The following is a 57,671-nucleotide window of genomic DNA, read 5'->3' on the forward strand; positions in this document are numbered from 1 at the left end:
CTGTGACCTCGCCTATGGGGCGCAACGCGAGGTGCTGGCACACGAGTGCGGGGACTTTCTCGTGCGGAGAAGCGACGGCGTGGTCGCCTATCAGCTTGCCGTGGTTGTCGATGACGCGGAGATGGGCGTCACGCAGGTGGTCCGCGGGCGTGACCTGTTGGGTTCCGCGCCTCGTCAGATGTATCTCCAGAGCCTGTTGGGCTACGGCAATCCGGAGTATGGCCACGTGCCGCTGCTTGTGGCGCCGGACGGTCGCCGTCTCTCCAAGCGCGAGCGAGACCTCGATCTGGGCGCTCTCCGCGAGCGTTTTGAGACCCCCGGTCCTCTGATTGGCGCCATCGCGAGCCGTCTGGGCCTTGCCGAGGCGGGGGAGAGCCTGACTGCGGATGCCCTCGTGCCCCGTTTTTCGTGGGGGACGGTCGCCAGTCATCGCGAGGATATCGTGGTGGACGAAGACTTCTTGTCTTTCGTGTGAGGAAACCCTTGCAGTTTTGCCGGTGTGAGGTATGATTCTCTAGCACCTTTTACGGAGAGCTGACCGAGAGGCCGAAGGTGCTCGCCTGCTAAGCGAGTATACCCCCCAAGGGTATCTGGGGTTCGAATCCCCAGCTCTCCGCCAGAACGCGCAGCCCCGCAGGGATTCGTCTCCGCGGGGCTTTTCTTTTGCGCCGCCGTGTTCCCGCCCGCAGGCTGACGTCGCCCTCCATCGGGTACCATGTGGCCAACACTGGCCCGTTCAAGGGAGCCACATGGCTATGTCTTGCAAGAGGTGGCGCGGGGTAGCCGGGACGCTTGTCCCCGTCATCGCGCTTCTCGCGCTTGCCCTCGTCCTCGCGCCCACGCCGGCGCAGGCGCGCGAGTATTCGATTGACGAGGTTGTTGGGGACCTAACCGTCAACACGGACGGGTCGATTACGGTCGCCGAGGAGCGAACCTTCGACTTCGACGGGTCTTTCCATGGCGTCTACTGGAACCTCTCGAAGCGCGGGCCCGTTGCCACCACCAACAACTCTGGTGACGTGAGCATCACCAACATCGCAGTGGAGGACCTGTCCTCTCCCGAGCTGGGTAGCTTCACCGAGTCTGATTCGGGGGCTGATGGTACCTATCAGCTCACGGATAGCGGCAGCGCGCTCAAGGTGAAGATCTTCTCCTCGCACGAGGACGAATCTGCCACGGTGCGCATCACCTACACCGTCACCAACGTGGTCAACGCCTGGGCCGATACGGGCGAGCTCTACTGGAAGCTCGTCTCGAACGGCTGGGACGTGCCCTCTGACAGCGTCACCTATCGCGTCCACCTCCCCGTCCCCGCTGGTGAGACGGTGCGCTCCGAGGATAACGTTCGCGCCTGGGGCCATGGCCCGCTTGACGCGTCCCTCGCCTTCGACGGCACCGAGATCGTCTACACCATCCCCGGCGTGGGAACGAGCGAGTACGCCGAGGCCCGCGTGACCTTCCCGGTCGAGTGGCTCACGGGCATGGTGCCCAGCTCTATCGAGCACATGTCTTCGATCCTGCGCGACGAGCAGCGCTGGGCGGACGAGGCGAATGAGCGTCGCGAGCGCGCCCGCCTCGAGATTGCGATCTTCGGGACCGTGGGTGGCATCTCGATCGCGGCGACGGGAGGTCTGACGCTCTTCCTGACGAGGCGTTATAAGCGCATGCGCAGGAAAGCCTTCCCAGACGAGTATTTCCGCGACGTCCCCTCTGCAGACCATCCCGCCGTGCTCGGCGCGCTGCTGAAGGGCGGCAAGGTTCCGAACGAGTGCTTCACCGCCACGCTCATGAAGCTCACGGACGATGGCATCATCGGCCTTGACCTCATCTGCGATAGCAAGGGTAGGGCGAAGGACTACCAGATCACCCGCAGCACGCGCGTCGCGACCGACCCTATCGATGACGCCGCGATGCATCTCATGTTTGACGTCGTGGCGCCCCGCGGCAAGGACCGCAAGATGAGCACGGCTCCCGCTGCCGGCTATTCCACGCTGCGCTTCTCGGATTTCAAGCGCGCCGCCAAGAAGGCGCCCGCCACCTATGGCGAGGCCCTGAGCGACTGGGAGCACGAGGTCAAGGCGGCTGCGGAGAAGCGAGGCTTCTTCAATGGCGAAGAGGTGACCGGCCGTGTTCCCCTCGCCATCTTCTCCGTGCTATTTGGCCTGGTGGGCATGGTCTGCGGCGTTGCGCTCTTGGCTGATGACGCCATCTTGGCGGGCATTGCCGTGCTTGTGCTCTCTATCGTGGCGATGACGGTCGGCATCATCATGTGCGCCAGGCTCGCGCCGATGTCTCGCGAGGGTATGGAGCTTGCGGGCAAGCTTGAGGCCCTCCAACGCTGGCTCAAGGACTTCACGCTGCTCAACGAGGCGGTGCCTCGCGACGTCGCCCTGTGGGATCGCCTGCTCGTCATGGCCGTCGTCCTCGGCGTTGCGGATCGCGTGATCGAGCAGCTCAAGGTCGCGGCACCCGAGGTCCTCGCGAGCCCGTACTTCTACAGCTACTGTTGGCTCCACGACTATGGCTATGCCGGCCTCGACAGGCCCTCCAGCTGCCTCACCACGGACTTCGGCAGCGCCCACAACGTAAGCACCGCCGCCCTCGCCGCGTCTTCCTCGAGCTCCGGCGGCGGTGGCGGCGGTGGATTCTCCGGCGGTGGTGGCGGAGGTGGCGGCGGAGGCGGCGGTGGCGGCGCGTTCTAACGCGCCCGCGCGTCCTCGCGACCTTTGCTGAGCGACCGGCGTGCCTGGTGCATCAGGCACGCCGGTCGTGTTCGTACTCTCTGGCGCTCGCGACGTTACGCAGCCTGCAAGATTCCACATCCGGCACGCTGATCGCGCTTGCGTTTTCTGGCGCCTAGGCCCTGCCTCCGTAGACAAAGTAATGCTCCGGGGCGCCAGGCACCATGCCAGGGCGATCCGCGAGCCTCTCGAGGCCAAGGTGCTCGTAGAAGGACCAATCGCAGTCCGTGTCCGTGACGAGCCAGTAGCGCTCGGCGCCGTGGCGACGGAAGTGGTCGAGCGCCCGGTTGATGAGGCGCTTGCCAAGGCCGTGGCCGCGCGCCTCCGCGCTGACTACGAGCAGGAGGATGCGCGGAATAGAGCCGAGGTCCGCCTCGGCGCGCATCTCCTTCGTGGCGCGGATCTCATCGAGGTAGATGGGTTCGGTGGGCTCGACGTTGTCCGGGTGCTCCGCGCGCTCGCGTGCTGCCGTGAGGAGCTCCTCGGCGCGCTTGCGGGCCTCCGCGCCAACGTGTCCGAAATGCTCGGCGGTCTCTGCGCTCGTGTGGGTGCCATGCGTCACGATGACGCCAACCATCCTGCCCTTGAGCAGGGCCTTCACGCCCCATGTCATCTCCTGGAGATAGGCGGCGATCTCATCGGTCGCCATGAGGCGCGCCACGCGGTCACGCTCGGAGTCGTCGAGCCACGTGCCCTCCATGGCGGTGCTCGTCATGTCCCCCAACCCGTCGGGCGAATACCAGGCGTCCGCGGCAAGGCCTGCGATGTCGTCTAGGTCATCTCCGGTGAGTGGTTCGAACGTGATGCCGTCGCCAAACAAAGCCATAATTCCTCCGTTTCTGGTGCTATTCCAAAAGCCTACCCGTTTTTCGCGTTCTGGACGGGCGAGAAGGCGCCGTATGCGTCACAATGAAGCGTTGGGAGTTGAAACCACGGGCATCCCCCAGCGACCGCCTTCGGGCGCCGCACGTGTTCGGCGGAGGCCGCTCCCGGACTGCTAGCAATCAACGAGGAGGTTTCATGGCACAGGGTTCCATCAAGAGGGCGCTCGTCTCGGTCACTGACAAGACCGGTGTCGTCGAGTTCGTCAAGACGCTCGAGGATGAGTTCGGCGTCGAGGTGATTTCTACCGGCGGCACGGCTCGCGTGCTCGCGGACGCCGGCGTCAACGTCGTCCCCATCGAGCAGTACACGGGATTCCCCGAGATGATGGATGGTCGCGTCAAGACCCTGCACCCCAAGGTGCACGGCGGCCTGCTTGCCCGCCGCGATGACGAGAAGCACATGGCCGAGGCCGCAGAGCATGGCATCGGCATGATTGACCTCGTCGTCGTCAACCTCTATGAGTTCGAGAAGACCGTCGCCAAGCCCGACGTCACCTTCGCGGACGCCATCGAGCACATCGACATCGGCGGTCCCTCCATGCTCCGCTCCGCCGCCAAGAACGCCGCCGCCGTGACCGTCGTCAGCGACCCGGCGGACTACGACGCCGTCCTCGCCGAGATGCGCGCCAATGACGGGGCCACCACGCTCGAGACCCGTCGCCGCCTGCAGCTGAAGGTCTACCAGACCACCGCCGCCTATGACACGGCCATCGCCGCCTGGCTGGGCGAGCAGGCCGCCAAGGCCTCCGCCGAGGGCGAGGCCACGAGCGCCTTCCCCGAGAAGTTCGTCCTCACCGCCACGAAGGAGCAGGACCTCCGCTACGGTGAGAACCCGCAGCAGGCTGCCGCCTTCTACGTGAGCCCGGATGCGCCGGAGCACTCGCTTGCCCGCGCCGAGCAGATCCAGGGCAAGCCGCTCTCCTACAACAACATCCTCGACGCCGACGCCGCCTGGGCGGCCGTCCGCGAGTTCGACGAGCCCGCGGTGGTCATCCTCAAGCACCAGAATCCGTGTGGTTCCGCCACTGCCGCGGACGTCACCGAGGCGTATGATCGTGCCTTCGCCTGCGACCCCATCTCCGCCTATGGCGGCATCATTGCTGTCAACCGCGAGGTGCCCCTGTCGCTGTGTGAGCACTTCGCCGACGTGAACAAGCAGTTCGTCGAGGTCATGATCGCCCCGAGCTACACGCCCGAGGCCCTCGAGCGCCTCTCGAAGCGCAAGAACATGCGCGTGCTTGCCACTGGTGGCGTCGACCGCACGATCGGCCACGAGGTCCGCACCGTCGACGGCGGCGTCCTCGTCCAGGACATCGACCACGTGAGCGAGGACCCCGCGACCTTCACGGTGCCCACCAAGCGCAAGCCCACGGACGCCGAGATGGATGACCTGCTGTTCGCCTGGCGCGTCTGCAAGGCCGTGAAGTCCAACGCCATCCTCGTCGCCAAGGGTCGCGCCGGTATCGGTATGGGTCCCGGCCAGCCCAATCGCACGGACTCCGCTCGCATCGCCTGCGAGCGCGCCGAGGCCGCCTGCGAGCGCATGGGCGTCTCGACCGAGGGCATGGTCGCCGCGTCCGACGCCTTCCTGCCGTTCCGCGATGACGTCGACGTCCTCGCCGAACACGGCATCACCGCGATCATTCAGCCCGGCGGCTCCATCCGCGACGAGGAGTCCATCCAGGCCTGTGACGAGCACGGTATCGCCATGGTGTTCACCGGAACCAGGCACTTCCGTCACTAGTAGCTGGTACAGTCCGGCGGGCTTCGGCCCGCCGGCGTTTGGTTTGGGGGAGCGTTGTCCAAAATCTATGTCATAGAGGACGACGAAGGCATCCGCGTCGAGCTCGTTCGCATGCTCGAGCGCGAGGGCTTTGAGGCGGAGGCGTGCGAGGACTTCTCCCGCGCCGCCGAGCTCGCCCTCGCTGCCGCCCCGGACCTCGTCCTTCTCGACCTCACGCTTCCGGGCACGGATGGCCAGCTCGTCTGCCGCGAGATCCGCGCCACCTCCTCCGTTCCCGTCATCGTGCTCACGAGCCGCGTGACCGAGGCGGACGAGGTGGTCTCCATGACGCTGGGCGCGGACGACTTCGTGCCCAAGCCCTATAGCCCTCGCGTGCTCGTGGCTCACATCCAGGCCCTGCTGCGTCGCGCAGGCCAGGCTGCGACGCCCGCCTCGACCATCGAGCGCGGGGCCGTGACGCTCGACCTCTCCCGCTCCTGCGCCGCTGCGAACGGCAAGACCGTCGAGCTCACCAAGAACGAGATGCGTATTCTGGGCCTGCTCATGCGCCGTTCCCCCGCGATCGTCTCGCGCGAGGACCTCATGCGTGAGCTCTGGGACTCGGATGCCTTCGTCGACGACAACACGCTCACGGTCAACGTGAACCGCCTTCGCGCCCAGCTTGCCAAGGTGGGCGTCGAGGGCTTCGTGGTCACCCATCGTGGCCAGGGCTATTCGGTCCGGGCGTAAGCGATGAGGTTGGAAAGCTACATCCGTTCGCGCGTTCCGGAGCTTCTGGTCCTCGTGGCGCTCGAGCTCCTCCTCGTGCTCGTGCTGCGCATCTCCGGCATGGGCGCGGACTTTGTCGCGTTCGTTTGCTCGATCGTGCTCGTCTCGGCGGTTGTCGCCGTTGCGCTGGGGTTTGCCCGCGGGCGCGGCTTCTGGGACTCCCTCTCCGAGACCTGCTCCTCGCTTGACAACGCGCGCTTTTTGCCCGAGCTCATCGACAGGCCGGAGTTTCCCGAGGGCCAGGCGGCCTATGACGCGCTTGTCTCCGTGGCGAAGTCCGCCAACGACGAGGTCGCCGAGCAGCGTCGCTTCGTCGAGGAGTATCGCGCCTACGTCGAGACCTGGGTGCACGAGGCAAAGAGCCCGATTACCGCCGCGCGCCTGGCGCTCTCAAACCTCGAGGAGGACGCGGATGCGTGCGCGGTCTGCCCGCGCGAGGTCGAGCCAGTCGTTCCGCGCCTGCGCTCGGTCGAAGACGAGCTCGCCCGCGTCGAGCGCTACGTCGAGCAGGCGCTGTTCTACGCGCGCTCCGAGACGCTCGAGCGCGACTTCCTCGTCCGATCCCACTCGCTTCGCGAGATGGTGGCCTCGGCCATCAAGGCCAACGCGAATCTGCTCATCGCCGCCGGCGTGACGCCGCGCCTGGGCGAGGGCCTCGACCTCAAGGTCTTCACGGACGACAAGTGGCTCGTCTTCATGCTGGGGCAGCTCCTCCAGAACACGGCCCGCTATGTGCGCCCCGGTTGCGAGGGCTGGCCTCAGGTCTGGTTTGACGCGCGCCTCTTGGACGAGGGCCTCGCGAACGAGCGCGTCGAACTGACCGTGCGGGATAACGGATGCGGCGTGAGTGCGGCGGACCTGCCGCGCGTGCTCGAGCGCGGCTTCACGGGCGACAACGGCCGCGCCCGCAAGCAGTCGACGGGCCTTGGCCTTTGGCTCGTCGCGCGCCTCGCCCGGAAGATGGGCGTCTCGGTCGCGGCCGACTCGGCCGAGGGCGAGTTCTTCTCCGTGACGCTGGGATTCCCCGCGAACAAGATGCACTACTTCGAGGGCTAGCGACTGCGTGCTGTTGGCTCGGCCTGGCCGTCCGCATATTCGAGCGCCGTCGCCTGTTGCCCAATCGCAAAAAAGAGGGTCAGCCAAGCGGCTGACCCTCGAATGCCGAGCGTTCTATGTGACTGCCTGCCAGGGGCTACGCCGTGTAGCGGATGCGGACGGCGTCGTTCAGGACGCCTCGGCTCATGGCGTAGGTGACCAGGAAGTAGCCACCGTATGCGGCGAGGAAGATCGCGCAGGTGAAGCCCACCATGCCGCTGATGGTGAGGCCGCCGAACACCCTGACGATGTCGATGACGACCCTCAGCGCCACGAACGAGTGGGCGACGCCTACCGCGAGCGGGAACATGAAGAACACGGTTTGCTGCGCGAGCATGGAGTGGGCAATCTGTCGTCTGTCGCAGCCGAGCTCGGAGAGCACGCGATAGCTGCGGCTGGCGTCGGACACGCCCGAGAGCTGCTGAATGGCAAGGATTGCCGCACAGGCGATCACGAGCACGAAGCCGATGTAGATGGCGAGGTAGCTGACGGAACCCGCCAACGTGTTGATCGAGGCGAACATCTCGCCGCGGGTCACGCTGGGCCCGAAGAAGCCGAAGACGTCGCTGCCCGACCTGATCTCGCTGTAGGTGATGTGGCTAAGCGCCGACTGGTTTATGAACTCGTCGCCCTGGTCGGTGCTGACGCCCCGCTTGTTGTAGTTGACGAGCAGGTTCGAGCTCTTGACCTGGAGGTGTGCGTCGTCGACGACGGCGTCGGGGACGATGATAGTGCCGGAGTTGGAGCCCACGGCGGAGTTCGCCAGGGCGCTGCTGCCGACGTCGACCTTCTGGGCCGCGGGCTTGAGCTCGTGGCCTCCCAGCTTGATGGTGAGGTCGGAGGCGAGGACCTTGTCGTAGAAGCCGGCGATGACGTCGCCCATGTCACAGGTGATGAGGTAGCCGCACTCGCCGAGGTCCACCTGCGGCTTGCCGAGATAGGCGAGGAGCTGGTTGTACTGACTCTCCCTCATGACGTCGATTCCTAGGAGGTCAGCGTCCGAGTTGGTCATGCCGTCGGGGACCTCGGCTCCCGTCCTCTCGGCGAGGGCGCGAATGGTGAGCGGGTTCTCGCTGGCCGTGCTCTCGCGGCGCTCGACGCGGGTGACCTGCTCGCTTTCGAGCGGGAAGTAGCTGTCGAGCTGGACCGTGGAGTCGCAGACCGAGGTAAGGTCGACGCCACGTGCCTCGAGCTCGCTCGCGACGTCGAGCGGCTGGTCCGGCGCGACATAGCGCAGGGGGTTGAGGTTCTCGTCGGTGCCTTCGGAGGGGCTGTAGTTGTACCAGACGCTCTGGCTGAAGTCGACGGGGTTCATGCGCTCGATGCTGTTGGTCATGGCATTGACGATCGACATGCCGGTGGTGACGGACGTGATGGCGAGGAACAGGATCATCGAGATGATGGCCATCGAGAGCGAGACGGTGTTGACCTTGGCGGAGAGCTGGCGAAGCGTGAAGGCGTTGAGGCCGCGCCAATAGATGCCGCGCACGGTTTGGAGGAGCTTGAGCAAAAGCCCCGAGAGCCCAAAGAAGAACAGGACGGTTCCGAGGGTCACCATTCCCGTGGTGATCCCGAACTGGGTCATCGCGGCTTCGAGCTCTTCACTCCTGGCGGTGACGGGGAGGCCGTCATGCAGCAGGCGGGAGTAGGCCACTCCGATGAGCACGGCGCCAAGCAGGCACACCAGACCTGCGAGCAGCGGGTTGCGCGTTTTGACCGACTCGTTGCGGCGCCCCGACCCCATGAGGTCGACGAGGCATGACTTGCGCACCACGCGAAGGTTGAACACGAGCGTCACGAGGAAGATTACGGCGAGGCACTCGACGGTGATCGCGAGGGCGCTCGTGGAGAAGATGAACTTGAAGTTGGCGATCTGCGTTTTGAAGAGCGACGCGGTGAAGAAGACCATCAGCTGGGAGAGGCCAACGCCCAAGATGATGCCGAGGACAAGTGCCGCGGCTGACACGATGACCGTCTCGAGCGTCATGACGCGGGCGACCTGGCCGCGCGTCATGCCCAGCACCTGGTAGAGGCCAAACTCCTTGTTGCGGCGCTTCATGATGAAGTTGTTGGCGTAGACCATGAGGAAGCCCATGATCGCGCCGAGGAACTTGGTGACGCCGTCGAGCAGGCTCCCGAGGACCTCGGCCACGCTGTCGACATCGACGCCGGCGAGGTCGACCTGCAGGCTGATGGTGTTGAACGCGTAGAAGACGGTCACGCCGAGCGTGAGCGTGAGCAGGTAGATGAGGTAGTCGCGCCGCGCGCGGGCGACGTTGCCCCAGGCGAGCTTACAGAGCATCGGAACTCTCACCGCCCATCATCGCGACGACCTCCATGATGCGGTCGAAGAACTCGTGGCGAGGAGAGCTCCCGCGGCGGAGCTCGGTGAAGATCTTGCCGTCGCGGATGAACAGGACGCGTCCCGTGTAGCTCGCCGCGAAGCTGTCGTGGGTGACCATGAGGATCGTGGCATCCCTCTCCTCGTTGAGCTGCTGGAGGCTCTCGAGAAGGAGGCGGGCACTCTTGGAGTCGAGGGCGCCGGTGGGTTCGTCTGCCATGATGACGGCGGGCTTGGTGACGAGCGCGCGGGCCGCGGCGACGCGCTGCTGCTGGCCGCCGGAGAGCTGGTAGGGGTACTTGTCGAGGACGTCCGCGATGTTCAGGCGGCGGGCCATCTCCTCCACGCGGGCAAGGGTCTCGCCGGCAGAGACGCGGGAGATGGTGAGCGGCAGGGCGATGTTCTCGCGAGCGGTGAGGGTGTCGAGCAGGTTCGAGTCCTGGAAGATGAAGCCCAGCTGCTCGCGGCGGAAGCGCGCGAGCTCGCCTGCGCGCATGGACGTGACGTCGGCGCCGCGCACGAAGACGTGGCCGCTCGTGGCGGAGTCGATGGTCGAGACGCAGTTGAGCAGCGTCGACTTGCCGGAGCCCGAGGCGCCCATGATGGCGACGAACTCGCCCTCGTTCACGTCGAAGGAGACGTCCGCCAGGGCGCGGGTGGTCGCTCCGCGGCCTTTCTTGCCGCGGTTCCCGTAGGTCTTCTCGAGGTGCTGGACGGAGAGAACCGAGTTCGCGGGTGCCTGGCGTACCGGAGATCCATCGAGAGGAATGTTGGAGTTGGGCTGATAGTGGTTGCCCATGGGTATCCTTTCTTTTACGTCCCGTTGTCGGGGCGCAGCTACATGACACCAGTATCGTTGCGCGACCGCCCCTGCGGAGCCATCGAATTGGCTTACAGTGTGGTTGCAAAAATGTAATGTTGGGCGCCCGCGTGCGCGGGCGCGCGGGCGTCGTGTTGGGCACCCGCGTGTGCGGGCGTGTGGGCGTCGCGCGCGGCGTCTACAGGTCCTGGCGCGAAGCGCCCGCAGAAAGGCGGTTCTTCATGGCAGATGGCAAGATTCCCGAGGAGTTCGAGGTTGGCGCTCCCGTCCTCGTGTGCCGCTGGCGAATTCAGGGTGGCGAGCTGCCTGCCATGAATCGCCACATGCGCGCGCTCGGTAAGCGCATGGTACTGGGCAAGCATCTCACTCCGCAGCTTCTGGGCTGGGTCAAGCAGCACGTGGAGTGGACCCTCAAGGATGGCTCGTATGAGCATCCCAACGGCGTCCTCATGTTGATGACCGACGAGCTCGGCCGCGCCGCCATGGCGGTGGGGGAGTATGAGCCGCTCGCAGACACCTCGCTTTCGGCACTTGTCGAGCGCGCCAAGGCCTCTGAGCTCGAGGCGGGCGAGACCGATGTCGCCCCCGAGACGATCTGGGTGGCGCGCGGCGGCTCTCTCGTCTATGGCTCGGGCGTTGGCTCCTCTTCCTCTGGCGCGGCGTCGCTCATCCTTGACCTCGCGGCGACCCTCGGCATTCCGGTCGAGCGCGCGGATTCCCTCGCCGAGGACCTCGAGATGGACGCCACCTGCGACGAGGCCTTCCTCGTCTCGGACGAGCACGGTGTCGTGCCCGCCTCGGACGCCAGCGGCCCCATGGGCGAGCGCTTTGCCCAGAGCTGGGAGGCCCTGCTCGCCAAGACCGCCCAGGCTGCGAAGTAGGGAACATCATCGCTTCCTGCGGCCTCTTTGCAACAAAGCCGCAGGAAGCCTGCCTAAAATGCGGAGAATGACGCCTTCGGGCGGACGTCGTGCCCGAGCGCGTCGATGACCATTTGGCAAATCGTTGGCATGCTTTCTCAAAAACCCGTTTCAACTGGCCCGGAATGCGGGATAATCAAATGGCTACGAAATAGCCGCCTTTTGGTCGCCGGGGAAGTGGCCAAGGGGCGATTTCGCGTGGAAAGGCAACCGCCAGGGGGTGGTGGTGACCCATGTCACCTGCCGCCGCGCGACCTCGTCAGAAGGAGAGGATATGGCACGTAAGTTCAAGTCTATGGACGGCAACGAGGCTGCTGCTTGGGTCTCGTACGCCTACACCGAGGTGGCGGGCATCTACCCGATCACGCCGTCCAGCCCGATGGCCGACCACGTCGACCAGTGGGCCGCCCAGGGCATCAAGAACGTCTTTGGTACCCCGGTCAACGTTGTCGAGATGGAGTCTGAGGCTGGTGCCGCCGGCACCGTCCACGGCTCCCTTGGCGCTGGCGCCCTCACGACGACCTACACGGCGTCCCAGGGCCTGCTGCTCATGATCCCGAACATGTACAAGATCGCCGGCGAGGGCCTGCCGGGCGTGTTCCACGTCTCCGCCCGCTGCGTCGCCTCCCACGCGCTCAACATCTTCGGTGATCACTCCGACGTCATGGCCTGTCGCCAGACCGGTTTCGCCATGCTCGCCGAGGGCAACGTTCAGGAGGTCATGGACCTCTCGCCTGTCGCCCACCTCGCTGCCATCAAGGGTCGCGTGCCGTTCCTGAACTTCTTCGACGGCTTCCGCACCTCGCACGAGATCCAGAAGGTCGCCATGTGGGACTTCGACGACCTCAAGGATATGCTCGACATGGATGCCGTCCAGGCCTTCCGCGACCACGCCCTCAACCCGGAGCACCCGCACGCCCGCGGCTCCCACGAGAACGGCGACGTCTTCTTCCAGCACCGCGAGGCTTGCAACAAGGCTTATGACGAGCTGCCGGCTGTCGTCGAGGAGTACATGGGCAAGATCAATGCCAAGCTCGGCACTGATTACGGCCTGTTCAACTACTACGGCGCTCCCGATGCCGACCGCGTCGTCGTCTGCATGGGCTCCTTCTGCGACGTGCTCGAGGAGGTCATTGACTACCTCAACGCCCACGGCGAGAAGGTCGGCCTGGTGAAGGTCCGCCTGTTCCGTCCGTTCTCCATCAAGCACTTCGTTGACGTCCTCCCCGAGACCGTCAAGAAGATCGCCGTCATGGACCGCACCAAGGAGCCGGGCTCCATCGGCGAGCCGCTCTACCAGGACGTCGTCTCCGCCCTCTACGAGGCCGGCAAGACCGACATCCACGTCTCCGGCGGCCGTTACGGCCTCGGCAGCAAGGACACGCCTCCCGCGTCTGCCTTCGCCGTCTTTGAGGAGCTCAAGAAGGACGAGCCCAAGCGCGAGTTCACCATCGGCATCAACGACGACGTCACGCACCTCAGCCTCCCCGAGGACGAGGACGCGCCCAACACCGCTGACCCGAGCACCATCGAGTGCAAGTTCTGGGGTCTCGGCGGCGACGGTACCGTCGGCGCCAACAAGAACTCGATCAAGATCATCGGCGACCACACCGACAAGTACGTCCAGGCCTACTTCCAGTACGACTCCAAGAAGACCGGCGGCGTCACCGTCTCGCACCTGCGCTTTGGTGATTCCCCGATCCGTTCGCCGTACTACGTCACCAAGGCCGACTTCGTCGCTTGCCACAACCCGTCCTACATCATCAAGGGCTTCAAGATGGTCCGCGACGTCAAGCCGGGCGGCACGTTCCTCGTGAACTGCCAGTGGTCTGACGAGGAGTTCGCCGAGCACATGCCGGCCGTGGCCAAGCGCTACATCGCCAAGAACAACGTCAACGTCTACCTCATCGACGCCATCGACCTGGCCGCCAAGGTGGGCATGGGCAAGCGCACCAACACCGTGCTGCAGTCCGCGTTCTTCGCGCTGGCCAACATCCTGCCGGCCGCTGACGCCCTCCAGTACATGAAGGACGCCGCCACCAAGTCCTACATGAAGAAGGGCCAGGCCATCGTCGACGCCAACCACAAGGCCATCGACGCCGGCGCCACCGCCTTCCACAAGTTCGAGGTTCCCGCTGACTGGGCCACTGCCGAGGACGCTCCCTCCACGCTCTCCATCGAGGGCCGCGCGGAGATCGTCGAGCAGGTCAAGAAGATCATGGACCCGATCAACCGCATGGACGGCGACTCGCTGCCCGTTTCCGCCTTCGAGAAGTACGTCGACGGCCAGTGGGAGCTCGGTGCCTCTCAGTACGAGAAGCGCGGCGTTGCCGTTATGGTTCCGCACTGGGATGAGACCAAGTGCATCCAGTGCAACCAGTGCGCCTACGTCTGCTCGCACGCCACGATTCGCCCGATCGCCCTCACGGCTGACGAGGCTGCCGCGGCTCCTGAGAACATGCGCATGATCGATGCCAAGGGCAAGGGCGCCGAGGGCCTGAAGTTCGCCATCGCCGTCTCCCCGCTCGACTGCATGGGCTGCTACAACTGCGTCCAGGTCTGCCCGAAGGACGCCCTCACCATGGTTCCGCAGGAGGACGAGCTCGATCAGGCTCCCGTCTGGGATTATGCCGTCGACAAGGTCACGGAGAAGAAGGAGCTCGTTGCCTCCAACGTCAAGGGCAGCCAGTTCGCCAAGCCGTACCTCGAGTTCTCCGGCTCCTGCGCCGGCTGCGCCGAGACCGCCTACGCGCGCCTCGTCACCCAGCTCTGCGGTGACCGCATGTTCATCTCCAACGCCACCGGCTGCTCCTCCATTTGGGGTAACCCGGCTGCCGTCTCGCCCTTCACCGTCAACGCTGAGGGTCACGGCCCGGCGTGGAACAACTCCCTGTTCGAGGACAACGCGGAGCACGGCCTCGGCCTCGCCGTTGGTTATGCCGCCGTCCAGAACAAGCTCGTCGCCGAGACTGAGGCTCTCCTCCAGGGCGACGCCTCTGACGAGCTGAAGGCCGCTGCCACCGCCTGGCTCGAGAACCGCAACGACACCGAGGCCTCTAAGACCGCGGCTGCTGCCTACATCGCCGAGCTCGAGAAGTGCGGCTGCGATGCTTCTAAGGCCATCCTGGCCGACAAGGCTTACCTCACCAAGAAGTCCTTCTGGATCTTCGGCGGCGACGGCTGGGCCTACGACATCGGCTTCGGCGGCCTCGATCACGTCCTGGCTTCCAACCACAACATCAACGTCTTCGTCTTCGACACCGAGGTCTACTCCAACACGGGTGGCCAGGCCTCCAAGGCCTCTAACCTCGGCCAGGTCGCGCAGTTCGCTGCCGCCGGCAAGGTGACCAAGAAGAAGTCCCTCGCCGAGATCGAGATGTCCTACGGCTACGTCTACGTCGCCCAGGTCGCCATGGGTGCCAACCCGGCCCAGACCCTCAAGGCCATCACCGAGGCCGAGGCCTACGACGGCCCGTCCCTGGTCATCGGCTACAGCCCGTGCGAGATGCACTCCATCAAGAAGGGCGGCATGATGAACTGCCAGTCCGAGATGAAGAAGGCTGTGGACTGCGGCTACTGGAACCTCTTCCGCTTCAACCCGGCTGCGCCGGAGGGCAAGAAGTTCTCGCTCGACTCCAAGGAGCCGGCGGGTGGCTACCAGGAGTTCCTGATGAACGAGGCTCGTTACGCTTCGCTCACCCGCTCCTTCCCCGAGCGCGCCAAGGAGCTCTTCGCCGAGAACGAGGAAGCCGCCATGGAGCGTTACGCTCACCTGCTCAAGCTCAAGGCCCTCTACAACGAGGCCTAAGCTACGAGCTAGGTTCGCGCGCCTGACATAGTTTGGGCTAGGGCCCGCTTCGGGAAACCGGAGCGGGCCCTTTTTTATGGGACGAGCGGCGCGTATTGTTTGCCGCGTCCCTGACGAGCGGCGCGTATTGTTTGCCGCGTCCCCTCATCTGTCATTCGGCGAGCGGTTGCAAATGCTCTGTGAGGTAGAATGTCAGAAAGAGATGAAGGGGAGCTGGTATTCATGGACAAGTCTCTTACCTGCCTCGGGCGGGCTTGTGTCGTGCACGACGTCATGGCCCATACTGCCGCTCCCCGTACTGGGTATCGCTGGTAGTGCCATTGAATCCCGCCGTCGTCATACCAACCTACTGGGCTATGGATCCCTCGCAGCCGGGGGTCTATGACCATGCCACGTCCATAGACGAGCCCCTGCCCGAGCTCGCGCGCTGTCTCGACTCGCTCGACGATGTTCGCGGCGTGATGAGGACAATCATCCTCGTCGTTGCCCCGCCGAGTGCACAGGCTGCGGCCCGCGCACGCATCAACGCCATCGTTCGTGACCACGAGGGCCTTTCGCCGTATGTCGTGGGCGCCCCTGAGGCCCGCCTCATTGCCGCCCACATCGAGAGCCTCTGCCCGGGTATCGGCGGTGAGCCGGTTTCGCTTCGCGGCTACGGTGCCATCCGTAATCTCGGCCTCGCCGTCTGCGCCATGCTCGGCCACGATGTCGCCGTCTTTATGGATGACGACGAAGTCGCTCTTTCCCCGGATTTCCTCGTGGATGCGGTCTTCGGTCTGGGCCACCTCACGCGTCAGGATCTGAAGATTCTCGCGAAGACCGGACACTTCGTGGATGCCGAGGGGTCTCACCTCGCGGATGGCGGCAAGCGTCGCTTCTGGGAGCGCTGGTGGTCGAAGCGCGAGGAGTTTAACGAGTGGATGTCCTCCGCGCTTGCGGGCACGCGCATCTGCCGCTCCAACTACGTCTGTGGCGGATGCCTTGCCATTCACGCGAGCGCCTTCTCCCAGGTGCCCTTCGACCCCTGGATTACGCGTGGCGAAGACCTCGACTACCTCTTCAACCTGCGCCTTTCCGGCCTGGAGATGTGGTTTGACAACAAGTGGTACGTGCGCCACCTGCCGCCCGCGACGCCGGATGAGCCAAACCGCTTCCTCCAGGACATCTACCGCTGGCTGTATGAACGCGCCAAGCTCGCGTTCTGCTCGCAGAGGCAGGAGCTCCGCCAGGTTACGCCCGCGTCCCTCATGCCCTATCCCGGGCGCTGGATCTCGCCGGAGGTCGAGGACAGGATCTCGAAGGCGACCCTCGCCCGCATCGTGGCGGGCCCGGGCAGGCGCCAGAGCTTTGCTATCTGGCACCACGGCATCGGGGAGGCTCGCGCCTACGCCGGCGCGAACGCGCAGAACTATGCGCGCCTGCTGAGCTTCTGGCCAACCGCGATTGACGGGCTCTGGAACGACGAAGAGCTTGCCGCCAAGGTCGCAGAGATTCAGGCGAAGCGCCCGGAACCCGTCCCGCGTTGCGGTGGGACAAAGAGCAAGGCGCGCGCCGAGCACCAGGGCGAGCTGCGGCTTCAGAGCCAAGATGGGGCCCGAACGCAGGGCGAGAATCGGAAAGACACCACCACGAGCAGGGAAGGGGAGGCATGACGGCGCACCGCTTGAACAAAGGGCTCGCTCGCTACGGGGATATTCGCAGCTCACAGGGCACCGAGCATATCCTGGGCCTTGCTTCCAGGACGCTCGACCTCATGCGAGCTGGCCTTACTCCGCAGGCTTGCAAGGCGGTTTGCAGCCTCCTTCTGCCTGAGACCACGGCCGTCGCCGTTGCCATGACGGACACGGAGCATGTGCTCGCCTACGAGGGCGCGCTTGCCGCGGACTTCCCTCCCGGCAGCCCCATTCACACGGCGGGCACGCTCGAGGTGCTCAAGACGGGCAAGCTCGGGATGTTCCAGTCGCGCAACGAGGATGACAACACGGAGTTGCCTCGCAACATGCGTGGCGGCATCGTCGTTCCGCTTAACGTGCAGGACCGCGTGTGCGGAACCATCAAGTTCTACTATCGCTCGCCTGCGGATATCAACCGTAGCCAGCTTGCGATCGCGCGTGGCTTTGGCCAGTTGCTCTCCACCCAGCTATCCACCCACGAGCTTGATCGTCAGGCTGAGCTCACGGCAAAGGCCGAGGTGAAGGCTCTGCAGGCGCAGATCAACCCGCATTTTCTGTTCAACACCATCAACACCATCGCTGCATTTACGCGCACGGACCCGACGCGTGCCCGCAATCTCCTGCGCGAGTTCGCGGTCTTCTATCGTCAGACGCTTGAGAGCTCTGACCAACTCATCCCGCTCGCCCGTGAGCTCGAGCAGACCAGGCGCTACCTACGCTTCGAGCACGCTCGCTTTGGCGAGGACCGCATCTCCGAGCACGAGCACGTTGGCTTCGGGTGCGGAGACGTGCTCGTCCCGGCCTTTATCGTCCAGCCGATCGTGGAGAACGCCGTTCGTCATGCCATGCGCGATGAGGGTGCCCTGAACATTGACATCAGAGCGGAGATCGATGGGTCTGACGTCCTAATTGCCGTAACAGACGACGGCCTTGGAATGGATGAGGAAACGCTTGAAAAGCTGCGCTGCAGCGTCTCGACTGACCAGCCCTGTGGCTGCTCGGGCGAGGAGAAGGGAACGGGCATCGCTCTGAGGAATGTTGCAGAGAGGCTCGAGAGGTTTTATGGTTTCGACTCGGGAATCGACATCATGTCGAAGCCCGGCGAGGGGACGTGCGTGACGCTGCGCCTCGCGCGCACCGCCGCCCACGACTGACGAGGAATGTGATTCTATGCTGCGTGCCATGATCGTTGACGACGAAGCCCCTGCTCGTTCCGAGCTCCGCTTCCTCCTCGAGGAGACCGGAAGGGTTGAGAACATCACCGAGGCTTCGAGCGCTCGTGACGCCGTCGAGAAGCTGATGGATAGCCGCCCGGACGTGCTGTTCCTGGACATCTCTATGCCCAAGACGAACGGCATGCAGCTCGCCGAGGCGCTCCATAAGCTCAAAAACCCGCCTGCGGTGGTGTTCGTCACCGCCTACAGCGAGTATGCGCTCGAGGCGTTTGACGTCGACGCCGTCGACTACCTGATGAAGCCCGTCGAGACGGATCGTCTCGAGCGAGCCCTCGACAAGGTTGAGGCTCGCGGCAAGCAGGCTGCCGCCCCGGCTGCCCCGGCCGAGCGCATTCCCGTCGAGAAGGGCGGCCGCAAGGTCCTCGTCCCCATCGACCAGATTCGCTATATCGAGGCGAAGGACGATTATTCCTGCATCTACACGGATTCCGATCGCTATCTTTCGGTTATCTCGCTCGCGCAGCTCGAGGCGAAGCTCTCTCCGCACGGATTCTTCCGCGTGCACCGTGGCTACATCGTCAATCTTCAGTACGTCGAGGACGTCGAGGTCGTGTCGAGTGGTGTGATGCAGCTTGGCATCGCTGGCGTTGAGGGCAAGAAGATTTCCGTCTCGCGTCGCCGCGTCGTGCAGCTCAAGCGCGCCCTGGGGCTCTAACCCATGGCGCTGCGACGTATCGACGTTATCTCGGACACCCACGGCAGGCTCTCACGCGAGCTGCTTGACGCGCTTGATGGCTGCGACCTCATCGTCCACGCCGGTGACATTACCTCGGAGGACGACTTCATTACGCTCAAGGCGCTTGCGCCTCTGCGGATGTGTCTGGGCAACAATGACTGGGCGGGTGAGTACGGGCCTGAGGTGAAGCGTCTCGTGCGCTTCGAATACGAGGGGCTGCAGTTCAGTGTCACGCACTATCGCGAAAACCTCACGGGCGAGCACTGCGACGTGGGGGTTTGCGGTCATACCCACGTGCCGGAGATCGTCGAGCGTGCGAACGGTTCCATCATCGTGAACCCGGGAAGCCCGACGTTCCCGAGGAGCATGGCGGGCCCGACGATCGCTCGTCTCATGGTGCAGGACGGCCACGTGGTTTCTTCGAACATCGTGAAGCTGAAGGTCCCCGAGAAGGACGGGCGAGGTAAGGGCCGCTTCTTCATGGGCTGGTAGCCTGGCCGAAGCGGGGCGAGCCTATGTCTGGGCCGTGACGCCGTGGCTGATGCTGTGAGCCAGGGCGAGTGTAGTGCCGATGTGGCCGGTGACGATTCGAGATATGGAACGCGAAGCGCCCGCGGAGCCGATGGGTTCCGCGGGCGCTAGGTATATCTTGCTGGTGGTGCCGGACGCGAGTGACGAGCTTGAGTCCCGATGTGCCCGGCGTGTCTGGACCCTGAGCTTGCCGGCGCTTGCCTACAGGTACTCGCGCAGCTCGGCGAGGATGCGGGCCTTGGGGGCGCTGCCGACCATCGTGTGAACCGCCTTGCCGCCCTTGAAGAGGATGAGCGTGGGGATGGACATGACCTGGAAGCGCATGGCGAGGTCCTGCTCGTCCTCGACGTTGCACTTATAGACGGCAAGCTCGCTGGGCATTTCGTTGGCAATTTCCTCGATGATGGGGGAGAGGGCACGGCAGGGTCCGCACCAAGATGCCCAGAAGTCGACGAGGACGGGCTTCTCGGAGCTGCGGATGATGTCATCGAACGTATCCTGGGTGATTGCCTTTGCAGCCATGGTGGCCCTCCTATGATCTTGTGGCGTGGGGCGCGGCCCACGCGATTGTTGACGACGGGGTTATACCCGGAAAATGGGCGCTAGAATCAAAGACCGGTTAAGTTGGCGGCGGAGGTCCCCATGGGTGTGAGTGACGAGTACGTGAACAAGGCGAAGGCCGAGCTTGGCGATCTCGCTGATGCCGGCGTGGTCATGTCTGGCAACGCCTTCTCTCCCGTGCTGCTCGTGAAGGGCGAGCCCGAGGAGGCTGGCGTCAAGCTCTTGGCTGGCCCGGATGGCGATGCCCTGCGCGCCGCCCTTGGCGCCCTCGGCTATGCACCGGAGGAGTGGGCCGCGCTCTCCGTCCGCGATGCGGAGGGATTTCCCCTGGTGCCGGGAACGCTGCGCCTTGCCATCGCCACGCTCGACCCCGCCACGGTCATTGCGCTAGACGCTCCTGCCGCCTCCGCCATTTGCGAGGCTTTTGCCGATGAGCTCGTCGAGCTTGAGAGTCTCGAGGCGGCGACGCTCGCGCCCGGGTATGTGGTGCGCTTGCTGGGCATGCGTGTTCTTGCCCTCGGCGGTTTCGAGCAGAGCCTCGCGGACGCGAAGGCAAAGCAGGTCATGTGGGCTCGCCTGAAGCAGGTTCCCCCGCTGGGCGAGCCGTACTAGGTGTTGTGGGCCAGGCCGGTCAGCGCGCCAGTCAGCGCGCCGGGCAGCGGACCGGACGGCGTGCCGGGTCGGGTTGGGTGAGCCGTACTAGGCGTGGCGGGCCGGGCGCCGGGCCGGGCCTGGCGCCGGCGGGGCGGCGTGCTCGCCCGGGCGGCGGGCGGGCCAGGCAAGTCAGCGGCTCGTAACAAACCGATAGACTTCGTTTCCTTCACTTGCGCGTTGCGCTACGCTTAAGTTTGCTGAGAACCGCCCCGGAGTGTCCGGGGCCTGCGGTCAAGGAGGACTTATGTCGAACATCCCCGCGCCCATTGACGCCACCGCCACCCCCGAGTGGGCGGCCCTCAAGGCGCACCATGACAAGCTCGTTGCCGATGGGTTCAACCTCAAGAGCGCCTTCGCGACGGATGCCGAGCGCGTCGAGAAGCTCACCTTTGAGACGAGCGACCTCCACTTCGACCTCTCCAAGAACCTCGTGACCGAGGAGACCCTGAAGCTGCTCGTCAACCTCGCCCGTGCCGTCAAGCTCGAGGAACGTCGCAATGCCATGTACTGCGGCGAACACATCAACACGACCGAGGACCGCGCCGTTCTCCACACCGCCCTCCGTCGTCCGAAGGAACAGATCGGCAAGTTCGTTGTCGATGGCCAGGACACCGTGGCCGACGTCCACGAGGTCCTCGACCGCATGTACGCCTTTGCCGAGCGTGTCCGTTCCGGCGAGTGGAAGGGTGTCTCCGGCAAGGAGATCAAGCACGTCCTCGCTATCGGCATCGGTGGCTCTGACCTCGGCCCGGTTATGGTCTACGAGGCCCTCAAGCCCTACGCCGACGCCGGAATCGACTGCACTTTCGTTTCGAACATCGACCCGAACGACATGGCCGAGAAGACTCGCGGCCTCGACCCCGAGACCACGCTCGTGATCGTCGTCTCCAAGACCTTCACCACGCTCGAGACCCTCACTAACGCCCGCGAGGCGAAGGTCTGGATGCTCGATGCCCTCCGTGCCGCCGGCGCAATTGATGGCTCCGCCGAGAAGGACGCGGAGGCCATCCGCAAGCACTTTGTCGCCGTCTCTACCGCGCTTGACCTCGTCGAGCAGTTCGGCATCGACCCGGAGAACGCCTTTGGCTTCTGGAGCTGGGTTGGCGGTCGTTATTCCGTCGATTCTGCCGTGGGCCTCTCGCTCATCATCGCCTTTGGTCCGGAGCGATTCCAGGAGTTCCTCGCCGGCTTCCATGACCTCGATGAGTACTTCAAGAACGTGCCGCTGGAGGAGAACGTCGTCGCCCTTCTCGGCCTCATCAACGTCTGGTACGTCAACTTCTATGGCGCCGAGAGCCACGCCGTGCTGCCCTACAACCAGTACCTGCACCGCTTCCCGGCCTATCTCCAGCAGCTCACGATGGAGTCGAATGGCAAGAGCGTGCGCTGGGATGGCACTCCGGTGACGAGCGCCACGGGCGAGATTTTCTGGGGCGAGCCGGGCACCAACGGCCAGCACGCCTTCTACCAGCTGATTCACCAGGGCACCCGCATGATTCCCGCGGACTTCATCGCCTTCGTGAACACGCCCAACCCGTTTACCGACGGCGGCCAGGACGTCCACGAGCTCTTCCTGGGCAACTTCCTCGCCCAGACCAAGGCCCTCGCCTTTGGTAAGACGGCCGACGAGGTTCGCGCCGAGGGCACGCCCGAGCAGATCGTGCCCGCTCGCGTCTTCACTGGTAACCGCCCGACCACTTCGATCTTTGGCGAGGCGCTCACGCCGCACGCGCTGGGCGAGCTCATCGCGCTGTACGAGCACATCACTTTCGTCGAGGGTACCGTCTGGGGCCTTGACTCCTACGACCAGTGGGGCGTCGAGCTTGGCAAGCAGCTCGCCAAGCAGATTACCCCGGCATTCCACGACGACGCCGCGCTCGCCGAGCAGGACGCGAGCACCCAGGCACTCATCGCCTACTACCGCGCTCACCGCAAGTAGGGCTGCCGCGTCGGCGACGTGGCGGGCTGTTGCGCGGGCGCAAACTTGAACGGACAACGAAGCGGGCCACATCGTTTTGGTGTGGCCCGCTTTTGTTGTGCCCTCGTAGGTGGCTAGAGGCGCAAGGATGCGCCTAACATGCATTAAGGGCCACGCTTAAGCTTGCTATGCGTGCCGAAACGTCGCCTGTTTTCGGCACCTGCCCGTGGCGTTACTGGTCGACGACGTGGGCAAACAAAAACGGCATGCTTAGGCGGGCTAAGCATGCCGAAAGTGCGAGTTACTTTGCGGGCGTAACGAGCTGAATCAGGTCGCGGTGACGCTGTTCGCTGAGGGCGCGCTTGGGCACGATGACGTAGCGCGGGCCCACGAACTCGACTACGCTGACCTCGCGGCCGAGGTACAGCTTATGAACGGTCGAGAGCGGAAGCTCTTCGGCCTCTTTGCCGGGAACGTTGGCGACGAGGTGGTCGGGGTAGACCTCGACCTTGACGCGGCGGCTTTCCTTGGGGAGCCCGGTGATGTCGAGGCCGGCCTTCTTGAGGCGCCTGAGGTGGAACTGATTCCAGTGGTCGGAGACGAACCAGAGGACAACCTCGACGCAGACGAGCGAGACGAGGAGGAGCGTCACCTGCCTTCCGTTGGGCGACATCGCGATGAAGACAATCACGATGAGCAGAAGGACGCTCGCGATGTTCGACGGGCTGCGGAGGCGATTGCCCATCATGGCGAGAGAGGCATCCTCGAGGAGGGTGTGGTTCACGTCATAGCTGAACGAGAAAAGGTGGTTATCCGGGGACTGCTTCGAGGTGCTCTTCTTTGCCATGATGACTCCCGTGCCTGCCGGGCCCTGCGGTCCGGCGTTTGACTAGTAGATTCCGCGCTCGCGGCCCTGACGGTCGCCCACGCGACGACGCGGCTTGCCGGTCGGCTTAGTCGCGTGTTTCGAAGCGGGCTTGCCGGACTTCGAGGTTCCGCCGGCGGCCTTCTGACGCCTCGCGGCGTCGCCCTGGCGCCGGCTCGATCCCTTGCGAACACCGTTCGGAGCCTGGGCGCGAACGCCGGAACCCTTGCCCTTGCGCCTGCGCTTCTTTCCGCTGGCCTCGGCTTCGAGCTCTGCAATCTCACCGCGGCTGAGGAGAGCGCCGGTCGCGTCGATCTTGCGCCTGCCGCGAGGGGTGCTCTCTCGGGGGTCGCGGTCCGTCTGGGCGTCACGGCCAGCGCGCTCTTTGTGGTCGCCCGTCTCGCGACCCTTACGGTCCTCACGCTTGCGGCCCTCGGACCTGCCGCCTTCGCGACCCTCGCCGCCGCGCGCGAACTTGCCCTTACCCTTGCCGCCGCGTTTCCTGCGCTTCTTGCCCGCGTCGCGCGCCGGGGCATCCGCGGTGCGGTTGGGATCGAGCTCGGGGAGTTCCTCGCCCAGCTCGAGCTCGACCTTTGCCTCGTAGGGAGGGACGACCTGGCCCATGAGGCGTTCGATGTCAAAGAGGTCTTCGGCGTCGTTGACGGTAACGAAAGTGAGTGCCCAGCCCGTCTCGCCGGCACGGCCCGTGCGGCCAATGCGGTGGATGTAGTCCTCGGGGTCCTCCGGAACGTCGAAGTTGACGACGTATCGAACGTCGGAGACGTCGATGCCGCGAGCGAGGACGTCCGTGGCAACGAGGATGTCGACCTTGCCGTCGCGGAAGTCGCGAAGCGCGCGTTCGCGCTGGTTCTGGCTGCGGTCGCCGTGGATGGGCGCGCAGGCGATGCCGGCGCGGCGCAGGCGACGGCAGCAGGCGTCCGCGCGGTGCTTGGTGCGGGTGAAGACGATCACGCGGTCCGTGCCCTCGCTCTTGAGGACCTTGGTGAGCAGGCCGTTCTTCTCGTCAAGGGAGACGGGGAGAACGTACTGGTCGATCGTCTCGGCGACAGTGCCCTTGTGGGCGATCTCGACGGTGGCGGGGTCATGTACGAGGTCGCGAATGCCGCCGATGGCGGTCTCGTCGAGCGTGGCGGAGAAGAGCAGCGTCTGTCGCGTGGAAGGCGTCTCGGAGACGATTTTGCGCATCTGGGGCAGGAAGCCCATGTCGAGCATGCGGTCCGCCTCGTCGAGGACAAGCACCTCGACCTCGTCAAGATGAGCCTCGCCCTGCTCGATGAGGTCGACGAGGCGACCGGGCGTGGCGACGAGGATGTCGCAGCCGCGGCGAAGGGCCTGCTTCTGCGGCTCGTAGCCAACGCCACCCACGATGGTGACGCTGCGGTGATGCGTGTATGCCTCGACGGTGGTGCAGACGTCGGCGATTTGCTGGGCGAGCTCGCGGGTGGGGGTCACGACGAGCATGGCGGGGCCATGATGGCGCGCGACGTGGGTGAGACGGCTCATGGCGGGAAGGACGAAGGCCGCGGTCTTGCCGGTGCCCGTCTGGGCGGCGGCAAGCAGGTCGCGCCCCTCGAGAACATAGGGGATGGCGCGCGCTTGGACGGGTGTGGGCTCCGTGTAGCCAAGGGCGTCGACAGCGGCGAGGACCGGCTCGGAAAGGCCGAGGCCGGAGAAGGCGACAGCGTCGCCCGGGGTGGTGCTCTGGGTCATGTAGTTCGTTCCTATCTGTGGGGAGGGCTTGGGGCGGAGGTTTGTCCCGGCTCCTCGTCTGCGGCTAGGCGGGCGGCGGGTTGCCACGCTCGCGGCCGTTGGTATACCGATTATCGATTAGACGAGAACACTGTAGCGGAAGTATGCTTATCGCGCAGCTCAAAGGGGTTACGCTTATGTGCTAATGAGGGATTTCGCGGACAAATTCGCAATTCGAACGCAACCGAGCCGGGGGGATGCGCGATGGGGGAGCCGTCAGACGGCGCCTGGTGGCAGCATGACGAGCCTGACGTAAACGAGCGCCGGGCGTCCTATCCGCATGCCGGTGCACAGCCCGCGCGCCGGGACCCCGCGCGAGAGGTCACCTCGGGGACCTATGGCGCGCGTCCTTCGCGCCCGCGCAAGGATGGTCGCCGCATCGATCCCGCCGAGGGTAGAAGTGCCGCGGCGTCGCTTCCCAACGCGCGTCGTCGCTCCGTCTCCGGCGAGCGTCTGGGGGAGCGCGGAGGCTACCACCGCACGGGCCCTGCCCACCGCAGCGAATATGGTTCGGCCGAGTACTCGTCTTCTGGCCGCTTGACAATCCCTGATGACCGCGCTCCGCGTCCTCGCAGGCGTCCGCAGCAGCAGCGTCCCTTGGGTTGGAGCACGCAGAACGTTCCCCAGATGCACAAGACCATCGCGAGCAATGGTGGCTGGGGCTTTAAGTCCCTCAAGCCCAGGCGGTCGGTGGGGCCGAAGTGGGGCTTCATCGCGGCGGGCGTTCTTGCCGTCGTCCTTCTCGTCCTTATCGTGCGTGGTATTTCCGGATGCGTCGCCGGCCTGGTCAGGCCTCAGGAGGAGCCTGAGCCCGCGGCTGCGACCACTTCCGTCGCGGCAACGACCGAGCCTGCCTCCGCAGACCCGACGGCTCCCGCGACCAAGGTTCTCGACGCTGGGCGCAGAACCGCAAGCGGCGAGGGGCGCATGAGTTTCTCTGCCGTGGGCGACAACCTCATCAACGAGAACCTCCTCAAACTCGCGGATTCCTGGGCGGGTTCCACCGGCGACGGCGAGTATGACTTCACGCCCTTCTACAGCGAGGTGAAGCCATTCATCCAAGACCAGTGCGATGTCTCCTTCGTGAACCAGGAGACGACGCTCGGTGGCACGGACCGCTTCGATTACATGGGCTATCCCAGCTACAACACGCCGGACTCCATGGCAGACGCCGTGGCTGACACCGGCTGGCGAATCGTCGCGACCAACTCGAACCACACCTATGACACTTGGACGCCCTCGATCGAGCATGCCCAGGAGGTCTGGAACAGCAAGTCGGGCCTCGTCACCATCGGCAGTTATGCGAGCGAGGAGGACCGCGCGACGGTTCGCGTCGTTGAGTGCAACGGCATCAAGGTTGCCGCGCTTTCGTATAGCTATGGCCAGAACGGTTACGAGCAGAGTGACCTCCCCAATGACTACTATGCCGTTCCCTATGACGCGGACAGGCTCAAGGAGGAGGTTGCTCAGGCGCGCAAGGTGGCCGACGTCGTCCTCGTCTACATGCACTGGGGTGCAGAGTACAAGAACGAGCCGAGCGACGAGCAGCGCGAGATGGCGCAGGTGTGCGCCGACGCCGGCGTTGACGTGGTGATCGGTAGCCATGTTCACGTGATCCAGCCGGTCGAGTGGGTGAGCCGCTCGGATGGCGGCAAGATGCTCTGCGCCTATGGCCTGGGCGATTTCCTCGCCGGCTACGGCGGCAACCCGGATTGCATCATGAGCGGCATGGTCACCTTCGATTTCGTGCGCACGGAAGAGGAGGGGGACAACGTCGGCCCGGGCGGCATCGCCGTAGAGAATGTTGTGTGGCACCCGCTTGTCGAGCACATGGTGGGCGATACTGACGTGGTTCGCTTCGTGAAGGGCTACTCGGACGAGGACGCCCGCGCGAACGAGCTCCTCTCGACCCTCGATGACCCGCATGCCTGGCTCATAGACAAGACGCGCGAGGTCATTGGCGACGACATCACGATCGACGTATAGCGGGCTCGATGGCGGGACCGTTGCGCGCGTCGTCCGCGGGTGCTGTGGGCGCCTTGCGATGTCGCGGCTGTAATCTGGCGTGGCTGGCCGCCAAGCGTGCCGCCGCGCCAGCAAGGCAGGCCGCCAAGCGTGCCGTCACACCAGCAAAGCAAAAACCAATCTCCTCCCGTTATCGAAGCGCAACGTTGTGGTGGTAGCGTGGCTCGAGAACTATTCGCCACACCGGGAGGCAAGCATGCAAGAGCTCAGCCAGCGCACGTCGCAGTTCACGGATTCTGTGATTCGCCGCATGACGCGCGTTTCCATGAAGTACGACGCGATTAACCTGTCACAGGGTTTCCCTGATTTCGATCCCCCTGCGGAGATCACCGATCGCCTTGCCGAGGTCGCCCACAAGGGCCCGCACCAGTACGCCATCACCTGGGGGGCGCCAAACTTCCGCGCGGCGCTTGCCGCCAAGCAGAGCCCGCGCATGGGCATCGACATCGATCCCGAGACCCAGATCGTCGTCACCTGCGGGTCGACCGAGGCCATGATGTGCTCCGTCATGACGGTCACCAACCCTGGCGACCGCGTCGTGATCTTCTCGCCGTTCTATGAGAACTACGGGGCGGACACGATCCTGTGTGGTGCCGACCCCACGTACGTGGAGCTTCACGCGCCTACCTTCACCTTTGACGAGGCCGAGCTCGAGGCGGCGTGCGCGCAGCCGGGCACGAAGGCGCTGATCCTGTGCAACCCGTCTAACCCCTGCGGTCACGTTTTCTCGCGCTCTGAGCTCGAGTTTATTGCCAAGATGGCCGAGAAGTACGACCTCTGGGTCATCACCGACGAGGTCTACGAGCACATCGTGTATGCGCCGTACGAGCACATCTACTTCGCGAGCCTGCCAGGCATGGAGAAGCGCACGCTCTCCTGCAGCTCACTCTCGAAGACCTACAGCATGACCGGTTGGCGTCTGGGCTATGTCATTGCGCCGGCGGACGTCATCGACCGCGCCCGCAAGGTGCACGACTTCCTTACCGTGGGCGCTGCGGCGCCCCTCATGGAGGCCGCCGTTGCGGGCCTTGAGCTGCCGCAGTCCTACTACGACGAGCTCACGGCGCTCTACACCCACAAGCGCGACCTGTTCTGTGACGGCTTGCGTGACCTCGGCTTCGATTTCATCGAGCCGCAGGGTGCCTACTACGTCATGGCCGACGTTTCGAGCCTGGGCTACGAGAGCGACTATGACTGCGCGGTGGACCTCATCAAGAAGGTGGGCGTGGGCACGGTGCCTGCGAGCTGCTTCTATGACACGCCGGAGAACCGCTTCGTGCGCTTCCACTTCGCCAAGTCTGACGAGGTGCTGAAGGCCGCCCTCGATCGTCTTGACGGCTGGCGCGAGAAGATGACGAAGTAGGCGGCTCGCGAGGAGGGCGGGCAGCGCGTGCCCTGGGCGGCTTGCGGAGGGCTGGGCGTTATGCGTTGTCGGGAGGCGCTCGTCCATTCGCCGATTGACAAGAACGGGTCATCTACCTGCGCGTGCGCAGCGTAACGTATCGTTTACAGAAAAAGCCCTTGCTTCTGCGCGGGGGATGCGCGTATAGTCTCCGACAACGCGCAAGAGCGCATCGAATCGAAGTCGAGAGAGCAGAGAGGAGTGCCAACATGTTCAAGTCCCAGAACAACAACTGGTGGTGGCGCAACTCGATCTCTCTCGGTCGATGGTGAGTCTTGTCGCGCCATATTTTTCGCGATTAGAAGGGCTCCCGGGCGACCGGGGGCCCTTTTTTCGTATCGCGGCAACAGTCCGCAAACTTCAGTCATAGCAAGTCAAACAGTCCCGACGACCAGCCGGGGACAAAGGAAGGAATCCAAAAATGTCCGAGAACACCCAGCAGGCCCGCACCGTCTCCACCAAGTCCACCGACGCCCTCGACCTCAAGGCCCTCGTCCTGCTCGCCATCCTGCTCGCCGCCGGCTTCATCCTGAACTTCACCCTCGGCAAGGCTATTTCCACGATGTCGGGCGGCATGATCTCCCCCGAGTTCATCATCTCGGCCTTCTGCATCACGATCCTCGTCGTCCGCCCGAACATCCCCCAGGCGCTCGTCATTGGCCTCATCTCCGCCGCGGTGATCCAGCTCACCACGACCTCGCCCTTCATCGACTTTGCCGCCGAGGGCATCGCCGCCATGCTCATGGCTGGCATCGTGAGCGCCGCCGGTAAGAAGGGCACCGTCAGTCCGGTTGCCGCTGCCGTCGCCACCTTCGCGACCACCGCGGTCTCCGGCGTCATCTTCATGGTTATCAAGATCGCGATGGTCGGCGCCGCCGAGCAGCTCGCCGCCGCGATGCTCCCCGTCATCGTCCTCACCGCCGTCTTCAACGCGATTCTCGTCGCCGCCCTCTATGTCCCCATCAAGAAGGCCCTCAAGCTCAACGACTAGCCCGGTGCGCCCTCCGCCAGATACGACTCGGAAAGCGTTACCCCGCCGACGCCACCTCGACTCGGCACGCCGGCACCACCTCACGCAAACCTCACCCGAAGGGATTCCACCATGGCCAGCGTCGAAGCCCGCACCGTTTCCGCCTCTGCCAAGTCCAATGGCCTCGTCGACATCAAGTCCCTCGTCCTGCTGGCGATTCTGCTCGCCGCCGGCTTCATCCTCAACATGACCGTGGGCAACGCCCTGGCCACCGTTGGCATCAAGCCGCAGTTCATCATCGCCGCCTACGCGCTCGCGATCATTCTCACCCGCGCCAACCTCGTTCAGTCCGTCATCTATGCCGTCGTCTCCGCCTGCGTCATCCAGATCACGACGTCCATTCCCGGCCTGAACTTCCTTACCGAGACCGTTGCCGCCATCGTGATGTTTGGCCTCTGCAGCCTTGACCGCAAGTCCGGTGGCTTTGCCCTGACCCCGCTCGTCGCCACCTTCCTGACGACGCTCGTCTCCGGCGCCCTCTTTGCCGTCCTCGGCACCGCGATGATGGGTGCCCCGATCGCCAGCGCCATGGTCAAGGTCCCGCTCGTCCTCGGCACCGCGGTCTTCAACGCCGCCGTCGTCCAGGCGCTCTACATCCCGCTCGTCAAGGTTCTCGGCAAGTAACTTAGATACCATGTTGGCGCCGGCTCATGCGGGCCGGCGCCTTTTCGTGTGCCGCGTCCTCGCGGGGTCGCGCGCGCACGTCTCGTAAAAGTTCGCGACCGCTTCGAAAGGCCCCTCCATCATGACCACGGGCAAACCAATCATCGAGCTCAAGGACGTCAGCTTCTCTTACGACGGCTCCGGCGAGCCTACGAGGGAAAAGGCGCTTGACCAGGTGTCTCTCTCAATCTGCGGGGGCGACTTCGTGGGCGTCATCGGCCCGTCAGGCGCCGGCAAGTCGACCCTTACCGCCGTCATGAGCGGCGCTATCCCGCACCACTTCACCGGCCAGCTCTTCGGCGCGACGCTTGTCGATGGCAAGGATACCTGCGACGTCACCCTGACGGATATCTCGAGTGTCGTCGGCAGTGTGTTGCAGGATATTGACGCCCAGATGGTAGCGTCCGTTGTCGAGGACGAGATGCTCTTTGGCCTCGAGAACTTCGGTGTGCCGCACGACCAGATCGAGGGCCGCATCGCGACCACGCTCGAGACCGTGGGCATCTCCGATCTCCGCGACCGCGAGATCGCGACGCTGTCCGGCGGCCAGAAGCAGAAGGTCGCCATCGCCGCCATCCTGGCGCTCGAGCCGCGCGTCCTCGTCCTCGACGAGCCCACCGCCGCGCTCGACCCCGCCAGCTCGCGCCTCGTCTTCGAGACGCTTCGCGAAGCGAACGAGCGCCTTGGCGTCACCGTCGTCGTCATCGAGCAGAAGGTCGCGCTTCTCTCCGAGTACTGCGGCCGCATCGTCGTGATGGACCGCGGCCACGTCGCCTTCTCCGGCACGCCGCACGAGGTGTTCTGCCACTCCGCCGAGCTTCGCGAGATCGGCGTTGACAGCCCGCGTGTCGCTCGCATCTCGAACTGCCTTGTCAGGGACGGTTTCATCACGGCGGGCGAGCCCTGCCTAAACGTGGCCGAGGCCGAGGCCCTCGTCGCCGGGCTTGTGGGCGTCCGCGAGGGTACCGCGGCCGGCGGACAGGCCGCGGCCGGCGTGGTGTCGGGGACCCGCCCCGCCGCGTCCCCGCACGCCCCTGCCCCGCGCCCCCACGCCGAGGGAGCTGAGCCCGTCGTCCTGCTCCAGGGCGTTAACTTCTCCTATCCGCATGGCGGCGCCTCCGTGCGTGACCTCGAAATGCGCGTCTATCCGGGCGAGCTCGTGGGGGTCGTGGGTCAGAACGGTGCGGGTAAGACCACGCTGACCAAGCTGCTGAACGGCTTGCTCAAGCCGTCTTCTGGCAGCGTTCGCGTCGCGGGCCTCGACACGCGCGAGGTGCCCACCAGCGCCATCGCCGCCCGTTGCGCGACCCTCTTCCAGAATCCGGACCGCCAGCTCTGCAAGGACACGGTTCTCGAGGAGATTGCCTTCGGCCTCGAGCTCCAGGGCGTCGAGGCGGGGGAGGCGAGGAGGCGTGCCGAGCAGGTTGCCCAGCGCTTTGGCCTGCCGCTTGACGAGGCGCCCTTCTCGCTCTCGCGGGGACAGCGCCAGATGGTGGCGCTCGCGAGCGTCGTCGTCACCGATCCGGACGTCGTTCTGCTCGATGAGCCCACGAGCGGCCTCGACTATCGCGAATGCATGACGGTCATGGAGACCGTGCGCGAGATGGCCGAGCGCGGCTGTGCCGTCATCATGGTGTGCCACGACATGGAGGTCGTGAGCGACTTCGCCGAGCGCCTTGTGGTCATGGCTAACGGCGAGATCCTCGATCGTGGCCCCGCTGCGGAGATTTTCGCGAACGAGGACCTTATGAGGCGCGCCTACGTGGCGCCGCCCCAGGCCGTCGAGCTCTCCGCGCGCCTCGCGAGCGACGTGTCGCCCGAGTTCAGCGGTATGAGTGAGGTTTCCGACATCGTCCGCGTCACTGAGGAGATGATCCGCCGTGGTTAACGTCATCGACTACGTTCCGGGCGATACCGTCCTGCACCGCCTGAATCCCATCGCCAAGCTCGCGCTCGCCGCGGGCATCATCATCGCGACCTTCCTCGGAGACACCTACCCGATGCTTCTGGGCCTGCTCGCCCTCACGCTCGTGCTAGGTTCCTATGCCGGCGTCTTCAAGAACCTGCTCTCGCTGCTCAAGCTGCTCGTTCCGCTCGCCGTGGTGATGCTTGCGCTTCAGACTGCCTTCGTGCGCACAGGCGATGCCGTTGCGCTTTGGATGACGGTGGACGGCCTCGTCACGGGCACGAAGGCGTGCCTGCGCCTGCTGGGCGTGGCGCTGCCGCTCATTCTCATGCTTACGGTGACCAAGCTGAATGACCTTGCCAACGCCTGCGTCGAGATTCTCCACGTGCCCTATCGCTATGCCTTCACCTTCACGACGGCGCTCCGCTTCGTGCCCGTGTTCAGCCAGGAGATGAACGCGATCATGGAGGCCCAGACCGCGCGCGGCGTGGAGTACGACACGAAGAACCCCTTCAAGAAGATCAAGCTCATGCTGCCGCTTTGCATCCCTCTGCTCGTGAGCTCGGTGGGCAAGACCGACGCGACGGCGCTCGCCGCCGAGCAGCGCGGCTTCTACCTGCGTACTCGCGAGAGCAGCTACAAACGCTACCCGTTCGTCGCCGCCGACTACGCAGCGCTTCTCATCGCCGCCGCCCTCATCGTCTCCGGCGCGCTGTTCTAAACCTGCAAAAGGGACAGCCCCTTTTGCAGGTGGTGCCGCGCGGGTTGACAGGGGGAGTGACAAAGGGACAGTCCCTTTGTCAGCTTTTGTGCTGCTGACTCGTGTAGCTTTGGTAGCGGGCGCCCTGCCTTTGCGGCCGGGCGCCCGTCTTTTGTATACTGAGTCCCCGAGTGAGTTCGATGGGTTCGGGTGACGTCACACCTCGAACCTGGTCAGGGCCGGAAGGCAGCAGCCATAAGGGGCCTCTGGCGGGCACCCGTTCCCATCGTGCTCACTTGATGACCAGCAAGCGACGCCCCGAGGAATGCGATGGCTGCATCCACGGGGCGTTTTTCTAACTCGGGAATGCCGCGTCGCCTGGCGCAGGACATTGCCAGATGGGACGGACTATGGGCTTCATTAACTTCATTGCCGAGCTTCTGAAGGATCCGCGAACTGCCATCGCCAGCTGGATTGCCGCTGGCCCGCTCATGGCCTATGGCTGCGTCTTCCTCATCATCTTCATCGAGACGGGTGTCGTGTTCTTCCCATTCCTCCCGGGCGACTCGCTGTTGTTCGCCTCGGGCTTCTTCGCGCACAACGGTGGCTTCAACATCGTCGCCCTTCTCGGCGTTGCCTGGGCGGCTGCGATTTTGGGTGACCAGTGCAACTTCATGATCGGCCACTTCTTTGGTAAGAGGATCATCGCGTCGGGCAAGGTCAAGGCCATGACGCCGGAGCGCATCGAGAAGTCCGAGAAGTTCCTCGAGAAGTGGGGCCACCTCGCCATCTTCCTCGGCCGCTTCTTCCCGTTCATCCGTACCTTCGTGCCGTTTATCGCGGGCATGGGCGGCATGCACTGGCGCAACTTCGTGACCTTCAACATCCTGGGTGGCGTTGTCTGGTCGACGGTCTTCACGCTGCTGGGCTACTTCTTCGGTGGCATCCCCTTCGTTCAGGAGCACTTCGAGCTGCTCATCGTGGGCATCGTGCTCGTGTCGGTCATCCCCACGGTCGTTGGCCTCGTGAAGGCGAAGCTCGGCAAGAAGAGCGAGTAGTGCGCACGGACGGCGTGTGATGTAAAGCCTGCAAGTTGTTTAATGTGTTGGCGAAGGGCCGCGGAATGTATGTACTCCCGCGGCCTTTTTGTGTGCTGCGCTCCTTCGCGCGAGTTTCATGCCGAAACGCAGCTCGCGATGCCGCGACGTAGCTTGTGAATCGACACGCTTAAGTGGCACATGTATGCCGCGTGGTTGCTGTGTCGTTTTGACATGCTAGAACGGCTTGCCGGATGGCTAAATTAGGTCCCGTCCCCATAGCTGTGGTAAACGTTACCGCAGCTAGAACCACAGTTCGTCGCTGTTTCCATCTGCCTTGGGCATACCTTTTGCCAGGCCAGGAATACCGTTCGCGGTGGTCAAAACCCCGGGTGTGATTCAAGCCGGGGGCGGATGTACACAATACGAGTAAAGCGCGCGTCCTCCTGAACGCTCGTCTCCCCTCCGGTCGTCGGGTAGCATGCTGGGCGCATTCAACGGCACGCCCATTAAGTTCTTCAGAGATTCTTCCAACCCCCTGTTCTCTGGGAGGACGCGCGCCGATTGGAAGATCCGGGTCACCCGCGAAGCGGGAAAAGGAGCCTTTGGCTGCCATGGCCCGGCAAGCGCCCCGGATGATCGGGGCGCTTTTTGTGCCTGAGATTCTGAATCTGTGGGTCTCGCGGGTCGATGGTTACAAGGTGCAGAGTTCGCCGAGCGATCGAGGAGCGCGGCTTGGCGTGGAACTGCGCTGCTTCATGAAGTCGCCCGCCTATGGTGAGGAGCCTGCTTACAACAGCGCGATCGCCTGGCGCGCTGCGCCGAGGAATCCGGCGTCGTTTCCCAGCGTGGCAACGCGAATGAGGGTGTCGCGGCAACCGGGGATGGCGTAGGCACGGTATTTCTCCAGGCAAACGTCACCAAACGTATCCCAGCCTCCGCACATGCCCCCGCCCAGGATGAACATCTCCGGATCCGCGATTGCCGCGATGATTGACATCGCGCGCGCGAGGTAGTCTGCGAGGCGCTCGCATGCGCGCAGGGCCTCGGGATTGTCCGCGCGCGCGGCCTCGAAGATGGCAAGTGCGTCGGTCGCGTGGGCGATCGGGACCTCGACGGCACCGGACGCTGCGCATTCCTCGCGATAGAGGCGGATGAGGCCGCGGGCGCTCGCATATTGCTCGAGGCAGCCGTGGCAGCCGCAGCCGCAGGCTTCGGGTTCGCTGGGGTTTACGTTGATGTGGCCGGCTTCCCCGCCCGCGCCGTGCGTTCCAACGACAACCTTTCCGTCAACGATGACGCCGGCGCCCACGCCCGTGCCGAGCGTAAGCATGACGGCGCTCCTGACGCCGTCGCCCGCTCCGAGCCAGGCCTCTCCAAGCGCCGCGGCGTTCGCGTCGTTGAGCGCGCGGGTGCGGGCGATGGGGAAGGCGGCCTTGAGGGTTGCGGTCAGACCGGCGAGATCAAGAACGATGTTGGGGGCCATGGCCAGCGTGCCGTCCTCGAGGACGACGCCGGGAACATCGATGCCGATGGCGCCGAGCGTCTCGGGGTCCTTTCCCGCCTCGCGCACGAGGGCGACTGCGGAGGCTGAGACCCTATCAAATGCCTCGGCATTATCAAGCTCGTCGGTTGGGACCTTCGCCGTGGCGAGGATTTTCCCGTCCCTCGTCACGATGCCCATCTTGATGCTCGTACCGCCGATGTCGAGGCCGAGGACCGCCTCGTCCGTGCCGTTCGTTGCGACCGCGTCGCATGCGCTTCCGGTGTTTGCCATGGTTCCCCCTTTGTTTGCGTTTCCGTGCAAAAGGGTACGTCTCGCGGGGCCCGCGGCGGGTGCGGATTAGGCGGGCGGTAGCGTGGGCGGAGGAGAGGCGGGCACCCCGGGTATACTGGTCTGGTCTGGCGTGGCCCGTCTCGGTCGTGCCGCTACGATTGCCGGAGGTCCCATGGAGTCGCTGTATCGCAAATATCGTCCGCAGACGTTTGAGCAGGTAGTTGGTCAGACGCACGTGGTCTCCACGCTCGAGCGCGCCGTATGCGAGGGACGCACGAGCCACGCCTACCTCTTCTGCGGCCCGCGCGGCACCGGCAAGACCACCATGGCCCGCATCCTTGCGAAGGCCCTCATGTGCGAGCAGGGCGAGGGCCACCTGCCGGATGGCACCTGCGAGGAATGCCGCCTCATCGCCGCCGGCGAGCACCCGGATGTTTACGAGCTCGACGCGGCAAGCCGCACGGGCGTCGACAACGTGCGCGAGGAGATCATCAACCGCGTCGACTACGCGCCGGTGCGTGGCCGCTACAAGGTCTACATCATCGACGAGGTCCACATGTTGACGCCTGCGGCGTTTAACGCGCTGCTCAAGACGCTCGAGGAGCCGCCGGCGCACGTCGTCTTCATCATGTGCACGACGGATCCGCAGAAGATCCTCGCCACCATTCTCTCGCGCGTCCAGCGCTTCGACTTCCACTCCATCGCGCCGGACGAGATGCGCGCTCACCTCGTTGACGTGTGCGAGAAGGAGGGCTTCACCTTCGATGACGAAGCGCTCGACATCGTTGTGCGCCATGCTCGCGGAGGCATGCGTGACGCGCTCTCCGCGCTCGAGCAACTCTCTGTCTTTGGCGCGGGAGATGTGGGTGCCGAGGCCGCGCGCGATCTTCTCGGCGAGGCGAGCGGGTCTGCCCTCTCGGGGGTGTCCCTGGCGCTCGCGAACCGCGACGTTCCCGCGCTCTTCTCCGAGGTGGCGGAGCTCGTCAACAACGGCGGAGACCTCCTGCAGTTCACGCGCGAGCTCGCGAGCCGCGTGCGCGATGCCTACGTGGTGAGCGTTGCCGGTGCCAAGCCGGGCGTGGTGAACGCGCCTGACGAGGCCTTGGCCGAGCTTGCGGAGGAGGCGGCGGCGTATGGCAGCAGCGACCGCCTCGCGCGCGTGCTTACCGTGCTCGGCGATGCGGCGAGCGAGATGCGCACAGCCGTCAACCAGCGCCTCGTTCTCGAGATCGCCCTGACGCGCTGCGCGAGGCCCGAAGGCGACCTTACGCTCGAAGCCCTTGCCGAGCGCATCGAGCGCCTCGAGCGCGGGGGAGTGGCGGTGGCCCCCGCCGTCGGTGCGTCCGCACCTGCGGTGGAGCCCGTGGTGGCGTCATCGCCCGCGCCGAGGCCCGCCCCTGCGCCTGCGGCTACGGCTGCGGCGCCGAAGCCGTTTACTCCGCCGCCCCTGCCTCGCCGCAAGCCCGCGGCGACTTCCGCTACCAACAAGTTCGCGGCGGCTCCGGCTCCCGCGCCCGCTCCGACACCGGTCAAGCCTGCGGCGGCCCCGGTTCCCGCGCCCGCGCCTGTTCCGGCGCCCGCGCCGAAGTCCGTGACTGCCCCAGCTCCCGCGCCTGCCCCGGCTCCTGCGCCCACTTCGTCGGTCGCTGCTGGCAATCTCCAGCGCATGTGGAAGGGCGTCGTTGATGGCATCGTCAAGAGCAATCCCTCGTGTGGCGGTTTGCTGCTTAACGTGACCGCGCTGTCTGATGACGGCTCGACCTTGATGCTTGGCCTGCCCGCGGGTGGTTCTTTCGTTCGCCTGATGCTTGGCCGCGCAGACGTGAAGGCGATTCTCGATGCCGCCGTGACGGCTGCCTTCGGCTCTCGCCAGATTGCGCTCGTTGGCTCCGAGGCACCTGCCGCGCCCAAGCCCGCTTCGGTTCCGGTCGCCGTTGCCACGCCCGCGCAGGCCTCTCCCGCGCCGATTGCCGCGCCGGCGCCCGCTGCTCCTGTCCAGGCACCCGCGACAGCGCCTGTTGAGAATCCCGCGCCGGTCCCGGCGCCAGCCCCCGCTCCGGCACCCGCGCCCGCTCCGGTACCCGCGCCCACGCCGGCATTCACGTCGACCCCCGTGCCCGGACCAGCGCCTGCAGCCCCCGCGCCGGCGCCCGCATTCGAGGAAGACGAGCCGCCCTATGACGACTACGTCCCCTATGACGACGAGGATACCCTCGCTCCTGGCGACGAGGATTCCGCGCCCGCGGACTTTGGCGCCGACCCGAGCGAGCCCGAGGCGCCCGCTGCCCCCGTGCCCGCGGCTACCGAGCCGGCCCCCGCGCCTGCGGCCCCCTCGCTTTCCGTTCCCCCCGCGGCTTCCGCCGCGGCGGGATCGTCTGACCCCATCACCTCCGAGGCAGAGCTTCGCTCCGCGATGATGGATATTTTCGGAGCCGGAACCAAGATCGACCATGTTGAGGGCGACGCCTAGGCCGGATGGCACGCCGGGCCCTCAGCGGGTAAAGTAGAAGAGTTACCAAAGCCGTTTTTCGGCGATAGACGAAGGAGCCCCCATGGCCCAGATGAATATGCAGCAGATGATGAAGCAGGCGCGCAAGATGCAGGAGCAGCTTGCCGCCGCGCAGGAGAAGCTCAAGGACCTCGAGGTCTCCTCCTCCACCGGTGGTGGCATGGTCAAGGTTGTCGCCACTGGCGAGATGCAGATCAAGTCCATCGAGATCAGCCCTGACGCCTGTGATCCCGAGGATGTCGAGCTTCTCCAGGATATGGTCCTCGCCGCCGTTAACGAGGCCCTTTCCAGCGCCCAGGAGGCTGCCGGCTCTCAGATGAGCGCTGCTACCGGTCTTGGTGGCATGAACATTCCGGGGCTCTTCTAACCTATGCCCTACGACCAAATCGGCGCCCAGGGAGAGCCCTTCGGTGCCTCGCGCAATGATGGCCGCGCCTTGCGCCGCCTGCTCGACGAGCTTGGCCGCCTGCCGGGCATTGGACCTAAGAGCGCCCAGCGCATTGCCTATCACATCCTCGGCACTGATGCCGAGGATGCCCGTAGGCTTGCGCAGGCGATTCTCGATGTCAAGCAGCAGGTTCACTTCTGCCCGGTCTGCTTCAGCTACGCGACGCGCGAGCGTTGCGACGTGTGCGAGGACCCGAGTCGAGACCAGACTTCGATATGCGTGGTCTCGGAGCCCCGTGACGTTTCAGCCATCGAAAGGACCGGCGCGTTCCATGGCCTGTATCACGTCCTCGGTGGCGTTATTTCGCCCATGGATAAGATCGGGCCGGAGCAGCTTCATGTGCGTGAGCTTCTCTCGCGCCTGGCGGATGGCACCGTCACCGAGGTCATCCTTGCGACGAATCCGGATGTCGAGGGCGAGACCACGGCTACGTACTTGTCGCGTACGATCAAACCGCTCGGCGTGCACGTGACGCGCCTCGCGAGCGGTCTTCCGGTTGGTGGAGACCTTGAGTATGCGGACGAGGTCACGCTGGGGCGTGCGATTGAGGCCCGCAGAGAGCTGTAGAATTTCGTCGTCAGCGGAGGCGGAGGTTTCGCCCGTCTGCCGCGCGCGACAAAGGGGGAATGGCGATGTCAGCAAAGCGCTTCAAACAGCCAGATCAGGGTCAGCCTCAGCGGGCCGCGTCCGCGTCTGGCCGGCGCCCCGTCTCTGGACACCACATGGGCGCGCATGCCGCCACGCCGCGACCGGCGGATCGGGTTCCCCCGGTGTCGGGGTATGCCGCGCCTGCACGTACTCAGGCTGCGCCCGCGCCCGCCGCGTCCCATCGACAGGGTTCTGCGCCGGCTCGCGCCAGGGGCTCCCGCTTTGCGGACGCAACCCGCGCGACTGCCTCTTCCCACCAGTTCGCCCACCTCGGGGGCACTACGGACCTTGGCGTTGCCGCCGGTCAGGTTCCCATCACCGCGTCTGACGACGGGGCCGGCTCCTATTCGGGCGACGACGCGCCGCGTCCCATTGACGTCGACCCCGCGGCAACGGGTTCCTTTAATACGATCCGTCGCGGTCAAGGTGCCGTCATCTCTACGCGCGAGACCGCAGGTCGTGCTGCCGCTGCCGCTCGCAGGTCTCTTCCCAAGGAAGCGCGCCGCGGTCAGGGCACGCGCCAGCGCTCGGCAAAGGCCCCGCTTCCGGTTCTCGTCGGCATTGGCGTCGCCGCGCTCGTGGTAGTCGTCCTTCTCGTCATGCTTGTCACGTCGCTCCTGGGTGGCTCCTCCAAGCAGGCTTCTGGTGCCGCCACGACTGCTCCCGCCGAGACGGCCGTTTCTGCGCAGGAGGGCATCGAGCTTGGGGCTTACACCTATTCCACGAGCCAAGGCGATCAAGGCTGGGAGCTTGTCCGCAGCTCGACCAGTGGGGAGACCGCGGTGGTAGCGGCACTTTCGGGCACCCCCGCCTCCGTCTGCCTATATCAGGGCACGCTTTATATTCCGGAGAACCTGCCCGATGGCACGTGGGACATCATCTGCTATCTTCCCGCCGATGGCTCAACTGCTTCCCAGCTGCTTGGCGACGACGGCCAGCCCGTCGTTGGTTCGGGCACGGTGACAAGCGCCGTGGTTCAGGGCGGGTCGCTTGCGCTTTCCGGCGATGGCGTCTCGCAATCCGTGCCTCTTAGCTAGAAGAAGCGAGCGATATCCCTGGTAGATGGCTTGCGCTGGAGTATGTTGCGTCTTTGTCAAAAACTGGCAAAGAAATTTGAAAAAGCTACTAGACAGGGCTAGAGAGTTTCCTGTACTATAGCTCTCGCACCTGACACGGGGTATTAGCTCAGCTGGTTAGAGCGCCGGCCTGTCACGTCGGAGGTCGCGGGTTCGAGCCCCGCATATCCCGCCATTGGATGTTCGAAGGGTCCTGGTTCACGCCAGGGCCCTTTTTGTTTTGGGCGAGCGGGCCTCCTCGTGCGGTGAGTCGCTCAGGCCGCGTGTCTCTTTGTTGGTCGAGTGGGCCTCTCATTCGGCAAGCCATTTAGGCCGCGTGCTCCTCTGCCCGGCCGCGCGCCGCTTTGTTGGCTGAGTGAGTCTCTCATTCGGCGAGTCACTCGAGCCGCGCATCTCTTTGTCTGGACGACCCTGTGTCATTCCGCCTCCGCCGCTGGAGCCGAGCTGCCTGCTAAACCTGCTGCTCCTTGAGGGCGAGACCACTCCCTCAGTTGCGGCGCCGTTACCAAGGACCCGCAAAACGCCATGCGACTGGTCGCATTTGCTAAAATTGCTAGGTCGCACTCACATTTCACGGGGGTGATTAATGGTGACTGCGCCGACGCAAACAATGGGCCCAGCTCGCCTCGCCGTCTTCGACTATGACGGGACGATTCTGAGCGGTCAGTCGGGCTCTCTCTTTTCGCGCTATCTGCTTTCGAACGGGCTTGTGACAAAACGCACCGCGTTGCGCCTGTTCTGGTGGGGGGTGCGCTATAAGCTTCACCTGCCATTCCGCCAGGATGAGGCTCGCGAGCTGATCTTCCGCGATCTCGGGGCCCACGGCTACGATTACGCCACGCGGGTCATGCGGGATTTCTCGCATGAGGTTCTCGAGCCGCGCGAGCGGGCTGCCGCCAAGGCGGAGATTCGTCGTCGAGCCGACGAGGGCTGCGCCACCGTGCTCGTTTCCGCGACGTTCTTCGAGATCGCCCGCCTTGCGGCAGAACGCCTGGGTATTGACGGCGTTGCCGCCACGCGCATGGAGCGCGACGCCGATGGCGCTTATACCGGCAAGGTCGAGGGCGAGGTCGTCGCGGGTGCGGGAAAGGTCCGGGCTGTCGTCGCTTGGGCAGAGGAGCGCTTCGGCCACGACTGGTCGATCGCCTACGCCTATGGCGATCACTTCACTGACGAGCCTCTGCTTGAGTTGGCGGACACGCCTTACGCGGTTTGCCCGGGGACCACGCTCTCGCGCATTGCGAAGAAGCGCGGCTGGCAGAGTTTGAACTGGAGGTAGCCTTGGACATCTCGAGAAAGACGGATTACGCCCTGCGCATGCTCGCAGAGCTCGTCCGCGAGCCTTCCGGGGTCGTTTCCGTTCGTTCCGCGGCAGACCAGAACAACGTGCCTTACTCCTTTGCGCGCTCGATTCAGCGCGACCTCGTTCAGGCTGGCGTCATAGAGAGCATTCGCGGTTCTCGTGGTGGCATGCGTCTCGTAGCTGACCCGTCGACCGTCACCCTGCTCGATGTCGTCGAGGCCGTGCAGGGCCCGCTTACGATTTCCGGCTGCGCTGCGGCTGGTCCGGATGGGGGAGAGTGCCCGCGCGCCGTCGCCTGTGGATACAATCCCATTTGGAGGGGCGCACAGGAGCTGCTCGATAGCTATCTTTCGTCGGTGACGCTTGCCGAGGCGGTTTCCGGCCGCGCGCGTCCCGTCGTGGACGTCCGCTTCACCCACCCCGGCGAGTCTGGCGTGGCGCATCGATGAGCGAGGGTATCGAAGCCTTCCGCGAACGCGTCTATCTTGCGGGCCGCGAGTTGTATCGTGATCTCCCCTGGCGTCGCACGCGTGACCCCTATGCGATTTGGGTCTCCGAGGCAATGCTTCAGCAGACGCAGGTCTCCCGCGTTGACGGGAGATGGCAGTCCTGGCTCGACCGATTCCCCTCGGTCGACGCGCTTGCCGCCGCTACCTCGGCAGACGTGCTTGCCGAGTGGCAGGGCTTGGGCTATAACCGTCGCGCCCTCGCGCTCTGGCGCGCCGCGCGGGAGATTTGCGAGCGCCACGCGGGCGTTATGCCCTACGACGAGGCCGACCTCAGGGCGCTTCCGGGGATTGGCCCCGCGACGGCTGCCGGAATTCGCGCCTTCGCGTTCGACCTGCCCGGCGTCTACCTCGAGACAAACGTGCGTGCGGTCTTTCTCCATGAGCTCTTTCCCGGCGCCGAGGACGTGCCGGATTCCGCCCTTCGGCCGCTTGTGGCTGAGGCGTGCCCTGATGACTCGCTGACAATCGCCGGTGCTGACGCGCCGTGCTCGCCACGTACCTGGTATTACGCGCTGCTCGACTACGGCGCGCACCTCAAGCGGACCTTGCCCAATCCATCCCGCCGTTCCCGCGAGAACGTGAGGCAGTCGCGTTTCGAGGGGTCGCATCGCCAGAAGCGCGCCGTCCTCGTGAGGCTGTTGCTTGCCGCGGGCGTTGAGGGGGTCTCTGCCGTCGATGCCGCTCTCGAGCTCACGGAGTTCGAGGCCAAGGCGGGGCGTGCCGCCATTTCTGAGGCTGCCGCCTTCGGCATTCTCGAGGAGCTTGCCGCCGAGGGCTTCTGCCATGAGGCGGCTCCGGGGCGCTGGGCCGTTTAGCTGCGACTTTGTCTGCGTGCCTGGCTTTATCCTCGATGTTTGGTGTCCGTGCCGCGTTGCCGGGGCGGTGTGCGGGTGCCGGGCGTTTCCGCATGCGAACGATTGTCGTCCGCATGCGCGGCCAGCTGGCGCTTTCGCGCGATGCGCGCGACGTGTTGATTGCTCGATCGTGCGTATTGCTCCCGCGCCTGGGGTAGAAGAGCTGTGGTTCGATTGGGGCGTCGCCTGGGATTGCGGCGCGCAAGAGAGAGGAAGTCGCCATGGCTACCAACTTTGCCGATTCGAAGACCAAGAAGAACCTCGAGGCCGCTTTTGCTGGCGAGTCTCAGGCGTCGATGAAGTACGGCTACTATGCCAAGGCCGCCAAGAAGGAGGGCTACGTCCAGATCGGGCAGATCTTCTCCGAGACGGCTGGCAACGAGGCTGAGCACGCCAAGCTGTGGTTCAAGTACCTGCACGATGGTGATGTGCCAGACACGCTCACCAACTTGAAGGACGCCGCCGAGGGCGAGAACGGCGAGTGGACGAGCATGTATCCCGAGTTTGCGAAGGTCGCTCGCGAGGAGGGCTTCGACGAGATTGCCGATCGCTTCGAAAGCGTTGCCGGCATCGAGCGTACGCACGAGGAGCGCTATCGCAAGCTCGCCGACCGCGTCGAGAACGGCGAGGTGTTCAAGCGCGAGGGCGTTAAGGTCTGGAAGTGCTCCAACTGCGGCTATCTGTATGAGGGTGACGCCGCACCCAAGGTTTGCCCGGTTTGCAAGCATCCGCAGGCTTACTTCGAGGAGCAGGCGACCAACTACTAGGCGCGTGGCCAAGGCCGCGTGGCGTGCAAGTAGCCGCTGACGAGATCGCAGGAGCGCGCGAGTTGCCGTGAGCGATCCCGCGGGGTGCACGAGTGAAATCGCGGCGAGACTGGCATATCCGCTGGTGATTGACAAAGAAGCGCGCACAAAGACAGGGCTCGCATAGCTCAGTCGCGCGGAGGAGCGCCCCAATTGGAGCGCTCCTCTTTTTTATGCGCCAAGTAGGGGGCTAATCGGCTACCTGTCGAGTAGACGCCTTTTTTGTCCCGCAAAAGCCGAGGTCGCTGAGAGCTCTAGAGTGGGTCTACTCGAGCTTAGGCGATTTAGCCCCCTACTTGGCGACTTTTTCGCGTCGCCGCCTCTCTCGAAAGAGCACGAACCCCTCTTTCGAAAGCAGGAGTAATATGTTTAGGTCTAAAACAACTCAAAACTAATTTCATATAACGGCAGCTCGCAGCCCTGCTTTGTGCTACACCTTAAAAATGTGCACGAATTGTGAACCGCCCATCATTGAACCACGCCCGCTTACCGACGCTTTTCACTCGCCGGCTCTCCTAGGGATGCGGGCGGGCATAAAGTGGAAGTGTCCCATCGGGCCCGGGGGCCATTTGTTCGCGAATCAGCCGGTTTTACGCCGGGGTTGCACTCGCGATATCGCCTGGCTTCGCTGGCGTGTGGGAGAGGGTTGAAGAAGGGGGACTCGAATGAAGGCAACCAAAGCCGCCGTTGATCCGGTGGCTGGCGCAAGCCTCGACATAACGTCTGACGACCTGTATTTGATGGCTGCTGGCACCTGGTATCGCAGTTATGACAAGATGGGCGCTCACCCTACCTGCGAGAATGGCGTCTCTGGCTACCGCTTTGCCGTTTGGGCCCCCGGCGTGCGATCGGTCCACGTCGTGGGTGACTTCAATGGCTGGGATACCTTGGCAAATCCGCTTTCGCCCTTGCCTACGGGCGGCGTATGGTGCGGTTTCGTGCCTGGTGTCGGCGAGGGTGAGCTATACAAGTTTGTCCTCGAGACGATGTCTGGCGAGCTGCTCTACAAGGCAGATCCCTACGCCTTCGCTGCGGAGCTCGTGCCGGGCACCGCCTCAGTCACGGCGGCGGATCCCACATATGTCTGGGGTGACGAGGAGTGGCTCGCCCACCGCTCCCAGAACGGCCACATGCATGAGCCCCTCAACATCTATGAGGTGCATCTCGGTAGCTGGAAGCGCCATGGCGACGAGCCCCAGGGCGAGCCTCGCGAGGATGGCACCTGGCCTGGCCCCATGGACGAGTTCCCCGCCCAGCGCGGCGCCTACTACTCCTATGACGACATGGCTGCCGAGCTCGTGCCCTACGTCAAGGAGATGGGCTACTCCCACGTCGAGCTCCTCCCCGTGATGGAGCATCCCTTCGATGGCTCATGGGGCTATCAGGTCACCGGTTACTATGCCCCCACCTCGCGCTTCGGTTCCCCGGAGGGCTTCATGCGCCTCGTCGACGCCTTCCATCAGGCGGGCATCGGCGTGATTCTCGACTGGGTGCCCGGCGGCTTCTGCGCGGACGCCCATGGCCTCGCGATGTTCAACGGCGGGATGCTCTACGAGCGCGAGATCCACCCCAACTGGGGCACGCACAAGTTCGACTTCGCTCGCGGCGAGGTGCGTAGCTTCCTCGTCTCCAACGCACTCTTCTGGCTCGAGCGCTTCCACGCGGACGGCATCCGCATGGATGGTGTCTCCAGCATGCTCTACCTCAACTTCGGCATCGACAATCCCGCGGAGAAGCGCCTGAACGAGAAGGGCACGGAGGAGGACCTGGATGCCTCGGCTTTCATTCGCCAGGTCAACACCGCGGTGGGCGATTACTTCCCCGGTGCGATGATGATGGCGGAGGAGTCCACCGCGTGGCCCCTCGTGACCTATCCGCCCGAGGACGGCGGCCTGGGCTTCCACTACAAGTGGGACATGGGCTGGATGAACGACACCCTGAGCTACATGCAGACGGACTTCCCCTGGCGTCCCGGCGCCCACGGCAAGCTGACGTTCTCTCTCATGTATGCCTTCAACGAGAACTTCATCTGCCCGCTCTCGCATGACGAGGTCGTCCACGGCAAGTGCTCGCTGATCACGCGTCAGCCGGGCGACCAGTGGAGGCAGTTCGCCGGTCTGAGGACGCTCGCGTTCTACCAGATGACTCACCCCGGCGCGAAACTCAACTTCATGGGCAACGAGATCGGCCAGTACATCGAGTGGCGCTACTACGAGTCCATCCAGTGGTTCCTCTCCAAGGAGTATGAGCCCCACGCGAAGCACCAGCACTTCATCGCCGCTCTCAATAAGCTCTATCTTGAGCAACCGGCGCTCTGGCGCGAGGCGTACGAGTGGCAGGGCTTCGAGTGGCTCTCGGCGGATGATGCCGAGCACTCGATTATCTCCTTCGTCCGCCGTGGCAACGAGGGCGAGGAGCTCGTTGTCGTCATCAACTTCGACGTCAACTTCCGTCCGAGCTGGCGCGTCCCCGTGCCGCGCGAGGGCGATTACGTCGAGCTCTTCAATTCGGATGCCGAGGAATTCGGTGGGTCGGGCCAGCTCAACGGCGGAACCATCCAGAGCCGTCCGGAGGACTGCGACGGGCGCCCGGATTCCGTGATCGTGAACGTGCCCCCGCTGGGCGGCATGATCTTGCGTCGCATCGGGCCGAGCACCTTCGTACCGGAGCCCAAGGAGACCGTCGAGGTCAAGCCGGCCGACAAGCGCGCCCGTCGCGCCAGTGGCCCGCTGCCCGTCAAGGGCAAGCGCGCTGCCACGCAGAAGAGCGGAAAGAACAAGAAGCGCGCGGCCGCTCCAAAGGCGTCGGGTAAGGGGAAGGGCAAGTCTGCGAAAGCAAATAAGGCCGACGCCCCTGCCAAGTCCGTAAAGGGCGCTACCATCAAATAAACGCCTGCTAACAAGCGTCTGTCGAGGCCAAGCTGGGTTGACAGACACGTAACAGCACCAGAGAAGAGTTAGATCGTTAGGAGCACGTACATGACCGACCGTATCTTCGAGAATTCCGAGGTTTTTGTCACCGAGTATCGAGACATGCTCGAGTCCCTCGTGGGCAAGGACTTCAAGGACTGCACCACGCTTGAGCAGTACCAGGCCCTGGCCCAGCTCATCGCGATGAAGGCGAACATCGAGTTCGCCACCTCGGATTCCGAGAACAAGAAGAGCAACAAGAAGAAGGTCTACTACTTCTGCCTCGAGTTCCTGCTTGGCCCCCTGCTCGATAACTACCTGCTCAACTATGGCGTCCGCGACCTGGTCAAGGACGGTCTTGCCAACATGGGCATCGACCTCGATGAACTCATCGCCCAGGAGGTCGACCCGGGCCTTGGCAACGGTGGTCTCGGCCGTCTCGCCGCGTGCTTCCTCGATTCCATGGCCGCCGAGGGCATCCTGGGCTTTGGCAACGGCATGCGCTACCACTACGGCCTCTTCCGCCAGAAGATCGTCGATGGTCGCCAGGTCGAGGTGACGGACAACTGGCTCGACAAGGGTTATCCGTGGGAGACGAAGCACCCGGAGAGCGCCGTACTCGTGCGCTTCGGTGGCGAGGTCGTCCGCCACGAGGACGAGAGCGGCAAGTTCTGGTTCACGCAGGAGGGCGGCGAGCTCATCAAGGCCGTCCCGTATGACGTGCCGGTCATCGGCTATGGCGGCAAGACCGTGAACCGTCTCCGCCTTTGGAGTGCCGAGCCCGCGCACGAGGACTTCGACCTCGACGCCTTCAACGCCGGCGACTATGCCAAGGCTGCGAAGTTCCGCACGGACGCCGAGGCCATCTCCGAGATCCTCTACCCCAATGACGCCGGCGAGCACGGCCGCATCCTGCGTCTCAAGCAGGAGTACCTGTTCGTGGCCGCGGGCCTCGCCTCGATCCTGCGCAACTACAAGTACGACCATGCGGATGCCGGCTGGGAGCGCTTCCCGGATTTCGTCGCCATCCACACGAACGATACCCACCCCGCCATGTGCGGCGCCGAGCTCATGCGCCTGCTCGTTGACGAGGAGGGCCTCGACTGGGATACCGCGTGGGACATCACCACGCGCTCCATCTCCTACACCAACCACACCGTGCTTCCCGAGGCCCTCGAGAAGTGGCCGATCGACACCTTCCAGCGCCTGCTCCCGCGCCTCTACATGTACGTCGACGAAATCAACCGCCGCTACATGGAGAGCTTCCCGCGCGACATCGACAACTGGCAGGAGAAGCTGCGCAACACCGCCATCCTGTGGGACGGCCAGGTCCGCATGGCGAACCTCTCGGTAATCTGCAGCCACAGCGTCAACGGCGTGGCCGCGCTCCACACGGAGATTCTCAAGCGCGAGACCCTGCATGACTTCTACGAGCTCATGCCCGAGAAGTTCAACAACAAGACCAACGGCATCTCGCCGCGTCGCTTCCTCGGCAACGCCAACCCGAGCCTCTCCGCCCTCATCACCTCGAAGATCGGTGACGGCTGGCTGGCGGACGCTGCCGAGCTCTCGAAGCTCTCTGCCTACTATGACGACGTCGACTTCCTCGACGCCATGAGCGCGAGCAAGCGCGAGAACAAGGTTCGTCTCGCCAAGTATGTCCTCGAGCAGACCGGCGTCGAGATCGACCCGGATTCCATCTACGACGTCCAGGTCAAGCGCTTCCACGCCTACAAGCGTCAGCTGCTCAACATCTTCAAGGTCATGAGCATCTACAACCACATGCTCGATGACCCGAGCTACAAGCCGCACAAGACGACCTTCATCATCTCCGGCAAGGCGGCGAGCGCCTACACCTTCGCCAAGGAGGTCATCCGCCTTATCAACTCGGTCGCAGACGTCATCAACAACGATGAGCGCGTCAACGAGTACATCAAGGTTGCTTTCATCCCCAACTTCGCGGTCTCGAACGCCCAGCTCATCTACCCCGCGGCCGACATCTCCGAGCAGATCAGCACCGCCGGCAAGGAGGCCTCGGGCACCTCGAACATGAAGCTCATGATGAACGGCGCCCTGACGCTCGGCACCCTCGATGGCGCCAACGTCGAGATCGCCGAGCTCGCGGGCATGGAGAACGAGAAGATCTTCGGCATGAAGGTCGAGGAGGTCGAGGCTCTGCGCGCAAGCGGCAGCTACTTCGCGCAGGACGTCCTCAACGCGGACCCGAACGGCATTGGCCGCTGTGTGCGCCAGCTGACGGACGGCACGTTCGCCCACCTCTCGGGCAATTTCGAGCAGATCAGCTCCGAGCTCATGGGCAACAACGACTACGACTTCGTGATCGCGGACTTCGCGAGCTACGTCCAGGCTTGGGAGGAGCTGACCGCCACCTACGACGACCAGCGCTCCTGGCAGCGTAGGGCCCTCCACAACATCGCGAACTCCGGTCAGTTCTCGAGCGACCGCACCATCAGGGAATACGCCTCAGAAATCTGGGGGCTCTAGGGATATACGGCCCCAATCGCCCGCACAACCTTCCGCGGGCGAAGGACCAGGCATACCAATTACGGCGTGAAGGGGGAAGGACACATGGGCAAGAAGGAAAGCATCGCGATGCTGCTTGCCGGTGGACAGGGAAGCAGGCTTCTTGCGCTCACGCGCAATATCGCCAAGCCCGCGGTCTCGTTCGGAGGCAAGTACCGCATTATCGACTTCGCGCTCTCCAACTGCGCGAACTCGGGAATCGACACGGTGGGCGTGCTGACGCAGTATCGCCCCTATCTGCTGCACTCCTACATCGGCACGGGTGCTGCGTGGAACCTCGACGCGCGTGACGGCGGCGTCTCGATTCTGCCGCCCTACGCCACCGAGACGGGCGGTAACTGGTATGCCGGCACGGCAGACGCCATCTACCAGAACCTCGGCTACATCGAGAGTTATGACCCCGAGTACGTCGTGATCCTGTCCGGCGACCACCTGTATCGCATGGACTACAGCAAGATGGTCGAGAGCCACAAGGCCAACAACGCCGACCTCACGATCTCCGTCATGCCGGTCGACTGGGCGGAGGCCTCGCGCTTCGGCATCATCACCAAGAACGAGGACGACTCGGTCGCCAAGTTCACCGAGAAGCCCAAGAAGCCGGACTCCAACCTCGCCTCGATGGGCATCTACGTCTTCAGCACCGACGTCCTGCTCCGCTCGCTCCGTGAGGACGCGCAGGACCCGCAGTCCGAGCACGACTTCGGCAACAACATCATCCCGAAGCTCCTCGCCGAGCAGGCTCGCATCTTCTGCTACGAGTTCCACGGCTTCTGGCGCGACGTCGGCACCATCTCGAGCTATCACGAGACCTCGATGGAGCTCCTCGGCCCGAACCCGGCGTTCGACCTGTATGGCAAGGAATTCCCGTTCATGACGAACGCCCCGGTGCGCCCGCCGCACTACGTGGGCCCGGATGCCGTCATCGACGACGCGATTATCGCCAACGGCTGCCGCATCGAGGGCACCGTCCGTCACTCGATCATCTCCACGGACGCGAAGGTTGGCCCACGCGCGGTCGTTGAGGACTCGGTGCTGTTCCCGGGCGCTGTCGTCAAGGAGGGCGCGCGCGTGGTTCGCGCGATTCTGGGCGAGAAGGCCGTCGTTGAGGCTGGCGTCGAGCTCGGCAGCGTTGATGTAGCGAAGGACACGGCAGTTATCGGCGACGAGGTCGTCGTGGGGAAGGGGGAGGAGTAGGCCATGGAGACCGCGGTCGGACTCATCACCACAAACTATTCCGTCAAGCACCCGAGCGTCCTCACGAAGCCGCGCCCGGCGGCGGCCGTGCCGTTCCTCGGCCGTTACCGCCTCGTCGACTTCCCGCTCTCGAACATGGTCAACTCCGGCATCGAGACCGTCGGCGTGATCATGCCCTATAACTATCGTTCGGTCGTTGACCACCTCTACACCGGTAAGGACTGGGGCCTCGATCGCAAGAAGGGCGGTCTGTTCCTCATGCCGGGCTCCGCGTTCGGCACGAGCCGCAAGGGCCCGCGCTTCCTCCTGCGCGACCTCATCGCCAACCGCGTGTTCCTCGACCGCGACAAGGCCAGCAATGTGGTCGTCTCCGCGGCGAACATCATCTATAACTACGACTACCGTGAGCTCATCCGCGTTCACAACGAGAGCGGCGCAGACATCACGCTGCTCACGAAGACCTACAGCTGCGAGGCCGAGGACGTCTCGAGCGTCTACACCGAGGACGGGCACGTCCGAGGTTTCACCTATGGCACCCGTTACGGCGACGAGGGCTTCCTTGACTGCTTCGTGGTTAAGCGCGAGAAGCTCATCGAGCTCATCGAGCGCTATGCCAACGTCGACTATCTCGACCTGTTCGAGGCCATCGAGCCGGATCTCCCGCAGCTTGACGTTCGTGCGCACAGGGTCGACATGTACACGGGCACGGTTTTCGACGCGCGCATGTATGCCAAGCGTAGCCACGAGATGCTCGACTCCAACGTCACCGCCGAGCTCTTCCCGCCTGATCGTCCGATCATGACGAAGGCTCACGATAACCCGCCCGCGAAGTATGAGAGCGGCGCCCGCGTCACTAACTCCATTGTCTCGGGAGGTTGCCGCATCCAGGGCACCGTCGCGGACTCGATTCTGTCTCGTCACGTTGTCATCGAGCCCGGCGCCTCCGTGCGCGACTGTGTCATCATGAATGACTGCGTCATCAAGCGCGGCGCTCGCCTCGAGCACGCGATCATCGACCGCGGAAACGTCATCACGGCTGGCACCGAGCTTCGCGGCACGCCTGAGACCGTTCTCGTGAAGGAGAAGGGCGGCGAGAGGTAGTGAGTGGCCGAACCCGCAGGAAGCTTCGCGTGGTCTTCTGCGCCTCCGAGGCCGCCCCGTTCGTGAAGACGGGCGGCCTGGGCGACGTCGCCGGCTCGCTCCCCCACGAGCTCCGTCGCTGCGGTAGCAAGGTCAGCGTGATCCTGCCCAAGTACCGCCGTATCCCGGCGGAGTATCGCAACAAGATGAACCACGTGGCCGATTTCTGGATGAACCTGGGCTGGCGTAACGTCTGGTGCGGCGTCGACCACCTCAACTATCACAGCATCGACTACTACTTCATTGATAACGAGGACTACTTCGGTCGCGATACCATCTACGGCGACTTCGACGATGGCGAGCGCTTCGCGTTCTTCTCGAAGGCCATTACGGAGTGCCTGGGTCGCGTGCCGGAGCTTGCCGGGACCGACATCCTCCACTGCAACGACTGGCAGACGGCGCTCTCGTGCGTGTTCCTCCGCGAGTTCTACAAGGGCCTTCCCGGATACGACAACGTCAAGACGGTGTTCTCTATCCATAACGTGAAGTTCCAGGGTCAGTATGGCGACGAGGTCATGAGCGACATCTGCGGCCTTGCGGACACCGCTGCCGCCGGCCAGATGTACACGGCCCCGAAGACCATCAACTTCATGAAGGGGGCGCTCCTCTACGCGGACACCATCACCACGGTAAGCCCGACTTACGCCGAGGAGCTCAAGACCCCGTTCTATGGCGAGGGCCTCGACGACATCTTCCGCGATCGTGCCTGGAAGCTGCATGGCATCCTGAACGGTATCGACACGCAGGAGTACGACCCCAGGACTGACTCCGGCATTGCCAGCCACTACTCCGTAGACGACCTCTCCGGCAAGGCCGCTTGCAAGGCGGCGCTGCAGGAGGAGCTCGGCCTCGAGGTCGATCCGAGCCGTCCGCTCGCCGTCATGGTGAGCCGCCTCACCAAGCAGAAGGGCTGCGACCTGGTCCAGTACGCACTGGGTCAGCTGCTCGACCGCTCGGTCCAGGTCGCCGTGCTTGGCACCGGCGAGAGCCAGTACGAGGATTCCCTCCGCTACTTCGACTGGAAGTACAAGGGGCAGATGTGCGCTCGCATCGACTTCGACTCGAAGCTGTCGCATCGCATGTATGCGGGCGCGGACCTGTTCCTGATGCCCAGCCAGTTCGAGCCGTGCGGCCTGTCGCAGATGATCTCGATGCGCTACGGCACCCTGCCGGTGGTTCGCGAGACCGGCGGCCTCAAGGATTCCGTCGTGCCGTACAACAAGTTCACGGGCGAGGGGACCGGTTTCTCGTTTGCGAACTTCAATGGCGATGAGTTCGCTGCGACGGTTTTGAACGCCTGTGAGGTATTCTGGACTGACAAGGATGCCTGGGAGGGTCTCATGCGCAATGCCATGGGGGCCGATTTCGGCTGGCGCCGCGCTGCCAACCAGTATCTGGATGCCTACCATGACCTCCATCCCGAGGTGATTCCTTACAACAAGAAGCGGAACCGGTAGAGCCCGTCGCCTGCGGAGCTCCCGGTGACCGCAGGACGGATGGGATAGAGACATGTGGGCATATCACGACAGTCGTGACAGCCGCTATAGGATTCCGTTCGGTGCCGCCCCCGCGGGCGGCACCGTCACGCTTGGCCTCTCCATCGGCGGAGACTCTGGCGCGCATGTGGCACTGCGCACGTGGGTTGACGGCGAGGGTGAGGCCTTCGTTCCCATGACGGGCGAGCCCGAAGGCGATCACCTGCGCTTTTCGTGCGAGTTCACGCGTGAGAGCCCTGCGATCGTGTGGTACTCCTTCGTGATCGAGCGCTCTGACGGCAGGGTGTTGCGCTATGGCGCGCGCGATGGTCACACCGGCGGTGAGGGCATGCTCTGCGAGTGGCAGCCCTCATCCTTCCAACTCACGGTCTATCGCCCGCGTGAGGTCAAGCCGGAATGGTTTACCTCGGGCATCGTCTACCAAATCTTCCCGGACCGCTATCGCCGCGGAAACGACTGGCGTGAGCGAGCCCGGGCGGCAGGCCACCTCCATGGGAACGACTCCGCGGATGGCATCCCCGGTCCCAGGCGTCGCGTGGTCGAGGACTGGGACACGGACCCGTCCTACGAGAAGGACGCCGATGGCCGCGTCGTGGCGTGGGACTTCTACGGCGGCACGCTCGAGGGCATCAGAGGAGACCTACGCCGTCTCGCCGACATGGGCGTGACCGTCATCTATCTGAACCCGATCTTCGAGGCTCGCAGCAGCCATCGCTATGACACGGCTGACTTCATGCGCGTCGACGCGATGCTTGGTGACGAAGAGGGATTCTCCAGGCTCTGCCGCGAAGCGGGAGAGCTCGGCATCTCGATCGTCCTTGACGGCGTCTTCAATCATGTGGGCGCGGATAGCCGCTACTTCAACCGCTACGAGACCTATCCCGAGCCAGGCGCCTGGCAGGCCCACGAGGCGGAGGTTGCTGCTGGTGGCCCGGAGGCGGGCGAAGCCACCTGTCCCTATGCGGACTGGTTCACCTTCAACGACGACGGTACCTACGAGGCTTGGTGGGGTGTCGACGACCTGCCTGCCGTGAACGAGACGAACCCTGGCTACCAGAACTTCATCACGGGGCCCGAGGGCGTCGTGCGCCACTGGCTCGCCGCTGGCGCGCGCGGCTGGCGCCTCGACGTGGCGGACGAGCTGCCGGACGAGTTCATCGAGGACATCAAGACGGCTGCCCTCGCGGAGCGCCCAGACGCACTCGTCCTGGGCGAGGTCTGGGAAGACGCGTCGAACAAGATCAGCTATGGCAAGCTGCGTCGCTACCTGCTGGGTTCCGAACTCGACAGCGCGATGAACTATCCGTTCCGCACGGCGGTGCTCGATTTTCTTCTCGGCAACGTCAGCGCGGCGGATGCGGCGGAGAGCCTCATGCAGATCGCGGAGAACTATCCGCCCGAGGCCATGGCTGCCGCGCTGAACCTGCTCTCGAGCCATGACCGCCCGCGTCTCATGAGCGTGCTGGGTGGCGCGCTCGACCATCCTGACTGGCAGCCTTGGCCCGATGATTTCCCCGGGCGCCTGACGGAGGCGCGCCGCGGCCTTGCCAAGGGCCGCTTTTGGCTCGCGACGCTCCTCCAGATGACCTACCAGGGCGTTCCCAGCATCTACTACGGTGACGAGCGTGGTATGGAAGGTCTCTGCGACCCGTGCAACCGCGGCCCCTATCCGTGGGACGGTGGCGACGCGGATTGCCAGGTGATATATCGCAACACCACCCAGCTGAGGCGCGCCCTGCCCGTGCTCACGGATGGCATCGTGAGGCCCATCAACTGCGGCGACGATGTTCTTGGCTGGTGGCGTCTGCCTGCTGGCGCGAGCCTCGCTCCGCATGATGCGTCCGATGGCCCGAGCGTTTGCGTCCTCGTGAACAGGAGCCTTTCTGAGTCAAGGTACGCCTCCATTCCCAGCCGCGGCGAGCGTGCTGTTGACCTTATCGGCGGCATGGAGCTCAGGCGCGAGGGCGAGGCAGTCTCGTTTACGTTGCCGCCCCTTGGCAGCGCCGTGGTCTATTTTGATGACGAGAAGACCTTGGCTAGGCCTATGGACGCCGGCTGCGGCGTGGTTTGCCACGTCACGAGCATCCCCAACGGCGACAAGCCCGGTACGCTGGGCGCCCCCGCTCGCGCCTTCGTCGATTGGCTAGCGTCCTGCGGGCAGCGCTATTGGCAGATCCTCCCCGTGAACCCCACGGACATGTACGGCTCGCCCTATGCGGGGTCCTCGGTCTTCGCCGGAAACGAGCGCTTGCTCGAACCGGATGGGGACGAGCTCAGGCGTCGCTTCGAGGCGTTCGAGCCCGATGCCGCGTTCCGCGAGTTCGTGCAGATCAACAATGACTGGCTCGAGCCCTACTGCTGCTTCGCCGCTATCGCCGAGGTGCTTGGCACGGAGGAGTGGCAGACCTGGCCGGAGGAGCTGCGCCACTATACGCCGGAGCTTGCGGATGACCCGCGCTTCAGTGCCGGCGTCGCATTCCATCGCTTCGCGCAGTGGGAGTTCGAGTGGGAGTGGATGGATCTGCGCGCCTACGCGAACGCCCGAGGCATCGAGGTCATCGGTGACATTCCCATGTACGTCGCCTCCTCCTCCGCTGACGTCTGGGCGCATCCCGAGCAGTTCCGTCTCGACGCGGACGGCGCGGCGGAGCTCCAGGCCGGCACCCCGCCGGATCAGTTCGCCGAGGAGGGCCAGCTCTGGGGCAATCCCTGTTACCGCTGGGACGCGATGCGCGCCGACGGCTACGCCTGGTGGATGCGCCGCCTCGCGCGCACCTTCGGTCTCTATGACGTGACGCGCCTCGACCACTTCCTGGGCTTCGAGAACTACTACGGCGTGCCCGCTGGCAAGGGGGCCCGTAGCGGCTCGTGGCTCGCGGGCCCGGGCGTCGACCTCTTCGCCCACGCCAACTCGCTGCTGGGACCGCTGCCGATCCTCGCCGAGGACCTCGGCTCGATCACGCCCGCCACGCGCGCCCTCCTTGCGCAGGTGGGTTGTCCGGGCATGGACGTTCTCCTCTTCGCCGACGGCGACGTGAGGGACGGCTGGCATCCGCACGCGGACAAGGTCGCCTATACCTCCACGCATGACACCTCCACGCTCGTGGGTTGGTGCGAGCAGAGGTTCGGCCTTGCCGAGGGTGACGCCCGCGATCTCGCCCGTCGTCTCATGCGCGACGCCTACTCGGGTGCCTCTCGCGTGGTCATGTGCACGCTGCAGGATGCGGCGTTGCTCGGCGACGAGGCCCGCATGAACGTGCCCGGCGTCGCGGGCGGCAACTGGAGCTGGCGCGCCACCGAGGCGGACCTCGACGCCGCCGCACCGCATCTTCGCGAGCTCGCCGCGCTGCGTCCCGAGCGCAAGGAGGACGGTCGCTAGTGCTTATCAACAGAGTCTCTCGACAGCTTCTTTCCGCGCCGGAACTCCTCCCGGCGCTCTCCGAGCTCCGAGCCGGAAACGACGCCACGCTGGCGGTTTCCCAGAGCGCCCGCCCGCTCGTGCTGGCGAGCGTCTGGGCGGCTGACCCGCGTCCATGCCTGTTCGTGGTTTCTGGCGAGGAGGCGGCGGACCGCGCGGCAAAGGCCCTCTCGGCATGGCTCGGCGGAGACGTCGTCTGCCGCTATCCCGAGCGTCGCGACCTCCCCTGGAAGGCGGAGACGCCGGATTGGTCTGTTGTTGGCGCTCGTTGCGAGGCGATTGGGCGCCTGGCGACAGGCGATCCCTGCCTCGTCGTGGCGAGCGCCCGCTCGCTGCTTCGCCGCGTGCCGCCCGTGGGGTCTGGCTACTGGGCGAGCAGCACCTTCTCGGTGGGCGACGAGGTTCCCTTCGAGGAGGTTGGGTCCCTGCTCGTGGGCCTCGGCTACTCCGATCCGGGCGAGCTCGACGGCCCCGGCACCTTCCACATCCATGGCGATTCGGTTGACATCCACCCCGCCCAGATGGGCACGCCGGTGCGTATCGAGTTCTTCGGCGACGAGGTCGATCGCGTGAGGCGCATGGTCGCCTCCACCGGACAGACCATCGGCGACCTCGACAGCGTGACCGTGCGCCCCTGCCGCGAGCTGGCGCTCACGGACGAGACGGTCGCTCGCGCGCGCAAGGCCCTCTGGGCGGATGCCCAGGCGAGCACCAAGGTCGCCGCCGACCTCGAGCTCATCGAGGCACGAAGCGCGGACCCCACGCTCGAGCGCTACCTCGCCGCCCTCTATGGCAAGACGGCGAGCCCTCTCGAGCACGTCTGCGAGAGCGCACTCATGTGCTTCGCCGAGCCGCGCGCCCTCTTTGACGACTGCGTGCGCGCGTCAGACGAGGTGACCCAGCTTGCGAGTAACGCCGGAGAGGAGACGGTGGGCCTCTACACCGCCCCTCGCGACCTCGACTTCGGCCGCCAGCAGCGGCTTTCGTTCGCAAGCATGTTGCGCGTGGGCTCCCAGGTCACCGCGGAGCTGCCCGTGAGGCAGCCGAGCATCGCCGGCTCCGACACGCGCCTGCTCGGTCGCGTCCGCCAGCTTCTAAACGATGGCGCTTCCGTGCTGTTCGCCGTGCCTGACCGCGCGGCGCGCGAGCACCTCGAGCTCACCTTTGGCGACGAGCGCGTCACCTTTGGCGAGGCGCTGGGCTCCGCTCCGGAGAATAGCGTGCCGGTGATGGACCCGACCGCGAACGATCTCGCGAGCGCGCCGGACCTCCC

General features: G+C 64.7%; 42 protein-coding genes, 2 tRNA genes and 1 other RNA gene (2 of these 45 only partly in view). 38 read left to right on the plus strand and 7 right to left on the minus strand.

From position 1 onward, the window contains the following. The 3 genes from gluQRS to Q0H23_RS04435 form a co-directional block, all read left to right on the plus strand. Positions 1 to 475, plus strand: partial view of a tRNA glutamyl-Q(34) synthetase GluQRS gene (gene gluQRS / locus Q0H23_RS04425; RefSeq protein ID WP_293836144.1) — the final stretch only. It extends 548 nt beyond the left edge of the window; only the last 475 of its 1,023 coding nucleotides appear in the window; its start codon lies off the left edge, out of view; the stop codon is at positions 473 to 475. A gap of 53 nt (positions 476 to 528) precedes the next feature. Continuing rightward, positions 529 to 619 (plus strand) — tRNA-Ser (locus tag Q0H23_RS04430). A 130-nt stretch (positions 620 to 749) separates the two neighbouring features. Then, positions 750 to 2,702 carry a DUF2207 domain-containing protein gene (locus tag Q0H23_RS04435; protein ID WP_293836147.1) on the plus strand — a complete coding sequence of 651 codons (1,953 nt, stop codon included), beginning with the start codon at positions 750 to 752 and terminating at the stop codon, positions 2,700 to 2,702. A gap of 154 nt (positions 2,703 to 2,856) precedes the next feature. Here the strand turns inward: Q0H23_RS04435 and Q0H23_RS04440 are convergent, their stop codons facing one another. After that, positions 2,857 to 3,567: a GNAT family N-acetyltransferase gene (locus tag Q0H23_RS04440; RefSeq protein ID WP_293836149.1), complete on the minus strand. Its 711-nt coding sequence runs from the start codon at positions 3,565 to 3,567 to the stop codon at positions 2,857 to 2,859. Positions 3,568 to 3,761: 194 nt separating this feature from the next. On the opposite strand from Q0H23_RS04440, the gene purH reads away from it, so the two are divergent. The 3 genes from purH to Q0H23_RS04455 are packed head-to-tail and all read left to right on the plus strand — an operon-like array spanning position 3,762 to position 7,193. After that, positions 3,762 to 5,369 carry a bifunctional phosphoribosylaminoimidazolecarboxamide formyltransferase/IMP cyclohydrolase gene (purH, locus tag Q0H23_RS04445; RefSeq protein WP_293836151.1) on the plus strand — a complete coding sequence of 536 codons (1,608 nt, stop codon included), beginning with the start codon at positions 3,762 to 3,764 and terminating at the stop codon, positions 5,367 to 5,369. Positions 5,370 to 5,423: 54 nt separating this feature from the next. After that, a complete protein-coding gene (locus Q0H23_RS04450; RefSeq protein WP_293836154.1) occupies positions 5,424 to 6,098 on the plus strand; it encodes a response regulator transcription factor in 675 nt (224 codons plus the stop codon). Positions 6,099 to 6,101: 3 nt separating this feature from the next. Next, positions 6,102 to 7,193, plus strand: coding sequence for a sensor histidine kinase (locus Q0H23_RS04455; RefSeq protein ID WP_293836157.1), 1,092 nt, complete (start codon positions 6,102 to 6,104; stop codon positions 7,191 to 7,193). 136 nt (positions 7,194 to 7,329) lie between these two features. Here the strand turns inward: Q0H23_RS04455 and Q0H23_RS04460 are convergent, their stop codons facing one another. Together Q0H23_RS04460 and Q0H23_RS04465 are read right to left on the minus strand one after the other, a co-directional pair. Further along, on the minus strand, positions 7,330 to 9,534 hold the full coding sequence (locus Q0H23_RS04460) for an ABC transporter permease (protein ID WP_293814728.1): 2,205 nt from the start codon (positions 9,532 to 9,534) through the stop codon (positions 7,330 to 7,332). After that, positions 9,524 to 10,372 carry an ABC transporter ATP-binding protein gene (locus Q0H23_RS04465; protein WP_293814727.1) on the minus strand — a complete coding sequence of 283 codons (849 nt, stop codon included), beginning with the start codon at positions 10,370 to 10,372 and terminating at the stop codon, positions 9,524 to 9,526. The genes Q0H23_RS04460 and Q0H23_RS04465 overlap by 11 nt, the downstream gene beginning before the upstream one ends. Positions 10,373 to 10,614: 242 nt before the next feature. Between Q0H23_RS04465 and Q0H23_RS04470 the strand changes: the two genes are divergently transcribed. From Q0H23_RS04470 to Q0H23_RS04495, 6 genes are all read left to right on the plus strand, one after another. Beyond that, a complete protein-coding gene (locus Q0H23_RS04470; RefSeq protein ID WP_293836159.1) occupies positions 10,615 to 11,274 on the plus strand; it encodes a hypothetical protein in 660 nt (219 codons plus the stop codon). A gap of 313 nt (positions 11,275 to 11,587) precedes the next feature. After that, entirely contained in the window at positions 11,588 to 15,121 is a 3,534-nt protein-coding gene (gene nifJ, locus Q0H23_RS04475) for a pyruvate:ferredoxin (flavodoxin) oxidoreductase (RefSeq protein ID WP_293836161.1), read from the plus strand. 314 nt (positions 15,122 to 15,435) lie between these two features. Beyond that, entirely contained in the window at positions 15,436 to 16,773 is a 1,338-nt protein-coding gene (locus Q0H23_RS04480) for a glycosyltransferase (protein ID WP_366509940.1), read from the plus strand. Between the two features lie 11 nt (positions 16,774 to 16,784). After that, entirely contained in the window at positions 16,785 to 17,948 is a 1,164-nt protein-coding gene (locus Q0H23_RS04485; protein ID WP_293836163.1) for a histidine kinase, read from the plus strand. Positions 17,949 to 17,964: 16 nt separating this feature from the next. Then, positions 17,965 to 18,684: a LytTR family DNA-binding domain-containing protein gene (locus Q0H23_RS04490; RefSeq protein WP_293815853.1), complete on the plus strand. Its 720-nt coding sequence runs from the start codon at positions 17,965 to 17,967 to the stop codon at positions 18,682 to 18,684. A 3-nt stretch (positions 18,685 to 18,687) separates the two neighbouring features. Further along, on the plus strand, positions 18,688 to 19,197 hold the full coding sequence (locus Q0H23_RS04495; protein WP_293815855.1) for a YfcE family phosphodiesterase: 510 nt from the start codon (positions 18,688 to 18,690) through the stop codon (positions 19,195 to 19,197). Positions 19,198 to 19,437: 240 nt separating this feature from the next. Here Q0H23_RS04495 and trxA read toward each other — a convergent pair whose 3' ends face one another. After that, complete coding sequence (gene trxA / locus Q0H23_RS04500; protein WP_293815858.1) at positions 19,438 to 19,758, minus strand: thioredoxin; 321 nt, start codon at positions 19,756 to 19,758, stop codon at positions 19,438 to 19,440. Between the two features lie 120 nt (positions 19,759 to 19,878). Here trxA and Q0H23_RS04505 point away from each other — a divergent pair, with 120 nt between their 5' ends. Together Q0H23_RS04505 and pgi are read left to right on the plus strand one after the other, a co-directional pair. Continuing rightward, entirely contained in the window at positions 19,879 to 20,409 is a 531-nt protein-coding gene (locus Q0H23_RS04505; protein ID WP_293836165.1) for a hypothetical protein, read from the plus strand. Positions 20,410 to 20,695: 286 nt separating this feature from the next. Continuing rightward, positions 20,696 to 22,390 carry a glucose-6-phosphate isomerase gene (gene pgi / locus Q0H23_RS04510; RefSeq protein WP_293836167.1) on the plus strand — a complete coding sequence of 565 codons (1,695 nt, stop codon included), beginning with the start codon at positions 20,696 to 20,698 and terminating at the stop codon, positions 22,388 to 22,390. A 280-nt stretch (positions 22,391 to 22,670) separates the two neighbouring features. On the opposite strand, the gene Q0H23_RS04515 is transcribed toward pgi, so the two are convergent. Together Q0H23_RS04515 and Q0H23_RS04520 are read right to left on the minus strand one after the other, a co-directional pair. Continuing rightward, on the minus strand, positions 22,671 to 23,216 hold the full coding sequence (locus Q0H23_RS04515; RefSeq protein WP_293836169.1) for a hypothetical protein: 546 nt from the start codon (positions 23,214 to 23,216) through the stop codon (positions 22,671 to 22,673). Positions 23,217 to 23,258: 42 nt separating this feature from the next. Then, positions 23,259 to 24,965: a DEAD/DEAH box helicase gene (locus Q0H23_RS04520; RefSeq protein WP_293836171.1), complete on the minus strand. Its 1,707-nt coding sequence runs from the start codon at positions 24,963 to 24,965 to the stop codon at positions 23,259 to 23,261. A 243-nt stretch (positions 24,966 to 25,208) separates the two neighbouring features. On the opposite strand from Q0H23_RS04520, the gene Q0H23_RS04525 reads away from it, so the two are divergent. From Q0H23_RS04525 to Q0H23_RS04560, 8 genes are all read left to right on the plus strand, one after another. After that, on the plus strand, positions 25,209 to 26,990 hold the full coding sequence (locus Q0H23_RS04525; RefSeq protein ID WP_293836173.1) for a CapA family protein: 1,782 nt from the start codon (positions 25,209 to 25,211) through the stop codon (positions 26,988 to 26,990). Positions 26,991 to 27,225: 235 nt separating this feature from the next. Then, on the plus strand, positions 27,226 to 28,392 hold the full coding sequence (locus Q0H23_RS04530) for an aminotransferase class I/II-fold pyridoxal phosphate-dependent enzyme (RefSeq protein WP_293836175.1): 1,167 nt from the start codon (positions 27,226 to 27,228) through the stop codon (positions 28,390 to 28,392). A gap of 460 nt (positions 28,393 to 28,852) precedes the next feature. Continuing rightward, a complete protein-coding gene (locus Q0H23_RS04535) occupies positions 28,853 to 29,422 on the plus strand; it encodes a hypothetical protein (RefSeq protein WP_293836177.1) in 570 nt (189 codons plus the stop codon). Between the two features lie 111 nt (positions 29,423 to 29,533). Further along, positions 29,534 to 30,085 carry a tryptophan transporter gene (locus Q0H23_RS04540; protein WP_293836179.1) on the plus strand — a complete coding sequence of 184 codons (552 nt, stop codon included), beginning with the start codon at positions 29,534 to 29,536 and terminating at the stop codon, positions 30,083 to 30,085. Between the two features lie 121 nt (positions 30,086 to 30,206). Further along, complete coding sequence (locus Q0H23_RS04545) at positions 30,207 to 32,012, plus strand: energy-coupling factor transporter ATPase (RefSeq protein ID WP_293836181.1); 1,806 nt, start codon at positions 30,207 to 30,209, stop codon at positions 32,010 to 32,012. Continuing rightward, positions 32,005 to 32,751, plus strand: a complete 747-nt coding sequence (locus Q0H23_RS04550) for an energy-coupling factor transporter transmembrane component T (RefSeq protein ID WP_293836183.1) — start codon at positions 32,005 to 32,007, stop codon at positions 32,749 to 32,751. Before Q0H23_RS04545 ends, Q0H23_RS04550 begins: the two co-directional genes overlap by 8 nt. Positions 32,752 to 32,927: 176 nt before the next feature. Then, positions 32,928 to 33,023: signal recognition particle sRNA small type (gene ffs / locus Q0H23_RS04555), an RNA gene on the plus strand. Positions 33,024 to 33,140: 117 nt separating this feature from the next. After that, the gene (locus Q0H23_RS04560; RefSeq protein ID WP_293836185.1) at positions 33,141 to 33,788 is read left to right on the plus strand and encodes a VTT domain-containing protein; all 648 of its coding nucleotides are present in this window, start codon (positions 33,141 to 33,143) and stop codon (positions 33,786 to 33,788) included. Between the two features lie 769 nt (positions 33,789 to 34,557). On the opposite strand, the gene Q0H23_RS04565 is transcribed toward Q0H23_RS04560, so the two are convergent. Beyond that, positions 34,558 to 35,544, minus strand: coding sequence for an ROK family protein (locus tag Q0H23_RS04565; RefSeq protein ID WP_293836187.1), 987 nt, complete (start codon positions 35,542 to 35,544; stop codon positions 34,558 to 34,560). A 172-nt stretch (positions 35,545 to 35,716) separates the two neighbouring features. Between Q0H23_RS04565 and dnaX the strand changes: the two genes are divergently transcribed. The 16 genes from dnaX to mfd all read left to right on the plus strand — a co-directional run. Continuing rightward, positions 35,717 to 38,014 (plus strand): DNA polymerase III subunit gamma/tau, encoded by a 2,298-nt coding sequence (gene dnaX, locus Q0H23_RS04570; protein WP_293836189.1) that lies wholly within the window; start codon positions 35,717 to 35,719, stop codon positions 38,012 to 38,014. Between the two features lie 82 nt (positions 38,015 to 38,096). Then, entirely contained in the window at positions 38,097 to 38,420 is a 324-nt protein-coding gene (locus tag Q0H23_RS04575; RefSeq protein WP_293814361.1) for a YbaB/EbfC family nucleoid-associated protein, read from the plus strand. Between the two features lie 3 nt (positions 38,421 to 38,423). After that, positions 38,424 to 39,068 (plus strand): recombination mediator RecR, encoded by a 645-nt coding sequence (recR, locus tag Q0H23_RS04580; RefSeq protein ID WP_293836191.1) that lies wholly within the window; start codon positions 38,424 to 38,426, stop codon positions 39,066 to 39,068. Positions 39,069 to 39,271: 203 nt separating this feature from the next. Further along, on the plus strand, positions 39,272 to 40,186 hold the full coding sequence (locus Q0H23_RS04585) for a hypothetical protein (protein WP_293836193.1): 915 nt from the start codon (positions 39,272 to 39,274) through the stop codon (positions 40,184 to 40,186). A gap of 137 nt (positions 40,187 to 40,323) precedes the next feature. Then, positions 40,324 to 40,400 (plus strand) — tRNA-Asp (locus Q0H23_RS04590). 435 nt (positions 40,401 to 40,835) lie between these two features. Then, positions 40,836 to 41,504: an HAD-IB family hydrolase gene (locus Q0H23_RS04595; RefSeq protein ID WP_293836195.1), complete on the plus strand. Its 669-nt coding sequence runs from the start codon at positions 40,836 to 40,838 to the stop codon at positions 41,502 to 41,504. Positions 41,505 to 41,506: 2 nt separating this feature from the next. Next, positions 41,507 to 41,977 carry an Rrf2 family transcriptional regulator gene (locus Q0H23_RS04600; protein ID WP_293836197.1) on the plus strand — a complete coding sequence of 157 codons (471 nt, stop codon included), beginning with the start codon at positions 41,507 to 41,509 and terminating at the stop codon, positions 41,975 to 41,977. Then, positions 41,974 to 42,852: an adenine glycosylase gene (locus Q0H23_RS04605; protein ID WP_293836199.1), complete on the plus strand. Its 879-nt coding sequence runs from the start codon at positions 41,974 to 41,976 to the stop codon at positions 42,850 to 42,852. Before Q0H23_RS04600 ends, Q0H23_RS04605 begins: the two co-directional genes overlap by 4 nt. A gap of 260 nt (positions 42,853 to 43,112) precedes the next feature. Continuing rightward, positions 43,113 to 43,658 (plus strand): rubrerythrin, encoded by a 546-nt coding sequence (gene rbr / locus Q0H23_RS04610; protein ID WP_293814367.1) that lies wholly within the window; start codon positions 43,113 to 43,115, stop codon positions 43,656 to 43,658. Between the two features lie 704 nt (positions 43,659 to 44,362). Further along, positions 44,363 to 46,585, plus strand: coding sequence for a 1,4-alpha-glucan branching protein GlgB (gene glgB / locus Q0H23_RS04615; RefSeq protein ID WP_293836201.1), 2,223 nt, complete (start codon positions 44,363 to 44,365; stop codon positions 46,583 to 46,585). Between the two features lie 90 nt (positions 46,586 to 46,675). After that, positions 46,676 to 49,111, plus strand: a complete 2,436-nt coding sequence (locus Q0H23_RS04620) for a glycogen/starch/alpha-glucan phosphorylase (RefSeq protein ID WP_293836203.1) — start codon at positions 46,676 to 46,678, stop codon at positions 49,109 to 49,111. 84 nt (positions 49,112 to 49,195) lie between these two features. Next, a complete protein-coding gene (locus tag Q0H23_RS04625; protein WP_293814370.1) occupies positions 49,196 to 50,344 on the plus strand; it encodes a glucose-1-phosphate adenylyltransferase in 1,149 nt (382 codons plus the stop codon). Positions 50,345 to 50,347: 3 nt separating this feature from the next. Further along, on the plus strand, positions 50,348 to 51,445 hold the full coding sequence (gene glgD / locus Q0H23_RS04630; protein ID WP_293836206.1) for a glucose-1-phosphate adenylyltransferase subunit GlgD: 1,098 nt from the start codon (positions 50,348 to 50,350) through the stop codon (positions 51,443 to 51,445). Next, positions 51,445 to 52,941, plus strand: a complete 1,497-nt coding sequence (gene glgA, locus Q0H23_RS04635) for a glycogen synthase GlgA (RefSeq protein WP_293836208.1) — start codon at positions 51,445 to 51,447, stop codon at positions 52,939 to 52,941. Before glgD ends, glgA begins: the two co-directional genes overlap by 1 nt. Positions 52,942 to 52,993: 52 nt before the next feature. Next, positions 52,994 to 56,359: a 4-alpha-glucanotransferase gene (locus Q0H23_RS04640; protein ID WP_293836211.1), complete on the plus strand. Its 3,366-nt coding sequence runs from the start codon at positions 52,994 to 52,996 to the stop codon at positions 56,357 to 56,359. Then, positions 56,359 to 57,671, plus strand: partial view of a transcription-repair coupling factor gene (mfd, locus tag Q0H23_RS04645; protein ID WP_293836214.1) — the 5' end (the start) only. It continues 2,152 nt past the right edge of the window; only the first 1,313 of its 3,465 coding nucleotides appear in the window; it begins with the start codon at positions 56,359 to 56,361; its stop codon lies beyond the right edge, outside the window. The genes Q0H23_RS04640 and mfd overlap by 1 nt, the downstream gene beginning before the upstream one ends.

This window comes from uncultured Parolsenella sp., from assembly GCF_934660935.1.
Taxonomy (GTDB): domain Bacteria; phylum Actinomycetota; class Coriobacteriia; order Coriobacteriales; family Atopobiaceae; genus Parolsenella.

Coding starts and splice junctions, on each gene's coding strand:
- Q0H23_RS04435 (WP_293836147.1), top strand. CDS start 750: ATGGCTATGTCTTGCAAGAGGTGGCGCGGGGTAGCCGGGACGCTTGTC.
- Q0H23_RS04440 (WP_293836149.1), bottom strand. CDS start 3,567: ATGGCTTTGTTTGGCGACGGCATCACGTTCGAACCACTCACCGGAGAT.
- purH (WP_293836151.1), top strand. CDS start 3,762: ATGGCACAGGGTTCCATCAAGAGGGCGCTCGTCTCGGTCACTGACAAG.
- Q0H23_RS04455 (WP_293836157.1), top strand. CDS start 6,102: ATGAGGTTGGAAAGCTACATCCGTTCGCGCGTTCCGGAGCTTCTGGTC.
- Q0H23_RS04460 (WP_293814728.1), bottom strand. CDS start 9,534: ATGCTCTGTAAGCTCGCCTGGGGCAACGTCGCCCGCGCGCGGCGCGAC.
- Q0H23_RS04465 (WP_293814727.1), bottom strand. CDS start 10,372: ATGGGCAACCACTATCAGCCCAACTCCAACATTCCTCTCGATGGATCT.
- Q0H23_RS04470 (WP_293836159.1), top strand. CDS start 10,615: ATGGCAGATGGCAAGATTCCCGAGGAGTTCGAGGTTGGCGCTCCCGTC.
- nifJ (WP_293836161.1), top strand. CDS start 11,588: ATGGCACGTAAGTTCAAGTCTATGGACGGCAACGAGGCTGCTGCTTGG.
- Q0H23_RS04490 (WP_293815853.1), top strand. CDS start 17,965: ATGCTGCGTGCCATGATCGTTGACGACGAAGCCCCTGCTCGTTCCGAG.
- Q0H23_RS04495 (WP_293815855.1), top strand. CDS start 18,688: ATGGCGCTGCGACGTATCGACGTTATCTCGGACACCCACGGCAGGCTC.
- trxA (WP_293815858.1), bottom strand. CDS start 19,758: ATGGCTGCAAAGGCAATCACCCAGGATACGTTCGATGACATCATCCGC.
- Q0H23_RS04505 (WP_293836165.1), top strand. CDS start 19,879: ATGGGTGTGAGTGACGAGTACGTGAACAAGGCGAAGGCCGAGCTTGGC.
- pgi (WP_293836167.1), top strand. CDS start 20,696: ATGTCGAACATCCCCGCGCCCATTGACGCCACCGCCACCCCCGAGTGG.
- Q0H23_RS04515 (WP_293836169.1), bottom strand. CDS start 23,216: ATGGCAAAGAAGAGCACCTCGAAGCAGTCCCCGGATAACCACCTTTTC.
- Q0H23_RS04520 (WP_293836171.1), bottom strand. CDS start 24,965: ATGACCCAGAGCACCACCCCGGGCGACGCTGTCGCCTTCTCCGGCCTC.
- Q0H23_RS04525 (WP_293836173.1), top strand. CDS start 25,209: ATGGGGGAGCCGTCAGACGGCGCCTGGTGGCAGCATGACGAGCCTGAC.
- Q0H23_RS04530 (WP_293836175.1), top strand. CDS start 27,226: ATGCAAGAGCTCAGCCAGCGCACGTCGCAGTTCACGGATTCTGTGATT.
- Q0H23_RS04535 (WP_293836177.1), top strand. CDS start 28,853: ATGTCCGAGAACACCCAGCAGGCCCGCACCGTCTCCACCAAGTCCACC.
- Q0H23_RS04540 (WP_293836179.1), top strand. CDS start 29,534: ATGGCCAGCGTCGAAGCCCGCACCGTTTCCGCCTCTGCCAAGTCCAAT.
- Q0H23_RS04545 (WP_293836181.1), top strand. CDS start 30,207: ATGACCACGGGCAAACCAATCATCGAGCTCAAGGACGTCAGCTTCTCT.
- Q0H23_RS04560 (WP_293836185.1), top strand. CDS start 33,141: ATGGGCTTCATTAACTTCATTGCCGAGCTTCTGAAGGATCCGCGAACT.
- Q0H23_RS04565 (WP_293836187.1), bottom strand. CDS start 35,544: ATGGCAAACACCGGAAGCGCATGCGACGCGGTCGCAACGAACGGCACG.
- dnaX (WP_293836189.1), top strand. CDS start 35,717: ATGGAGTCGCTGTATCGCAAATATCGTCCGCAGACGTTTGAGCAGGTA.
- Q0H23_RS04575 (WP_293814361.1), top strand. CDS start 38,097: ATGGCCCAGATGAATATGCAGCAGATGATGAAGCAGGCGCGCAAGATG.
- recR (WP_293836191.1), top strand. CDS start 38,424: ATGCCCTACGACCAAATCGGCGCCCAGGGAGAGCCCTTCGGTGCCTCG.
- Q0H23_RS04595 (WP_293836195.1), top strand. CDS start 40,836: ATGGGCCCAGCTCGCCTCGCCGTCTTCGACTATGACGGGACGATTCTG.
- Q0H23_RS04605 (WP_293836199.1), top strand. CDS start 41,974: ATGAGCGAGGGTATCGAAGCCTTCCGCGAACGCGTCTATCTTGCGGGC.
- rbr (WP_293814367.1), top strand. CDS start 43,113: ATGGCTACCAACTTTGCCGATTCGAAGACCAAGAAGAACCTCGAGGCC.
- glgB (WP_293836201.1), top strand. CDS start 44,363: ATGAAGGCAACCAAAGCCGCCGTTGATCCGGTGGCTGGCGCAAGCCTC.
- Q0H23_RS04620 (WP_293836203.1), top strand. CDS start 46,676: ATGACCGACCGTATCTTCGAGAATTCCGAGGTTTTTGTCACCGAGTAT.
- Q0H23_RS04625 (WP_293814370.1), top strand. CDS start 49,196: ATGGGCAAGAAGGAAAGCATCGCGATGCTGCTTGCCGGTGGACAGGGA.
- glgD (WP_293836206.1), top strand. CDS start 50,348: ATGGAGACCGCGGTCGGACTCATCACCACAAACTATTCCGTCAAGCAC.
- Q0H23_RS04640 (WP_293836211.1), top strand. CDS start 52,994: ATGTGGGCATATCACGACAGTCGTGACAGCCGCTATAGGATTCCGTTC.